Consider the following 56,570-nt stretch of genomic DNA (forward strand, 5'->3'; position numbering starts at 1 on the left):
GTGCCTCTTCGAGCTCCGCCCTGGCCTCGGGCAGCTGCTCGGCCGCGCCGAGGGCGGTGCCGATGTTGAACGGCGCCTTGTACGGTTCGAACCAGTTGAGGAAGTCCTGTCCACGCGCCGAGGCTTCGGATCCCGCGAAGTCGTCGACGACGTAGGCGGTGATCGCCTGATGCGCGAACGCGTACATGCTCAGCAGCTTGCCCACGAACAGCAGGGCCGCGAGGGTGAGCGGGATGGTGCCGATCGCGACCCACCGGCGGATGCTGCGGCGGCGACGGTTCGAGCGGAGCAGCGCGGCCGCTGCCTCGTTCGGGAGGGATGCGCGGTGCGCGTCGGCGACGGGGCGTGTCGAGACGTGCGTCACGCTCCACCTCCTCGCCGCTCGCCCCATGCGGCGGCAGACGAGGGTCCTCGAATCGGCACGGGAAGCGGTGAACATCCTATCCGCGTAACCTCCCAGCACAGCAGCGTCGGCCTCGAGGGAGTCCCCGAGGCCGACGCAGTCGCGTTCGGCTATCCGGCGCGGAGGGCGAACTGGTTGTTGTTCGACGGTGTGGTCCCGCAGGCGGCCTGCTCGAAGATCGCACCGTCGGCGAGGTTGCCGTTGGTGAGTGTGAGACACATGCCCGAGTGGCTGGCGATGAGCTGGGCAAAGCCGCCGGCGGTGTCCTTCACGGTCCAGAGGAAGTTGCCGGTGTCACCGCAGGTGTACTGGATGACCTTGTTCGTCTTCGAGAGGGAGACGGCCAGGCACCCACCGGAGGAGGCGTTCTTCAGCTGGATTCGCCCGTCGGCCTTGCGGATGACCGTCCATTTCTGCAGCGCATTGCCCGTGATGGGCTGCTGCACGGACTGGTCGGTGCTGTTGTTGGTGAGACCGACCGCCTTGCCGCTGGCCTTGGAGACGATCGTCTGCCCCGGAGTGCCGAGCAGGAACTGGTTGTTGTTCGATGTTCCGCAGGCGGCTTGCTCGAAGATCGCACCGTCGGCGAGGTTGCCGTTGGTGAGGGTGAGGCACAGGCCGGAGTGGTTGGCGATGAGCTGGCTGAAGCCCCCGCCGACATCCTTCTGGGTCCAGAAGAAGTTGCCGGTGTTGCCGCAGGTGTACTGGATCACCTTGTTCGTCTTCGAGAGGGACACTGCCAGGCACCCACCGGAGGACGCGTTCTTCAGCTGGATTCGCCCGTCGGCCTTGCGGATGACCGTCCATTTCTGCAGCGCGTTGCCCGTGACGGGCTGCTGCACGGACTGGTCGGTGCTGTTGTTGGTGAGACCGACCGCCTTGCCGCTGGTCTTCGAGACGATCGTCTGCCCCGGGGTTCCGAGCAGGAACTGGTTGTTGTTCGACGGTGTGGTCCCGCAGGCGGCCTGCTCGAAGATCGCACCGTCGGCGAGGTTGCCGTCGGTGAGGGTGAGGCACATGCCCGAGTGGCTGGCGATGAGCTGGCTGAAGCCCCCACCGACATCCTTCGCGTTCCACGAGAAGTTGTCGGTGTTGCCGCACGCGTATTGGATCACCTTGTTCGTCTTCGAGAGGGAGACGGCCAGGCATGCACCGGAGGAGGCGTTCTTGAGCTGGATTCGCCCGTCGGCCTTCGGGATGACCGTCCACTTCTGCAGCGCATTGCCCGTGACGGGCTGCTGCACGGTCTGGTCGGTGCTGTTGTTGGTGAGGCCGACCGCCTTGCCGCTGGTCTTCGAGACGATCGAGAGCTGGCCGGTCGGGTTCGAGGTGGGGGTCGTGGCCCGGCTCGAGGCCGTGTTTCCGCTCGCGTCCTTCGCAACGACCGTGTACTGGACTATCGCTTCCGCCGACGTGTCGACCAGGCCGACGACAAGACGCTTCCACCACGTCGCCTCGGACGTGGCGGTGGCGACCGGCGTCGCGGTTCCGGACCGGTAGAGCTCGTACGTCAGCTTCAGGTCATCGCGGTCCCAGTTCGCCAGGATGGTGACACCGACTTGATTCTGCCCCGTGCGAACGACTGTCGGCACCCAGGAGTCGCCGGAGAGGCGGGGCTTGTCTTTGGCTCCTCCGGGAGGTGTGGTGGAGAAGCGGACGAGTCCTTCGAACTGGCCGTTGTTGACGGAGCGGAATTCGCCGCCGATGGAGATCATGTTCCCGGTGCCGGTGATCGACAGTCCGGCCTGACCCAGGCCCGAGGTCACGCCGACGGCCCAGTCCGGAGTCCAGTTGTAGGCCGAGGGAGCGGGTGTTCCCGCCCAGTCCTTGTATTGAGGCACGTTCGTCTGGTGTCCTAGCGTGCCTCGCGCGTCGGCGGTGAATGCTTCCGAGTAGCGGTGCGTACGCGGGGTCTGCTCCGGGTGCAGGCCCATGGTGCTGCAGGCATGGGTGTGGCTGGTCGTGTAGACGACCTTGCCGGTGGAGTAGACGCCGTAGTGGTCGCCGAGGCAGTCGGCGATCCAGCGGATCTTGCCGGTGCCGGCTTCGGCGGCGAAGGTGCCCTCGAGGTTTGCCACGTCGTTGGTGGCGTACGACCACCCCGTGCCATAGACGCCCGTGGCGTCAGCGTTGAGACCGAAGATGCCGCCCTTTCCCGCATACTGCCCTGTGCCGGATCCGTTCTTCACCGTGTTGGGTACCTGCCACGCAGTGTCCACCGTGCCGGTGGTCTTGTCGACCGCGCCGATGCCACGCAGTGCGCTGTTGCCGCTGATCTGCGAGAAGCGTCCGCCGATGATCGTGTCCGCGCTGGCCGGGTCCATCACCATGGCGTCGACCTGCAGGTCGGTCGTCGGCGCCCAGGGCAGCAGCTTGCCATCGGGCGCGTTGAACGCGGTGAGGTTCTTCCGCGCTGTGCCGTTGGCCTGGGTGAACAGGCCGCCGGCGTAGACGCTGGTGCCCGAGGTCGCCAGCGCGTAGACGCCCGATCCGCCGATCGACGGGATGAAGCCGGGGACGAGTTCGCCGGTCTTCGCGTCGAGCGCGGCGATGTTCCAGCGGTCTTTGCCGTTGACGGAGTTGAAGGATCCGCCGATGTAGATCCGTGTGCCGTCGGGTGACGGAGCGACGGCCTTGATGACGCCGTTGACCTTCGGTGCGAACGGCAGCAGCGCGCCGGTCTGGATGTCGTAGGCGAGCACGTTCGATCGGGCGGTGAGTGCGGTGCCCGGTGCGGCCTTCGGCTCGCGGGCGTTGTCGAACTTGCCGACGGCGTAGACCGTGGAGCCGATGGTCGTCTGCGCCCAGACGTAGCCGTTGTCGATCTGGACCGTCGGGATCGGATCGGACGTGACGACGTTCTCGTCGCGTTGCAGCAGCGGCGGCGGCGACGACGAGACTTCCGCCGCCACCGCCGCTCCGCCGCCGAACGAGACGAGGCCGCTGACGACCAGGACACCGACGACGGCGCCGATGGCCGCCTTCCGGGCGCGCTTCAGTGCAGAGTTGTTCCCCATGTTTGTTCCCCAGTGATTTGATGTCGACCTTCAGGCCGACGTGACATCGCCGTGCGTTCCCCCACCGAGCCGGCTTCCCCACGAGACCGCACCCGGTCGGTTCGCAACGACGAACCCCCAAGTCGGAGCGTGATAGCTCACGACATGTAAAATAATAGCATACAGGATGCTCGCCCCGTCCAGTCCGGAGAGAGCCGGCGGCCGGGAGGTCCCTAGTCGAGCGGCGCCACCGCGATGCCACTGCTGGTGGCGGTGTTTCCGTCGCCGTCCTTCGCCACCACGGTGTACTCCACTGAGGTGGCGCTCGTCGCTGCTGACGTGTCGCTCGTCGCTGTCGTGTCGACGAGGGTGATCTCCGGTCGGTTCCACCAGGTGGCGTCGGCGGTCGTCGTGGCCACCGGCGTCGTGCTGTCCGAGCGGTGGAGCTCGTACGTCAGCGTCAGGTCGTCCCGATCCCAGTTGGCGGGGAGGGTGATGGTGACGCCTTCGGTGCCCTCGGCATTCGGCGCGACACTTCCCGTCCAGCTGTCGCCGGAGAGACGCGGCCCGTCCTTGGCTCCTCCCGGAGGTGTTGTGGAGAAGCGGACGATGCCCTCGAACTGCCCGTTGTTGACCGAGCGGAACTCACCGCCGATCGAGATCATGTCTCCCGTGCCCGTGATCGACAGGCCCGCCTGACCCAGTCCTGAGGTCACGCCGACGGCCCAGTCCGGAGTCCAGTTGTAGGCCGAGGGGGCGGGTGTGCCCACCCAGTCCTTGTAGTTGGGCGCGGCCGGCTGATGCACGAGCGTTCCGCGAGCATCCGCTGTGAAGGCCTCGGAGTAGCGATGCACGCGCTCGGTCTGCTCGGGGTGCAGGCCGACGGTGCCGCACGAGTGGGTGTGGCTCGTCGTGTACACGACCTTGCCCGTGGAGTAGACGCCGTAGTGGTCGCCGATGCAGTCGGCGACCCAGCGGATCTTGCCGGTGCCGGCCTCGGCCGCGAACGTGCCCTCGAGGTTTCCGACCTCGGCGGCCGCGTACACCCAGCCGGTGCCGTACACGCCGGTGGCATCGGCCGTGAGCGCGAAGATTCCGGCCTTGCCTGAGGCGGTGCCGCTGTTCGATCCGTTCTGGATCGAGTCGGATGCCAGCCAGGCGGTGTCGACTGTGCCGGTGGTCTTGTCCACCGCGCCGAGGCCGCGCATCGTGGTGTCGCCGCTGACCTGCGAGAAGCGTCCGCCGATGATCGTATCCGCGCCGGCGGGGTCCATCACCATCGCGTCGACCTGCAGATCAGTCGTCGGTGCCCATGGCAGGAGGACACCATCGGATGCATTGAACGCGGTGAGGTTCTTCCTGGCCGTGCCGTTGGCCTGGGTGAACAGGCCGCCGGCGTAGACGCTGGTGCCCGAGGTCGCCAGCGCGTAGACGCCCGATCCGCCGATCGACGGGATGAAGCCCGGGACGAGCTCGCCGGTCTTCGCGTCGAGGGCGGCGATGTTCCAGCGGTCTTTGCCGTTGACGGAGTTGAAGGAGCCGCCGATGTAGATGCGGCTGCCATCGGGCGATGCGGCGACGGCTTTGATGACGCCGTTGACCTTCGGTGCGAACGGCAGCAGCGCGCCGGTCTGGATGTCGTAGGCGAGCACGTTCGATCGGGCGGTGAGTGCGGTGCCCGGTGCGGCCTTCGGCTCGCGGGCGTTGTCGAACTTGCCGACGGCGTAGACCGTGGAGCCGATGGTCGTCTGCGCCCAGACGTAGCCGTTGTCGATCTGGACCGTCGGGATCGGATCGGACGTGACGACGTTCTCGTCGCGTTGCAGCAGCGGCGGCGGCGACGACGAGACTTCCGCCGCCACCGCCGCTCCGCCGCCGAACGAGACGAGGCCGCTGACGACCAGGACACCGACGACGGCGCCGATGGCCGCCTTTCGGGCGCGCTTCGGCGCAGAGTTGTTCCCCATGATGTTGATTCCCCAGTGATTTGATGCCGACCCCAGATCGGCATGACATCGCCGTACGCTCCAGACCGAGACGGCTTCCCCAGAGGCCGTGCCCAGTCGGTTCGTGACGACGAACCCCCAAGTCGAAGCATGATAGCTATCGACATGTAAAATAATAGCATATCGGATGCTGGTTCGCGAATCAGGCCGAGATCAGCCGCGTCGCAGACCTGAAAGCGATGGCTCTGCGCAGCCGGTCGGCCGCTGGGGGACCAGCAGAGCCGACCTCGGGTACGATCCGAGGTCGGCTCTCGTTCTTTCCACTCGGGCTGCGGAAGCGGGCGGCCCGAGACCCTTCGATCAGTGGGGTGCTATCCAGGTGATGCCGCCGCTGGCGGTGACGTTGCCGTCGGCATCCTTCGCCACCACTGTGTACTCCCGTGGCGTATCGTCCGTGGCTGTCTCGTCCACGAGGATCACGAGTGGTCGGTTCCACCAGGTCGCATCTGCCGTCGTCGTGGCCACCGGCGTCGCGCTGTCCGCGCGGTGGAGCTCGTAGCTGAGGGTCAGGTCATCGCGGTCCCAGTTGGCGGGGAGGGTGACGGTGACGCCCGCGGAACCGTCGGCGTTCCCCTCGGCGCTTCCTGTCCAGTCGTCGCCGGAGAGACGGGGCTTGTCCTTCGCTCCGCCCGGAGGGGTCGTCGAGAAGCGGACGAGTCCTTCGAACTGGCCGTTGTTGACCGAGCGGAACTCGCCGCCGACGGAGATCATGTTCCCGGTGCCCGTGATGGACAGGCCCGCCTGACCCATGCCCGTGGTCTGACCCACGCCCCAGTCCGGGGTCCAGGCATACGCCGACGGAGCGGGCGTACCCGCCCAGTCCCTGTAGTTGACGTTGGGCTGATGCCCCAGTGTGCCCCTGGCATCGGCGGTGAATGCCTCCGAGTATCGGTACGTCGTCTGCCGCTGCTCGGGCTGCAAGCCCACAGTCCGGCATGCGTGGGTGTGGCTCGTCGTGTACACGACCTCGCCGGTGGAGTAGACGCCGTAGTGATCACCGAGGCAGTCGGCCACCCAGCGGAGCTTGCCGGTCCCGGCTTCGGCAGCGAAAGCCCCTTCCAGGTTGGTCGGCTGTACGGCCCCATAGGACCAGGCGGTGCCGTAGACGCCCGTCGCGTCGGTGGCGAGACTGAAGATTCCCGTTCGCCCCGTGGAACGGGTGGCCCGGACGCTGTTGATCGCGGACGGTGTCTGCCAGGCGGTGTCCACTGCACCGGTGGTCTTGTCGACCGCTCCGATGCCGCGCAGGGCGGTGTTGCCGCTGATCTGCGAGAAGCGTCCGCCGATGATCGTGTCCGCCCCGGCCGGGTCCATCACCATCGCGTCGACCTGCTGGTCGGTCGTCGGTGCCCAGGGCAGGAGGGTGCCGTTGGAGGCGTCGAAGGCGGCGAGGTTCTTCCGCGCGGTGCGGTTGCCCTGCGTGAACAGCCCACCGGCATAGACGCTCGTGCCCGAGGTCGCCAGGGCGTAGACGCCGGATCCGCCGATGGAGGGCACGAAGCCCGGCGCCAGTTCGCCCGTCGTGGGGTCGAGGGCGGCGATGTTCCAGCGGTCTTTGCCGTTGACGGAGTTGAAGGAGCCGCCGATGTAGATCCGTGTGCCATCGGGCGATGCGGCGACGGCCTTGATGACGCCGTTGACTGTGGGTGCGAAGGGCAGCAGCGCGCCGGTGTCGATGTCGTAGGCGAGCACGTTCGACCGCGCCGTGAGCGCCGTTCCGGGCGCGGCTTTCGGTTCGCGGGCGTTGTCGAACTTGCCGACGGCGTAGACCGTGGAGCCGACGGTCGTCTGCGCCCAGACGTAGCCGTTGTCGATCTGGACCGTCGGAATCGGATCTGACGTGACGACGTTGTCGTCGCGTTGCAGCAGCGGTGGAGGTGAGGTCTCGGCCACCGCCGCTCCGCCACCGGATGAGACCAGGCCGGCGGCGACCAGGGCCCCGACGGCGGCGCCGATGGCCGCTTTCCGGGCGCGCTTCAGCGCAAAGATGTTCCCCATGTATTCGTTCCCCAGAGATAGATGCCGGCCCTTCAGGCCGACATGACATCGCCGCGCGTTCCCACCGAGTCGGCTTCCCCACGAGCCTGCGACACGGTCGAGCCGCGACGACGAACCTATGCCCGGACAGGTAGCCCGTGGCAGGTAAAACGATACGGACCGGAGGGCGGGAGCGCCACGGATCCCGCACCTTCATACCGGATCGCGCACGGCCCCGGTGGTCGCGTCGAGCGTGAGGCGATCGGTGCTACTGCCCGGAGCCACCGGGAGGCCGCTGCCGCGTCGGGCGCAGCTGCCGGAGCTTCGCGATGAGCATCGTCGCGCGCGTGAGCTCGATGCCCAGGATGAGGAGGATGATCAGCGCCGCGATCCAGTACAGCTCCATCACGTTGCCGACCTCTCCCGACTCTGCGTAGTTGGTCGTGGTGGCCGGCGCCTCCGGCAGCACGGGGGCGGCCTCTGCGGTCCGATGCTCGTACTCCACGCCGAGCTGGTCGGCGATGGCCTCCAGGTTCGTCTCGTCGATCACGGAGAGGGCGTCTGCCCCCTCGTACTGGATGTACTCGGCACCGCCCTCGGAGAGCCCGCCCGTCGTGATGCGCATCGGCCCGCCCTCCGCAGTGCCGTAGCCGAACACGGCCCCTGCGTCGGTGTACTTCTCGCTCGAGCTGAACGACTCGGGCTCGCTGTCGACCGTCTGCTCCCCGTCGCCGAAGTAGAACACCATCCGCGAGCGGTCGGGCGATGATTCCGCCGCCGACGCGAGGGTCTCGGTCAGCAGGGGTGCCGCGATGCCGATCGAGCTCCCGCGCGACTGACTCGTCACTTCGGGCCGCAGCACCTCCAGCGATCCCATGAGCGCCGTGGTGTCGGTGGTCAGCGGCATCCTCAGCTCGGCCGCCGCATCCGAGGTGATGAGCGCGAAGCGTGCTCCTGGGTACTCCTCGACGAGCGTGCGCACGTCTTCACGGATGCCGTCGAGCCGCGGTTCGCCCTCGTCCCAGTCCTCGGCCACGATGCTCGCGGTCGTGTCGACGACGAGCACGATGTCGGTGTCGGTCGCGAGCGTCTGGGTCGCGCCTCCCGGGATACCGGGGCGCAGCAGCAGCGCGGCGCAGGCGAGCACCAGCACCAGGCGCATCGCCCACAGCGCGCGGTGTCCGGCGACCGTGCGCGTGTCGGCAGGCGCCCCTCCGGCGGTCCGGGGCGGTCGCACCAGGACCCAGATCGCGAGTGCGGCGACCGGGGCGCACAGCAGCAGGATCAGCAGCGGGTTCAGCACGGGCTGGAAGATCACAGTCGCACCCTCCACAGCACCACGACGAAGCCGAGGAGACAGACCGAGAGCACCGCGATCCAGAGATTCGGGGCGTCCGTCCAGACCACCTGCGCCTCGCCGCGCAGCTCGGTCGCCTCCTGCTCCTGCACCTGCTCGACGATGTCGGAGACAGTCGTCGTATCGCGCAGGCCGAATGCGGCCCCGCCGGTGGACTCGGCCGCGGCGGAGAGCTCCGCGCTGACGTCGGCATCCTTGCCCTGCACGGGATTCAGCGCGAACACCCGCACCTCCTTCGAGGCCGCATACGCCGCCGCCTCGTCGAGCGTGACGATGGAGGCGCCGTTGACCTCGTTGTCGGTCGCGAAGATCACCGACCGCGAACGATCGTCACCCGGACGGTCGAACCCCATCGTGCAGGCGGCGAGGCCGTCTCCGATCAGGGAGGCGCCGTCGCCGTTGAGGGTGCCGACCCAGTGTTCGGGGATCTGGTCGACGTAGTCGAAGCTCCGGGTCATGCTCTCCAGGTGCTCGCGGATGAAGTCGTAGTCGTCGGTCAGCGGGAAGATCTGCACCGGGGAGCTGTTGAAGATCGTCAGCCCGATCCGCTCGCCCTCGAAGTCGTCGAGCAGCTCTTCGAACACCGTCAGCACCTCGACGTCGACCTCGGACATCGAGCCGGAGACGTCGAGGCACAGCATGATGTCGCGGCTCGTGTTGACCGGCTGGATGGTCTGGGCCGACATCGGCCGAGCGGCCACGACGCCCGCCACGATAGCCGTCACCGCGCCCAGAGCCAGGATGCCCGACAGCGCGAGAGCCCGCCGCGCCAGCGCTCGACGGAACGTCGGCAGTGCGCGCAGGCGCTCGGCGCGAGCGACGCGCGCCGTGTCGCCGCCGCGACCACCTCCGCTCCGCCGCAGCCCGAGGATCAGGCCGACCGTGACGGCGACCAGGACGACGGCGACCGCGGCGACCAGCATCCACACGTTCGCTAGTGCCACGCCCGCACCACCGTTCGTGCGGCCTCGGCGCCCGCGATCGGATCGATGGCCGGCCCCGGACGGAAGATGCTGGGGTAGTAGTGCCTGCCCATGGCGTCGATCAGGGCAGGATGCACGCCCCGCGCCACGAGGTCGTCGAGCGCGAGTACCGGGGCCTCGAGGCCGCTGTACTCGTTCACGAAGGTGCGGACGACGCGGCTCAGTTCGAGGTTCGCCTGCCGGGCACTGAGTCGGCTCTCGCGGTACTCGTTCTCGATCTGCTGGATGCGACCCATGTACTCGGTGCGCAGCTGCGACAGCACGTCGATGATCAGCGGCGGATGCCCGGCGGCCTCATCCACGGGGAGCGTGCGCCGCGGCCGCGTGAGCACGATGAGCAGCCAGGCGCCGAGCACCAGGAGAACGAGGATGCCGATCGCGAGCAGCATCCATCCCCAGCCGTACTGCGCCGGCGGGTAGAGCTCTTCAGAGCCGGGCATTCGACCTCCGGTTCAGCAGCTGCAGCAGCTGCGCGACGGCGTCGTCCTGCCCGTCGAGGGAGGAGTGGCTGATCTCGAGGCGGGTGAGGAGCTCATCCCGGCGCGCCGCGTCGGCATCGTGCTGCGCGGTCAGCTCCTGCACGATGGCACGGTCGCCCTGCACGAAGTCCGGCACCTGCCAGCGGCTGTCCGCATCGCTGCGGATGCGTCCGGTGGCGTGATCCAGCACGGGGTCGGCGTCACGCAGGGTGAGCCAGAGCACGTCGTGCTGCACGCGCAGGCGGCGCAGCATCCGCTCGGTCTCGCTCGTCACCGGGGCCTCGTCGGTGATGACGACCACGATCATTCGGCGGGAGATCGTGCGGGTCACGAATGAGAGCAGGGCGTCGCGGTCGCTGGGCGCCGAGCTGTCGTCGATCGCCCGGTCGATCGTGCGCAGGGCGTGTTCGAGCGCGCCCTCGCTGCGGCCGGGCGCGAGACGCCGCACCTTCGCCGCATCGCCGTAGACGGTGCTGAAGTCGTCGCCGTGGCGCAGCGTGAGCACGCCGAGCGCCCCCGTCGCGAGGATCGCCAGCTCCTTCTTCGATCGCTCGTCGGCGGCGAGGGCCGACATCGAGCGGCCCGTGTCGACCACGAACAGCACCGTGTGCATGCGGGTCGCGCGGGAGCGTTTGACGAGCGGGGTGCCCAGCCGCGCGGTCGCCCGCCAGTCGATGTCGCGCACCTGATCGCCGTACTCGTACTTGCGCAGGTCTTCGAAGTCGAGGCTGCGCCCGTGCAGGAGCGACGCGTAGGCGCCGTCGAGCGCGTGCAGCGACTTGCGCGTCGAGTGGATGAAGAGCTTGCTCTTCACCTGCGTGATCAGGCTGGGCATCGGAGGGGTCAGGGGGTGGGGACCGACGCGAAGATCTGGTCGATGATCTCCTCGCTGCGGACACCCTCGGCATCCGCCTCGAAGGTCAGCAGCACGCGGTGGCGGAGCACCAGGTGGCGCAGTTCGCGGATGTCTTCGGGCAGCACGTGGGAGCGGCCCTTCAGCAGGGCCAGCGCCCTGGACGCCTGCAGGAAGGCGATGCTCGCACGCGGGCTCGCACCGTACTTGATGAAGCGGGCGCGCTCCTCGCCGATGTACGGCGCCGGGTTCCGGGTCACGTAGGCGATCGACACGATGTAGTTGCGGATCGCGGGGTCGACGTAGATGCGGCTCGCGACGTCCTGCAGCAGGCGCACGTCGTCGAGACTCACGGCGCTGGTCACATGCCGATCCGGGTCGAGCACGCCGGAGTCGATGCGGCTGAGCACCTCGAGCTCCTCGGCGGGGCTCGGGTATTCGACGATCTCCTTGAGCAGGAAGCGGTCCATCTGCGCCTCGGGCAGCTCGTACGTGCCCTCCTGCTCGATCGGGTTCTGCGTGGCGATCACGAGGAACGGCTTCGGCAGGTGGTGGATCTCGCCGCCGATGGTGGTCTGGTGCTCCTGCATCGCCTCGAGCATGGCGCTCTGCGTCTTGGCGCTGGAGCGGTTGATCTCATCCAGCAGCACGAAGTTCGCGTGCACCGGACCGAGCACGGTGCGGAACGAGCCCGTCGCGGCGTCGTAGATCTGGTTGCCCGTGATGTCGCTCGGCAGCAGGTCGGGGGTGCACTGGATGCGCTTGAACTGCGCCTTCACGGTGTCGGCGAGGGTGCTGGCCGCGGTGGTCTTGGCAAGGCCGGGGACGCTCTCGAGCAGGATGTGCCCGCCGGCGATGAGCGACACGAGCAGGCTCGTGCGCAGCCGCTCCTGACCGACCATCTTCGCCGAGTATGAGGTGGAGATGATGCGCAGGACCTCGTTCGCCCGTGCCATCTCGGCATCCGTCGGAGCGCCGTTCGCGGGTGCCGACGCGGGTGCCGACGTGGGTGCGGGGTCGGGAGTGCGCGCCGGGGCGGGCGGGGGCGGAGGCGCGGCCGGATACGGGGATGCGGCGTTCAGGTCATGCATGCTCTCTCCTCCTGAGGAGCGCGGCGCGTCCCCCCGCGGACCAGCGTAATCGCATCCGTCCGCGCCGTTCCCAGCCCGACCCACCCGCACCGCTCACCTGCATGAACGGATGACGGATGCAGGAGGGCTCGCCGTCCGCCCCTCATGCATCCGTCGAAGGGTCATGCATCCGGAGGGGCGACGAAGCCGCCAGCTCCCGCGACCGACACTGATACCGTCGAAGGGCAGCCGCTTTCCGGGCAGGTCGAGCCTTCCGCTCCCACCGGGACAGAACTGTTCCTCGCTCGGATGCGGCCGCTGACCGATACATGACTGAAGAGTATGAGGACGATACGTGACGAGCAGAGAACGAGTAGCGATCATCGGCGCCGGCCCCTCGGGTATGGCGCAACTGCGGGCCTTCGAGTCCGCGGGCCGCGCGGGGGCGGACATCCCCGAGCTGGTCTGCTTCGAGAAGCAGGCCGACTGGGGCGGGCAGTGGAACTTCACCTGGCGCACCGGACTCGACGAGTTCGGCGAGCCCGTGCACTCCAGCATGTACCGCAACCTGTGGTCGAACGGCCCGAAGGAGGCGCTGGAGTTCGCGGACTACAGCTTCGACGAGCACTTCGGCCGACCCATCTCCTCCTATCCACCGCGTCCCGTGCTGTGGGACTACATCGCCGGCCGCCTGGAGAAGAGCGACGTGCGCGACCTGATCCGTTTCCAGACGGTGGTGCGCTGGATCGAGTTCGACAGTGAGCGCGAGGTCTTCACGCTCACCAGCGAGAATCTGCCCACCGGTGAGTCGACCGTGGAGGAGTTCGACCGCGTCATCGTCGCCAGCGGGCACTTCTCCTTCCCGAACATGCCGGACTTCGCCGGTATCGAGACGTTCCCCGGCTACATCAGCCACGCCCACGACTTCCGCGGCGCCGAGGCGTTCGCCGACAAGGACGTGCTCGTGATCGGCGCGAGCTACTCGGCGGAGGACATCGGCAGCCAGGCGTTCAAGATGGGCGCCCGCTCGGTCACCGCGAGCTTCCGCTCGGCACCGATGGGTTACGACTGGCCCGAAGGCATCGAGGAGCGCCCGGTCGTCGAGCGCTTCGAGGGCGACGTCGTGTTCTTCGCCGACGGCACGTCGAAGCGCGTGGATGCGGTGATCATGTGCACCGGATACCTGCACAAGTACCCGTTCCTCCCCGACGACCTGGCGCTGTCGTCGCCGAACAACGTCTACCCCGACGGCCTCTACCGTGGCGTGGTCTGGCAGGGCAATCCGCGTCTGACCTACCTCGGCGCGCAGGACCAGTGGTTCACGTTCAACATGTTCGACGTGCAGGCCTGGTACGTGCGCGACCTGATCCTCGGCCGCATCGCGTTGCCGGATGAGGCCGAGCGTGCCGCATCCATCGCCGAGTGGCGCACGCGATTCGGGCAGATCGATTCGGCGGCCGCGGAGATCCGCTTCCAAGCCGACTACATCCGCGACCTGTTGGAGCTCACCGACTATCCGGAGTTCGACATCGATCGGGTCGTCGAGATCTTCCTGGCGTGGAAGCACGACAAGAAGGACGACATCATGGGCTACCGCGACCGCGTGTACGAGTCGGTCATGACCGGCACGCTCGCGGTCGTGCACCACACCCCGTGGCTCGAGGAGCTCGACGACTCCCTCGAGCGGTACCTCGATGTGGATCCGGACTCGGTCGAGACGGCTCGCATGGTCGGCGGCCTGCCGCGCGACGACGACCGTGAGGCGCTCGCCGCCGTCTGAGCCCGCATGAGCCGCACTCCGTCCCTCCCGCCCTCAGCGGTGTGAGGGACGGAGTCATCAGGGCGCGGCGTCAGAGCGCGAGGTCGGCGGGCGGCACGGTGGCGTCGGCCGTCGAGTCCGACACGGTCGCGCGGCGGCGACCGACCCAGACGACGAGGGCGGCGGCGCCGATGATGATCGCGGCGATCAGGAGCACGTAGAGCGCGACGGCTCCGTATCCGCCGGGCTGTGTGGGTTCGAGGAACGGATACGGGTACCAGCACGGCTTCCCCGTCGCCGGAGCGATCACCAGGTTCGCGCGGATCAGGGTGTAGATCACCCAGACGATCGGGAAGATCGCGGCGATGCCGACGGCTCCCCATCCGAGAGCTCGGCGACGCGGTGCGAAGAGGACGTCGGCCAGCATGATGATCGGGATGACGACGTGGAGCACCTCGTTGGACCAGCCGACGGTCGAGCCCTGCGGCAGCTCGATGCCGCGCAGCAGCAGGTTGTAGACGACGCCCGTGACGATCATGTAGGTGCTCGCGCACATCAGCAGGATCGCCAACCAGCGAGGTTCGGCCGTCGTCGTGCTGCGGCGCGCCAACCCCCAGATCCCGCCGCACGCGAGCGCGACCGCGGCCAGGACGTTCGACTCGATGGTGAAGAAGCTGAAGAAGTTCGCGATGACTGTGGGCAGGTGCGCGCCCCACTCGGTCGTCGCCGCCCCCGCGATCTCCAGGGAGCGGATGAGCTGCGCCACGATCGCGGCGACCGCGAGAACGGCTGCGGCGATGCGCAGGTAGGGCCACCAGGTCGTCGTCATGTTCGCCTCCGTCGGCAACTGTAGCGGCAGAAAAGCATGGACCGCGGGACCGATATATCGATATCGTCGGACCGATCACGCAGGTGCGCGCATGGCGGAGGGGCATATGAGCGACAGCGGTAACGGCACGGTCGATGCGGGTGTGGTGAAGAAGGGGCGGTTCCGGCGAGCCGGACTCAGCATCCAGTCGAAACTCCTCATCATGCTGCTGGCGGTGAGCCTCGTGTCGTCCGTGATCGTGGGCGCCATCGGCTTCATCAACGGGCGTCAATCCCTACACGACTCGGCGGTGGACCAGCTCATCACCATCCGCTCGATGCGGGCGGCCGAGATCACGACCGCGATCGAGAGCGTCCGTCGCGATGCCTCACTGAACTCCCGAAACCTCAGCGCGCAGAACATGTCGACGGCAGTGAACGCGGGCTTCGCCGATCTCGCCGACGCGGAGCTCGACGAGAGCGCGCAAGCGGAGCTCGAGGACTACTACACGGACGTCTTCATCCCCGAGCTCGAGGGGCGTTCCGGTGAGGAGTACGGCGACACGGCCTTCATCCCTGAATCCGATGCCGGGAAGTACGTGCAGTCGCAGTACGTCACGGGCAACCAGGACTTCGACGCCGACTACGACGCGCAGCTCGCACTCAACGACAGCGGCGACGGCACCAGCTACTCGGCCGCGACCGGACGGTACGGCGACTACTTCACGCGCCTGGTGCAGGAGGCCGGATACGAAGACGCCCTGCTGCTCAACGTCGACGGCGACGTCACCTACTCCGCGTATAAGGGGGTCGAGCTCGGCACGAATCTGTTGACCGGGCCCTATCGTGATTCGCTCCTGTCGAAGGCGTACTCCGAGGCGATCGCCACCAACTCCGTCAACACGGTCGTCCTCACCGACTTCGATCGGTGGATCCCCTCCCTCAACGTCCCCGCCATTTGGGTCGTCTCCCCGGTCGGAAACGACAACGGCATCACCGGGGCGATGGCGTTCCAGATCTCGATCGACACGATCAACGACGTGATGACCGGTAAAGAGGACTGGAAGGCGCAGGGCCTCGGTGACACCGGCGAGGTGTATCTCGTCGGACGCGACGACCTCATGCGCAGCACCGCTCGCCGCCTCGTGGAAGACCCCGAGGACTATGTGAAGCGTCTGATCGCCGGAGGGATGGCGCCGACCATCGTCGACCGCATCGGCGCCATCAAGGGCACCGTCCTGCTGCAGCCCGTCGACACGAAGGCCGTGCAGGAAGCGCAGGCGGGCCGCAGCGGCACCATCGTCGGCCGCGACTTCGTCGGCGGCGAGAGCGTCACCGCCTACGCCCCGCTCGAGATCGAAGGTCTCGACTGGGTCGTGATCGCGCGCATCGACACCGCCGAGGCCTTCGAGCCGGTGAACGTCTTCACCCGCAACGTGCTGCTGTCGCTGCTCGGCATCATGCTCGGCGTCTCGCTGCTGTCGCTGCTGCTCGCGCAGGTGTTCACGCGGCCGATCCACCGGCTCGTCGGTGCCGTGCACCGTGTCGCGGAGGGCGACCTCGACGTGCAGGTGCCGCAGGGCTCTCGTGACGAGTTCGGCGACCTCGGCAGCGCCTTCAACGACATGGCCTCGAGCTTGCGCATCAAACAGGAGCTGATCGAAGAACAGCAGAAGGAGAACGAGAAGCTGCTGCACACGCTCATGCCGGCGAGCGTCGCGACCAAGTACAAGCAGGGCGAGGAGGCGATCACCGAGGCGCACGAGAACGTGTCGGTCGTGTTCGCCGAGCTGGTCGGGTTCGACGACCTCGCGCGCGACATGAGCGCGGAGGAGGAGATCGGCCTCCTGAACACGCTCATGCGCGGGTTCGACGAGGCCGCCGAGAAGGCGGGCGTCGAGAAGGTGCGCACCCTGCGCGGCGGCTACCTCGCCTCGTCGGGGCTGATCGTGCCACGCGTCGACAACATCCGCCGCACGGTCGACTTCGCCCGCAATCTGGTCGGTGTGCTCGAGCGCTTCAATGCGCAGAACGGCACCCAGATCTCGCTGCGTGCCGGCGTCGACACCGGGACGGTCACGAGCGGCCTCGTCGCGCGGACCAGCCTCGCCTACGACCTGTGGGGTGACGCCGTGAACCTCGCCTACCGGGTGCGCTCGGTCAGCGGCGAGCCCGGCATCTACGTGAGCCAGACCGTGCGCGACCGCACCCAGGAGCTGGTCACCTACGTCGAAGCGGGGACGGTGGAGACGCAGGGCAGGACCGAGACCGTGTGGAAGGTGGTCTGATCATGGGCGACGTGTTCACGGGCGGCTGGGGCTGGTGGGTGCTCGCACTCGCCGTCGGAGTGCCCGTGGTCCTGGTCGTCCTCACCGAGCTGATCGGCGCGCTGACCCGCCGGGGGAACCCGGTCGCGAAGCCGCTGCGGATGCTGCGCAACTGGGTCATCCCGGTCGGCGCATTGTTCGCGCTGCTGATCTTCGCGATCCAGTCACCGGCGGATCAGGTGTGGACGCGCGTGGTGGCGACGGTGTTCGGGTTCCTCGTGATCCTGCTCGTGCTGTCGGCGTTCAACGTGGCGCTGTTCGCCAACGCGAAGCCGGGCTCGTGGCGCGAGCGCATCCCGTCGATCTTCGTGGAGATCGGCCGACTCGTCCTGGTCGGCGTCGGACTCGCGCTGCTGTTCTCATGGGTGTGGGACGCCGACGTCGGCGGGCTCTTCACCGCCCTCGGCGTCGGCTCGATCGTGATCGGTCTCGCTCTGCAGAACGCGGTGGGCGGTGTCATCTCGGGTCTGCTGCTGCTGTTCGAGCAGCCGTTCAAGATCGGCGACTGGCTGGATGCCGCCGGGGTGCGGGGCCGGGTCGTCGAGGTCAACTGGCGTGCGGTGCACATCGACACGGGCTCCGGCATCCAGATCGTGCCGAACTCCTCGCTCTCGGGGGCGTCGTTCACGAACCTGAGCGAGCCGGAGGGGCCGTACTCGGCCGAGGCCGCCGTGACCTTCTCGACCGACGACCCGCCACATGAGGTGATGGCGCTGCTCGTCGAGGTGGCGGACTCGTTGCCGATGCGGCTGCAGCGGCAACGGGCGACGGTCGACTACTCGGGAGCCGGCGCGTACTCCGTGTCGATCCCCGTCGCGGGGCCGGCCGATGCGTCTCGAGCGCTGTCGATGTACCTCTCCTGGCTCTGGTACGCCGCGCGACGCCGCAGTTTCGCGCTCGACGGCGACTCGACCGATCCGCTCGCCGAGCCGCAGCGCCTGGTCGAAGCGATGCAGGAGATCGCGCCGACCCTGCACCTGCGCGACGACGACATCGAGGCGATCCTCTCGGATGCCCGGTTGGAGCGCTACGGCGTCGGCGAGATCGTGCTGCCCAGCGGCATCGTGCCGGACGAGGTGCGCGTGGTGCTGTCGGGTCGTGCGGTGCTCGCCCTCGAGGTCGACGACGGCCGGGTGGATTTCGCCGCTGCGGAGAAGGGCGATCTCATCGGGCAGACCGCCCTCACCCGTGAGCGCACGCAGGCGGTGACGGTGGCCGGGGAGATCCTGACCGTGGTCGTGCTGCCGCTCACCACGATCGATGCGCTGATCCGCACACGTCCGCGTCTGGCCGCCGAGATCGGTGAGTCGCTCGAACTCAAGCGGACTCTGGCGGCCTCGCGGCTCGCGGAGCTCGGGATCGCGCGGGGAGACATCACCGGGCGCTGAGCGGCATCACACCCGCCGGCGCCACCGCAGCCGCGTGATGAGCACGCCGAGCAGGCAGAGCGCGCCGCCGAGGAACATGAGCGGCGTGGGCACCTCGCCGAGGATGGCCCACGACATCAGGATCGCGATGGCCGGGACCACATAGGTGGTCGCCGAGGTCTGCCCCGCGGTGCTGCGCTGCAGCACGTACGCCCAGGTCGTGAAGGCGACCGCGGTCGGGAAGATGCCGAGGTACACGACCCACAGCGTCGCATCCAGCGGGGCGGTCTGGAGCGATCCGATGAGGGGCCCGATCCAGGGCAGCAGCGCGATGGTGCCGACGCCCGCCCCGAGCCAGGTCAGGGTAGTCGGATCGACGCCCGAGGTGAGCAGGCGCTTCTGCACGAGCGTGCACCCGGCATACATGACCGCGGCGAGGAGGGCGAGCAGGAGGCCCGTGATGTCGGGGCCCGCGCTCGTGGACGAGTTCATGCCGATGAGCACGACGCCGAGGAAGGCGATCGGCGCCCCGATCACGAGCGGCTTCGGGAACCCCTCGCGCAGGAACAGGCCGCTGAAGACCACGACCATGAGGGGTGCGAGGTTGACGACCATCGCGGCGGTGCCCGCGTCGAGTGTGAGTTCCGCGCTGTTGAGGGCGAGGTTGTAGACGCAGAACCAGCCGACGCCCCACACCGCGATGAGCAGCCAGTGGCGACGAGCGGGAATGCGGATGCCGTGCCGTACCGCGATGATCGTCAGCACGACGGTGCCGACCGCCATCCGCAGCAGCGCCAGTGCTCCGGGGTCGTAGTGCGGCCCTGCACCCCGGATGCCGATGAAGGCGGACGCCCAGAGCACCACGGTGACCAGTGCGGCGATGAGCACGAGCGCGCCCTGCTTCTTCGGTGCTCCGGTATCGGTGCGGATCCCGGGGTCGCCGGATGTGGCTCGTGACATCCTCCGATCCTCGCAGGGGCATCCGACATCGGGCGAGCCGTCGGAGTGCCAACCGCCGTCGCTTTCCCGCCGGTCTGCAGGAGGCGTCCGGAAGGGCGTAGGGGAACCCTTCGATAGGATGGGACCGCCCGAAGAGGGCCAGCTCATCGGCCGGTGCAAACCCGGCGAAAGCCAGGGGGATACCCATGCCAGGAATCGTTATCGTCGGCGTGCAGTGGGGCGACGAAGGAAAGGGCAAGGCCACCGATCTTCTCGGTGAGCGCACCGACTGGGTGGTGAAGTTCAACGGCGGCAACAACGCCGGGCACACCGTCGTCGTCGGCGACGAGAAGTACGCCCTGCACCTGTTGCCCTCCGGCATCCTCTCTCCCGGCGTGACGCCCGTGATCGGCAACGGCGTGGTCGTCGACCTCGAGGTGCTGTTCTTCGAGCTCGAGGCGCTCTCCGCCCGTGGCATCGATGTGTCGCGGCTCAAGGTCAGCGCCAACGCGCACATCATCACGCAGTACCACCGCACGCTCGACAAGGTCACCGAGCGCTTCCTCGGCAAGCGCATGATCGGCACGACCGGTCGCGGCATCGGTCCGGCCTACGCCGACAAGATCAACCGCGTCGGCATCCGCGTGCAGGACCTGTTCGACGAGAACATCCTGCGCCAGAAGGTCGAGGGCGCGCTCGACCAGAAGAACCACCTGCTGGTGAAGATCTTCAACCGTCGCGCGATCACCGCCGACGAGGTCGTCGAAGACCTGCTCTCCTACGCCGAGCGGCTGCGGCCGATGGTCGCCGACACCGGCTACCTGATCGCCCAGGCGCTCGACCGCGGCGAGGTCGTCGTGTTCGAGGGCGGCCAGGCCACCATGCTCGACATCGACCACGGCACCTACCCGTTCGTGACCTCGTCCTCGGCCACCGCCGGCGGCGCGGCGACCGGCGCAGGAGTCGGCCCCGGTGCGCTCGACCGCATCGTCGGCATCGTCAAGGCGTACACGACCCGCGTCGGCTCGGGCCCGTTCCCGACCGAGCTGTTCGACGAGCAGGGCGAGTGGCTGCGCAAGCAGGGCTTCGAGTTCGGCACCACGACCGGCCGTCCGCGCCGCGTGGGCTGGTACGACGCGCCCATCACCCGCTACGCGACCCGCATCAACGGCATCACCGACCTGGTGCTCACCAAGCTCGACATCCTCACCGGTCTCGAGCAGATCCCGGTGTGCGTGGCCTACGACGTCGACGGTGAGCGGTTCGACGAGGTGCCGGTCAACCAGACCGACTTCCACCACGCGAAGCCGATCCTGGAGTACTTCCCCGGCTGGAGCGAAGACATCTCGGTGGCACGCACCTTCGAGGACCTGCCGAAGAACGCGCAGGACTACGTGCTCGCGCTCGAGAAGATGAGCAACACCCGCATCTCGGTGATCGGGGTCGGCCCCGAGCGCGACCAGGTCGTCGTCCGCCACGGTCTGCTCGACTGACCCGGCGCTCCATGACGCGATTCTGGCTCGGCGGCTACGGCTCCGGCATGGACGGTCAGGCCGAGGGCATCGGCCTGCTCGCGGGGGATGAGGGCCGTGAGGCCAGCACGCTCGCCTACCGCGGTGCAGTCGTCGAGACGCCCTCGCCGTCGTGGCTGGCGCAGCATCCGTCCCTCGACGTCGTCTACGCGGCGCTCGAGGGGGACGCAGCGGTGCAGGCGTTCGTCCGCACCGGTGAGGGGGTGCTCGCTCCGCTGGGCGCGCCCGCGGCGGTCGGACAGTACGTGTGTCACGTGGCGGTCGCCCCGAACGGCTCGGCGCTGGTCGCCAGCTGCTACGGCGACGGCCGCGTGGTGCGGTTCGACCTCGACGAGGAAGGCCGCATCCTGCCTCCGAAGCCGGATGCCGCCGCAGCTCTCCGCGCGGCCCTGTTCGGCGACGACGTGGACCCGGATGCTCCGGCCGCGACCCCTCCCGGAGACGGCATCGCGGCGATCGATCCATACGCGGTCGGCGGCGACCGCGTCTCGCACGCCCACGCCGCCGTGTTCCTGCCCGACGGCCGCATCGCCACGACCGACCTCGGATTCGACCTCGTGCGGTTCTGGCGGCAGAGCGGCACCGGTCTGACCCTCGATCACGAGGTCGTGCTGCCCCTCGGTACCGGACCTCGGCACATGGTCATGCACCCCAGCGGACACCTGCACGTCGTGACGGAGTACTCGTGCGAGGTGTTCACGCTCGCCCGCGCGGCGAACGGCACCTGGAGTGTCGTGTCGGTGACCATGGCGAGCCCGATCGCCGAGGTGGGCACGGACTTCCCGGCCGAGCTCGCCCGCACTCGTGACGGGCACTTCCTTTACACGGCCCTGCGCGGCAGCAACACGATCGCGGCGCTGCGGGTGCGCGGCGGGGGCGAGGCCCTCGAGTCGGTCGCGCTCGCCGATGCGGGCGTGGACTGGCCGCGCCACCACCTGGTGCACGAGGGCAAGCTGCTCGTCGCGGGGCAGCGCTCCGACACGATCACGCTGCTCGACCTCGACGAGCGCACGGGCGCGCCCCTCGGCATCCGTCATGAGGCGCAGGTGCCGACGCCGACGCACTTCCTGCCGGTGCGCTGAAGCCCCGCGGTCGCACTCGCGAAACCCGCGCTTGACCTCGACCTCACTTGAGGTTCTAGCGTCGTCTCCATGACATCGGAGACCGAGCAGGTGACGACGCCCGGCGCCCCCGCACCGCGCATCCTGAACAGCGAATACGTCTGGATCACCATCGGCGCGTGCGCGCTCGTGTTCCTCGGGGCGTTCGAGTCCCTGGCCGTCACCACCGTGATGCCGACGGTGAGCGCCGATCTCGGCGGTGAGCGGCTGTACGCACTCGCATTCGCCGGCCCCCTCGCCACCGGGGTCATCGGCATGGTGATCGCGGGGAACTGGGCCGATCGTCGCGGACCGGTGGCCCCGCTCTACACGGCAGTGGCGATGTTCGTCGTCGGGCTGCTCGTCGCGGGGCTCGCGCCGAGCATGGAGATCCTCGTCGCGGGCAGGTTCGCGCAGGGTCTCGGCAGTGGAGGGCTCATGGTCGCGCTCTACGTCGTGGTCGCCCGGGTCTACCCGCAGGCGCTCCACCCGGCCATCTTCGCCGGCTTCGCCGCCGCGTGGGTCATCCCTTCCCTCATCGGTCCGACGGTGGCGGGAGCGGTGACCGAGCTCTGGAGCTGGCACTGGGTCTTCCTCGGCGTCGTCATTCTCGTGCTCGTGGCGCTGCTGATGGTCATCCCCGCCCTGCGCGGGCTCGCGAACGACGGCGATGCGTCGACGCGCTGGGCTTTCGGGAGGCTCGGCTGGTCGGTGCTGGCCGCCGTCGCCGTGCTCGCGTTGAACCTGGTCGGCGACATCCCCGGGGTCGGCCCGGTGCTGGCACTCCTCGCCGTGGTCGTCGCCCTGATCGCGGTGCGTCCACTGGTCCCGCGCGGCACCCTTCGCGCCCGGCGCGGGCTGCCCTCGGTCATCCTCGTCCGCGGGGTGGCGGCCGCCGCGTTCTTCGGCGCACAGGTCTACCTGCCATATCTGTTGACCGATCGCTACGAGCTCTCGCCGACGCTCGCGGGACTCTCCCTCACCGGCGGCGCGCTCGCCTGGTCTCTCGCCGCGACGGTGCAGGGGCGGATGGGCGTGCGGCTCTCGAGTGTGACGGCCGTGCAGGTGGGCACGATCCTGGTGCTGGTCGGCATCCTGCTGATCGTCGCGACCGCCGGCCTCGGCTGGAACGCCCTGATGGTCGCGGTCGCCTGGGTGGTGGCCGGTATGGGCATGGGCCTGATGAGCCCACGGACCAGCGCTCTGACCCTCGCGATGTCGACGCCCGCGGATCAGGGCTTCAACAGCGGTGCCATGACGGTCGCCGATTCGTTCGGCAGCGCCATGGCCCTGGCCATCACCGGGACCCTGTTCACGGCGCTCGCGGCCGCGGATCCGTTCCTCGGGGTGTTCGTGTTGGCGGCCGTCGTCGCCTTCGCGGCGGCGGTCCTCGCGCCGCGGATCAGTAGTCGGAGCGGCGGATCGGCGGCGGCTGCGGTCGGCGAGGAGTCGGCGGTCGGATGATCGCGCCCGTGGCGGACGCCGTCGCGCGATGATTTGCGCCGGACCCACCACATCCGTACTCTGATGAACGGTGTTCAAGTGAACACCGTTCAGGAAGGATGAGCGATGACCGACTCCCCCCGTGACACCAGCGCTACCCTCGGCCGGGTGGCCGTGTTCGCCGCCCTCATCATCGTGCTCGGCACGGTCGTCGTGCCGCTACCGGGCGGGGTGCCGATCACGGGGCAGACGCTCGGTGTCATGCTCGCCGGCCTCGTGCTCGGTCCGCGCGTCGCGCCGTGGTCGATCGCCGTCGTGCTGGCGCTCGCCGCGGTCGGACTCCCCGTCCTTGCCGGAGGCCGCGGTGGCCTCGGCGTGTTCGTCGGACCGACCGTGGGCTACATGATCGGCTGGATCGCCGGCGTCGTGGTGATCGGACTCATCCTGCGTACCGGGCGCTTCACCTGGTGGCGTGCCGCCGTGGCCGCCCTCGTCGGCGGGGTGCTCGTCGTGTACGCGTTCGGTATCCCGGTGCAGGCGCTCGTCACCGGCGTCCCGCTCGACCTCACCGCGCTGTCGAGCCTGGCCTTCCTCCCCGGAGACCTGATCAAGGTGACCGCCGCCACCCTCGTCGTCGTCGCCCTGCGTCGCGCCTACCCGCGCGCCTTCGCCGACAGTCGTCCGGTGCGGGAACCCGTCGTCGCCTGACGCGCCCGCCGCGGCATCCGCCGCGGCATCCGGTCTCGCTCCGGTCCATCTGTCGGACCGACGCACGGGTGTCGGACGACACGCCGGGTATCCGTCCGACATTCGTGCATCGGTCCGACAAGTGAACCCGCCGACCCCGTCCGCCCCGTCGGCACCATCGGCCCGGCACCCGGTCGCTCCACCTTGCCCGCCACGCCGACGGGAACAACTCACCCGTGACTCGGCGTTGCTCTTGAGCGAGACTGGGCGACGGAACCGACGACCCGGGCGACGAGAGGTGCGACGCATGACCGCTGCGGAGAAGACCGACGAATACGACCTGATCGTGCTGGGCGGAGGACCCGTCGGCGAGAACGTCGCCGACCGTGCCGTGCAGGGCGGGCTCACCGCGATCATCGTGGAGAGCGAACTCGTCGGAGGGGAATGCTCCTACTGGGCGTGCATGCCGTCGAAGGCGCTGCTGCGTTCGGCCCAGGCCCTCCGCGCGGCGCAGCACGTGGCCGGCGCCTCTCAGGCGGTCACCGGAAAGCTCGACGTGCGAGCCGTCTTCGACCGCCGCGACTCGTTCACCAGCAACTGGTCGGATGACGGTCAGGTGAAGTGGCTCGATTCGGCCGGCATCGACCTGGCCCGCGGCCACGGCAGGCTCACGGGCGAGCGCGAGGTGACGGTGACGGATGCCGATGGCACCGAGCGCGTGCTGCGGGCCCGGCACGCGGTCGCGATCAGCACCGGATCGGATGCCGTCATCCCGCCCATCGACGGGCTCCGCGAGGCCTCCCCGTGGACGAGCCGCGAGGCGACCAGCGCCGAGGAGCTGCCGGAGAGCCTGGCCGTGATCGGCGGCGGCGTGGTGGCCGTCGAGATGGCGACCGCGTACGCCGCGCTCGGCTCGACCGTGACCGTGATCGCCCGCAGCGGACTGCTCGGCGGGATGGAGCCCTTCGCGGGCGAGCGGGTGGCCGCGGGGCTGAAGGAGCTCGGCGTCGACGTGCGCACCGGAACCGGCACCACGTCGGTCCGCCGCGGGCCCGATGGCGTCACCATCACGCTCGACGGCGGCGAGGAGATCACCGCGACCGAGGTGCTCGCCGCGACAGGGCGCACGCCGCGCAGTGGAGACATCGGCCTCGACGTCGTCGGCCTCGAACCGGGGCGCTGGATCAAGACGGACGACACGCTGCGGGTTCCCGGCTCCGACTGGCTGTACGCGGTCGGCGACGTGAACGGACGCGTGCTGCTCACGCACCAGGGCAAGTATCAGGCGCGGGCCGCCGGTGACGTGATCGTCGCCCGCGCGAAGGGTGCCGACGTCGACGATGCACCGTGGGGCCGCCACGTCGCCACCGCGGATGAGGCCGCCGTCCCGCAGGTCACGTTCTCGATCCCCGAGGTCGCCTCGGTCGGACTCACCGAGGCCGCTGCGCGCGAGGCCGGGAAAGAGGTGAAGGTCGTCGACTACGACCTGGGCTGGGTCGCCGGGGCGAGCCTCTACGAAGACGGCTTCGAGGGCCAGGCACGCCTCGTGATCGACACCGAGCGCGACGTCGTGCTCGGTGCCACGTTCGTCGGCCCCGAGGTGGCGGAGCTCGTGCACGCCGCGACGGTGGCGATCGTGGGCGAGGTTCCGATCGCCCGTCTGTGGCACGCGGTGCCGTCGTACCCGACCGTGAGCGAGATCTGGCTGCGGCTGCTGGAGGGCTACGGACGCGATTCCGCCTGATCCGCACGGCGGCAATCCGTTCGGGGAAGGGCACCGAACAGCATCCGGGATTGTTTCTCACATTGACGGCCCGCGCGCAACCCGTCGGACCGATGTCCCCACCGTCTTATACGCTCGAACCCACATCCGAGGAGGCAGGACCATGAAGGCTGTACTCGCAGGAACCGTCATCGCCGAGGCCGACGAGAGCGAGCTCGTCCGCATCGAGGGGAACTGGTACTTCCCACCCGCATCCGTCGCGCTCGGCGCGCTCGTCGAGAGCCCCACGCCGTACACCTGTCCGTGGAAGGGCGCCGCGCAGTACTACTCGGTGCAGACCGAGGGCGAGCTCCACACCGACTACGCCTGGTCGTATCCGAACCCGTATCCCTCGGCGTTCGAGCGTGTGGGCACGGACTTCTCGGGATACGTGGCCTTCGACCCCCGCGTCGAGGTCGGACCGTAGTCACACCCGCCTTCGCATCGATCGACCGACTGGAGACCAGCCCATGATCGAGTTCCGCAACGTCACGAAGCGGTTCCCCGACGGCACCCTCGCCGTCGACGACTTCAGCCTGGTGCTGCCGTCGCGCAAGACCACCGTCTTCGTCGGTTCCTCCGGCTGTGGCAAGACCACCCTGCTCCGGATGATCAACCGGATGGTCGAGCCCACCTCCGGCGACGTCGAGATCGACGGCGAGAGTGTGCTGGTCGGCGACCCGGTCGCGCTGCGTCGGCGCATCGGCTACGTCATGCAGAACTCCGGCCTCATGCCGCACTTCACGGTCATCGACAACGTGGCGACCGTGCTGCGGCTGACCGGGGTGAAGCGAGCCGCGGCCCACCAGCGAGCGCGGGAACTGCTCGACACGGTCGGCCTCGACCAGTCGCTCGCCGAGCGCTACCCGAGCCAGCTCTCCGGTGGTCAGCAGCAGCGCGTCGGTGTGGCCCGCGGACTCGCAGCCGACCCCAACATCCTGCTCATGGACGAGCCCTTCGGTGCGGTCGACCCCATCGTGCGCGCCGACCTGCAGCAGGAGACCATCCGCCTGCAGCACGAGCTCGACAAGACGGTCGTGTTCGTCACGCACGACATCGACGAGGCGTTCCTGCTCGGTGACCAGGTCGTCATCCTCGACAAGGGCGCGCGCATCGTGCAGGTGGGCAGCCCGAGCGAGATCATCGAGAACCCGGCCGACGACTTCGTGGCGGCCTTCATCGGCGCCGATCGCGGCAAGCGGGCGCTGCACCTCAAGCAGACGCCGCGCGGCACCGTGGTGGTCGATTCCGACGGTCGCACCCAGGGCTCGATCGTCGACGTGCCGGATGCCGTGACCGACGCGCTGCTGAGCGAGGAGAGCGTGACGAAGGGCGCTCCGTGAACTGGGTCGTCGACAATCTCGGCCTCATCCTCGAGCTGACCGCGATCCACCTGCAGCAGAGCGCGATCGCGATCGTGCTCGGTTTCGTCCTGTCGCTGCCGCTCGGGTGGCTCGCCTGGCGCTATCAGCTGGTGAAAGGGCCCGTCATCGTCCTCACCGGGCTGCTCTACACGATCCCCTCGCTGGCGCTGCTGATCCTCCTGCCGTCCGTCGCGGGCTACCCCGCCCGCAGCCCCATCAACCTCATCATCGGCCTGACCATCTATGCGGTCGCGATCCTGGTGCGTGCGGTCTCCGACGGCCTGGACTCGGTCGACCCCGCGATCAGGCAGTCCGCCACCGCGATGGGCTACGGCGGGTTCCGACGGTTCTGGACGGTCGACTTCCCGCTCGCGGGCCCCGTGGTCCTCGCCGGGCTCCGGGTGGCCGCCGTCAGCACCATCTCCCTCGCCACCGTCGGCATCCTGGTCGGCGTCACCAACCTCGGCTACCTGTTCGAGAACGGCCTGCAGCGCCGCATCCTCGCCGAGGTGTTCGCCGGTGTCGTCGCGGTCGTCGTGATCGCGCTCGTGATCGACCTGCTGCTCCTGCTGTTGGGCCGCGCCCTGATGCCGTGGACCCGCGCGGCGAAGACGCCGTCGGCCGCTCGTCGAGCCGTGAGCATGGGGGCGGCCGCATGAACGTGTTCACGGACGCCCTCGCCTGGCTCTTCTCCCCCGACCGGTGGGAGGGGACGTATGCGCTGCCGGTCCTGTTCGGCCAGCACATGTACTACACGCTGATCTCGGTGGTGATCGCCGCGGTCATCGCCGTTCCGATCGGCTGGCTCATCGGGCACACCGGGCGCGGACGGGAGGTCGCCGTCGCGGTCTCCGGTGCGGCGCGTGCGATCCCGTCGTTCGGACTCCTGGTGCTGCTCGTGCTGCTGCTCGGCGTGCTCCGCATCCCCGAAGCCGCGATCATCACGTTCGTCCTGCTCGCGATCCCCTCGCTCCTCGCGGGTGCCTACACGGGCCTCGAGGCCATCGACCGGCGGGTGCTCGACTCGGCGCGCTCCATGGGGATGACCGAATGGCAGGTGTTCTGGAAGGTGGAGGTGCCCCTCGGTCTGCCGCTCCTCGTCGGCGGCATCCGCTCCGCGCTCCTCCAGGTGATCGCCACCGTGACGATCGCCGCCTACGTGAACCTCGGTGGTCTCGGCTGGCCGATCATCCAGGGCATCCCCCTGCGCAAGTTCGATCAGGTGCTCGGCGGGGCGATCCTCGTCGCCGTCCTCGCGCTGGCCGTCGACCTGATCTTCGCGCTCCTCCAGCACGCCGCCGTCCCCGCGGGTGTGCGAGCCGCACCGCGGAAGCGCCGCTCGCGCACCGTCATCAAGGCCGCGGCCGCAGCGCCCGCCTGACATCGACCCACAGCATCCATCCCGTTGTCCCAGAGAAGAGGAAGTCCCATGTTCACAGCACGAAAGTCACGACTCGCCCTCGCCGGTGGCGTCTCGCTCGCCGCGGCGCTCGTCCTCGCCGGCTGCACCAGCAGCAACCCGCTCGACGCCCCCACCGACGACGCGGGCTCGGGTGACGAGACCATCGTCATCGGCTCGCAGGCCTACTACTCGAACGAGATCATCGCCGAGATCTACTCGCAGGCGCTCGAGGGTGCCGGCTTCACGGTCGACGAGCAGTTCAACATCGGTCAGCGCGACGCGTACATGCCCGATGTCGAGTCCGGCGCGATCGACGTCTTCCCCGAGTACACCGGCAACCTGCTCGAGTATCTCGACAAGGATGCGACCGCAACCAGCCCGGACGACGTCTACGAGGCGCTCAAGGAGGCGCTGCCCGACGGTCTGACCGCGCTCGACTACGCCGAGGCTTCGGATCAGGACACGTACACCGTGCTGAAGAGCTTCGCGGACGAGAACGGTCTCACCTCGATCTCCGACCTCTCCAAGGTCACGACGCCGGTGACCATCGGCGCCGCGCCGGAGTTCGAGCAGCGCCCCTACGGCCCGGCCGCGGCCAAGGAGGTCTACGGCGTCGACCTCGGGTTCTCGGCGACGGGCCCGACCACGCTCGAGTCGCTGCTCGCCGGCGAGATCCAGGTCGCCGACATCTACTCGGCGGACCCGGCGTTCCAGACGGAGGACATCGTGGCGCTCGAAGACCCGGAGAACATCATCCTGGCCTCGAACGTCGTGCCGATCGTCTCGGACGACCTGCCCGATGGGGCCGCCGACGTGATCAACGCGATCAGCGCGAAGCTCACGGCCGACGAGCTCGTCGCCCTGAACGTGCAGAGCACGGTCGACCAGAAGTCGGCATCCGACATCGCCAAGAAGTGGCTGGCGGACAACGACCTCTGAGTCGCTGAGACAGAAGCGCCCGGCCCCGTGAGGGGTCGGGCGCTTCTTCGTCTCGGTCGGTCAGATCCTGGCGTCCTGTTTCGGCACCAGCACCTGTTTGATGATGATGAGGATGGATGCCGTGACCGGCACAGCCACGAGCGCGCCGAGCAGCCCCAGCAGGGTGCCACCTGCGAGGGCACCGATCACCACGAGCGAACCGGGGACCGAGACCGCCCGGTTCATCACGCGCGGGGTGATCACGTAGGCCTCGATCTGCATGTAGACGAGGTAGATCGCGGCGAAGACGAGCGCGGCGATCGGATTGCTGAAGAGGGCCAGGCAGGTGCCGAGGATCCAGAACAGCACGGAACCGACCAGCGGGATGAGGGTGACGCAGAACGCGATCGCCGCCATCAGGGGCGGGAACGGCAGGCCGAGGAAGAAGTAGAGCAGGAACGCCAGCGTCGCATTGCAGAACGCGAGCACGACCATGCCCATCACGTAGCCGCCGACCGAGTCGGTGATCTGGTCGGTGATGTCGCCGGCGCGAGCGCGATCGCGGGCCGGGGCGAGACGCAGCATCCCCTGCTTCATGGCGGGGAGGGAGGCGAGGAAGTACAGCGTCAGAACGAGAACGATGATGGCGCCGGAGATGCCGGTCGCGATCGAGGCGCCGACCGCCAAGGCGCCGCCGCCGATCGTCGCCAGGTTGCCGAAGTCGGTCAGGAACGACTGCACCTCGGCCACGAGGTCCTGGAACTGGTCTCCGAACTGGTCTTCGAGCGTCGCGTAGATGTCACTGCCGGTGAAGTCCTTGATCATGCCGGGCACGGAGCGCACGAAACTCGCGATCTGATCGATCACGACCGGGAGGATCATCCACAGCACGAGGGCCACCACGACGATGAGGCTGAGGATCACGACGACGACCGACAGCACCCGCGAGACGCCCCGCCTCTCCAGGAACCGGACGGCGGGGTCGAGGCCGAGCGCGCCGAAGAGCGCGAGGGCGATGTAGATGAGCACGGTCGACAGGCTCGTGAGAGCGAGGCCGATCACGATCGCGCCGAGGCCGCCGAGTGTCACGAGGAAGCCGAACACGAAGGGGCGGTCGATGCGCGTCCAGAAGGAGCGACTCGGTGTCATCGGCTCGATCACGACCGGGCGGGCGATGGCGGGGGCGGCTGACGAGACCTCGGATGCCGGCGCGGTTCGGCGGCGGGAGGACGCAGGAGTCGTGGTGTCGCTCGCGACCGCCTCGTCGTTCACAGCGGGACTCGGTGCGGCGCCGTCGAGGGGCGCGGAGGCGGGCGACTCTTCGTTGCTCATGTGCTCACGATAGCGGTGCGGCAGGTCGAAATCCGGGTGTTCCGCGGCTCTAGAGTAGGGGCATGACCGCCGCCGAGGACCCGAAGGCCGAACTGCTCCGACTTCGCGCCACCATCGACAACATCGACGCTGCACTGATCTTCATGCTGGCCGAGCGCTTCCGCGCGACCCAGCAGGTCGGGCACCTGAAGGCCGATCACGAGATGCCGGCGTCCGACCCGAATCGGGAGGAGCAGCAGGTCGCGCGACTGCGGGCTCTGGCCGAGGAGGCCCACCTCGATCCGGAGTTCGCGGAGAAGTGGTTCAACTTCGTTGTGGCCGAGGTGATCCGCCACCACACCGAAGCGGCCGAGGGCCGCTGAAGGAGGTGCCGGACGGGCGACGGTGTGTGCAGCACTCGCCCGTCCGGAGCTTGAGGTTCATTGACCAACTAAGTTCAATGAATAAACTTAGGGAGAGACTACGGATCGCGCCACGATCTGTCAACAGCTCGCCACCGACGGGCTCGGAAACGGGAACACATGCTCAACGCGGATGACACCCTCGACACCCAGGCATCGGTACGACGCGCGAACCTGCGCCGCGCCCTGCAGCTCGTCTTCCGCAATCCGGGCACCCAGACGCGGGCAGGCATCGCGAGGTCGACCGGGCTGACCGCGGCCACCGCGTCGTCCCTGGTCGCCGAGCTCATCGAGGATCGACTGATCGTCGAGGGGGAGCAAGCCGCGAGCACAGGCGGCAAACGCGCGACCACCCTCAGCGTCGATGCGAGCCACCACCTGATCCTGGTCCTGGTGATCCAGCCGCTCCACGCGCAGATCGCCCTCGTCGCGCTCGACGGGACGGAGCTCGAGACGCGGCGGGTGGGCTACAGCATCGAGGAGCGCGACCGCTCGCTCGACGAGGCGCTGACCACCGTCGCCGGCGAGTTCGGCGGGAGACTGCTCGCCGCGGGGGTGCAGCTCCCGGGGACGACGGACGGTCGCTCGGTGCTGGAGAGCGTGCAGTTGAAGTGGGAGGGAGTGCCCCTCGCTGAGCGATTCGAGCGGATTCTCGACGCACCCGTGCTCCTCATCAACGACGTCGACGCGGAGGCGATCGCGGAAGCAGGGATGGAGGAGTCGCCCAGTGGGTACCGGCTCTTCATCCACCTCGGGGGCGGTGTCGGTGCGGCCGTGACGCTGAACGGCGAGCTCGCGCCCGGCCCCCGCGACCGCGCGGGAGAGATCGGCCACGTGCAGGTGGTGTTCGGCGATGCCGCTCGCCTCTGCCGCTGCGGTCAGCGCGGCTGCCTGGAGTCCGCGGCCGCACTGGGCGCGATGTTGGGCGAGGACTTCTCCGACGCGATGGACGCCTCCGAGATCAGGGCGCTCGCGGCGACAGCCGACGAGGAGCAGCTCGACGAGGGTGCTCGTGCGCTCGCCAGGGCGGTCAAGCTCATCGGCGCGCTCCTCGACCCGACCGAGGTCGTGATCGGCGGACCGGCCACCGAGCTCGGACCGCGCTTCCTCGATCGGGTGCGCCGCGAGACCGAGTACCCCGCCCGCGGTACGACGCAGGTGCCGGTCCGCTACGCCGACCCCCGGGTGTCGCTCGCCGCCGGTGCCGCGCAGGCCGCCCTGACCTCGGCCCTCGGTGTGCGTTGGAACCCGCAGCAGCTGCGCGCAGCATCCACTCCCCGCCCCTGACCGTCAGCGCATGGCCTGAAGGAGTTCTCCCTTTCTGAAGGACCGATTCGAGCATCCGGTCCTTCATTCCACGAGATCTCCTTCAAAACAGGTGGCAGACAAGACTCAGCCGCCGAACTCGCCGATCAGGATCAGCGGGCTGTGATTCGTGTTGCAGGTGTCGCTGATCGGATCGATCAGGCTCGTGTCCTGCAGCAGCGCTCCGGGCGTGTGGCCGTCGCCCTGCACCCAGGAGAGCAGGGCGGTGAACGGGTCGGACATGGTCGTCTCCGAGGCGCCCACGAGCGTCTCGAGGTCGACGATCGCCGCGTCGACCCGCCGCGTCCACTCCGCCTGATCGAACGCCTGGTACTCCGTGTACCCGATGTCGGCGTTCGAGAACGCGCTGTAGATGTCGGAGAACGCATCGCACTCGGTCGTGATCGCCTCGTCGCGGAGGAACTCCGCGGTGGAGAAGTGCGGAGTCGCCGTCCAGGCGACATCCTCGGGAGTCCACACGAACAGCTTCGGCGCCGTCTGTTCGGTGACCGGCCACGTCAGCGACATGATGCCGTCGCACGTGCCGCGGAGTGCAGCCTCTCCGGCCGCCATCGGGTCGCCCACTTCGAGGTGGAAGTTCAGGCCGCCCTCGCACTCGAAGTCGATCGTCACCGACCGCGCATGATCGGGGAGCGGGAAGTCGACGCCGGGGTATGGCTCGGTCGGCCCCGTGCCCGTGATCACCGGTCCGGTCGTGCTCACCTGCGCGACGGTCTCGCCCGTCGCCGTCGCCGTCGCCGTCGGTGTGGGGTCGGCCTCGGGCTCCGCCGCGGTGCATCCCGCCAGCATCACCACGAGGGCGGCGAATGCGGCGGCGGCGCCGAGCGCAGAGCGTGGATGGGGCATGGGACTCCTTCGTCGCGTCTCAGAGATTTCTATCACTGAACGCGCGTGCCCTTCGTCGACGACCGCGGCCTACTTGACGCTGCCCGCGGTCAGACCGCCGACCAGGCGCTTCTCGATGAGCATGAACAGGATGACCACCGGCAGGATCGCGACGATCGAGACGCCGAATACGTACTGCCAGCTGGTCTCGTACTGCCCGACGAACTTGGTGAGTGCGACCGACAGTGGCTGGTTCTTGTCGGTCGACAGGATCACGAGGGAGGCCGCGAACTCGTTCCAGCAGGCGACGAACGTGAACACGATCGCGGTGACGATGCCCGGCCACACGAGCGGCAGGTTGATCTTGAACAGCACGGTGAATCGCCCCGCGCCGTCGATCTGCGCGGCCTCGTCGACCTCTTTCGGGATGCCGGCGAAGAAGGAGTGCATGATCCACACGGCGAACGACAGGTTGAAGGCGGCGTTGATGAAGATCATCGCCATCCAGGTGTCGCCGAGCCCGAGCACGGTGAACTGTCGGAACAGACCCGAGGTGAGTACGGCGGGCTGCAGCATCTGCGTGATGATCACGAGGAACAGGAACACCATGCGGCCGGGGAACTTGAACCGGGCCGTGTAGTACGCCGCCGGCAGCGATACCAGCAGCACGAGCAGCGTCGCGAAGACGGCGATGACGATCGTGGAGATCAGGTTGTACGGCAGCGGCGTCTCGGGGGTCGACCACATCGTGATGTAGTTCTCCCAGTGCCACTCCGTGGGGAGGTAGGTCGGGTCCACCGACCGGATCTGCGGCTTCGTCTTCACGGAGCCGAAGAACATGATCAGGTACGGCAGCACGAAGATCGCGAGCACCAGGAATCCGGCCGCCATGCGCAGGATCACGCGGGGGAGCGTCACCTGGTCCTCGGTGTAGCGGCGCTTGCGCCCCGGGATGCGGGGGGCGGCGCCGTCGCCGGCGGTGGTCACGAGGGCAGTCTCGGTCACGGTCATGATCAGACCTCCTTCATGGGCTTGACGATCTTCACGTAGGCCGCGACGATCACGATGACGATGAGGAACGCGACCACCGAGAGGGCGCTCGCGACATCCACCTTCTTCTGCAGCTCGATGTACTTGAAGATGAGCGTCATGATCGTGTCGGCGCCGTAGCCCGGTATCGACCCGGTCATCACCTTCAGGATCGGCAGCGAGTTGAACACGTTGATGATGTTGATGAGCACCGCGACCGCCAGCGCACTGCGCAGCTGCGGGAGGATGATCGACCAGTAGGTGCGGGCCGGGCTCGCGCCGTCCATCTTCGCCGCCTCGATCGCGTCGGCCGGGACCGCCTGGAGTCCGGCGAGGATCGTGTACGTCGTGAACGGCAGCGATACGAAGATCGCGATCACGATCGACCAGGTGAAGGCCGTCGCGGGGTTCTTGGTCCAGCCGTACCCGACGGCGTCATCCGAGAGCCCGATGTCGTAGAGGAACTTGTTGAAGATCCCGAAATACGGCTCAAGGCTGTAGTAGAAGACCATCGTCGTCATGACGACGGATGCCGCCCAGGGCACGATGACGGCCATGCGCACGAGCTGGCGTCCGGGGAACGCCTTGTTGAGGATCTGCGCGAGGCCGAGCGAGATGACGACCGTGAACAGCACGACCGACACGACCCACACGATCGTGCGGAAGAAGATCGGCCAGAACTCGGCGAACGTGAAGACCGTGACGAAGTTGTCGAAGCCCACCGATCCCTTGTCGAGGCCCGACAGCGAGATGTCACGCGTCGAGTTGAAGAACATCACCCCGGCGGGGAAGAACACCACGCCGATGATGAGGAGGAGTGCGGGTGCGATCCAGGGCAGAGCCTGGAGCAGGTCCTTTCCGCCCGGCCTGCCGCGCACGGCATCCGGGGTCTTCCGGGGGCGGGGGCGGCCGGTGGTGGCCGCCCCCGCGAGGTTCGAGGACTCTGTCTTCTGGCTCATTCGGGTACCCGAACCTCTCCGTCAGCGGGCTCAGCCCGCGTCGACCTGCGCCTGGATCTCGGTCAGCACATCCTGCGCCGGCTTCGACTGCAGCTGACCGAACAGCGACTTGAACGCACCGTCGGCGGCGGACCACTTCGGGTTCGTCGACGGGTAGAACTGGGCGTCGGGCAGCACGTCGAGGAACGGCTTGAGGGCCTCCTCGCCGGCGAGCTGCTCGGCACCGGACTTGGTGACGGGCAGGAAGCCTTCGGCCTGCACCCACGGCACGTACACGTCGGCCGAGTAGTAGTAGTCGAAGAACTTGGTGATCGCCTCCTGCTTGTCGCCGTCGTTCTCGAAGGCCATCAGCTGGTCCATGACGCCGAGCGTGAACGGCGAGCCGTCCTTGGTCGGGATCGGGACGATGGAGTAGTCCAGGTCGGGGTTGCCGTCGGCGATCTGGCCGACCGTCGGCGGGAGGCCGACCTGCATGCCGATCTTGCCCTGGATGAAGATGTCCATCAGGGGCGAGCGCTGCGTCGAACCGGGGTCGGCCTGGGTCGCACCGGCGTCGATCATCTTCTTGATCTGCTCGGCGCCGACGAGGTTCTCCGGGGTGTCGATCGTGATCTCGGACTCATCGCCGAACGATCCGCCGCCGCCCCACAGCCACACGGCCGCCTCGGCCTGCGCCTCTTCGGATCCGAGCGGCATGCCGTAGCCGGCGACGCCCCCGCCGAGTGCCGACACCTTGGTCGCGGCATCCAGCAGCGAGTCCCAGTCGGTCGGCGCCTCGACACCGGCCTGCTCGAGCAGCGCGTTGTTGACGAACAGGGCGCGGGCCGACGCGATCATCGGCAGCGCGTAGGCGGTGCCGTCGATCTCGGCGTTCTTCAGGAACGACTCCTGGAAATCGGAGAAGGTCTCCTTCGAGACGACGTCTTCCGTCGGGTAGAGCAGCTCATCGCCGACGAAGCCCGCGAAGGGTCCGCCGTTGTAGATGTCGGGAGCCTCGCCCGCCTGGATCTTGGTGGAGACGACCTTCTCGAGGTTGTCCCAGGACTGCACCTCGAGCTTGACCTTGATGTCGGGGTTGGCCTTCTCGAACCCGTCGATCACGGTCTCCCAGTTCGCCTTGGTGCCGTCGGAGTAGCTGGGGACGAGCAGGTCGAGGGTCGCTGAGCCCTCTTCGCCTCCGCCGTCTCCGGACGATCCGCCGAACCCGCACGAAGCGAGCGAGAGCGTGGCGACGGCCGCAACGGCGGCGGCGCCGAACCGCAGTGACTTCTTCATGTGTATTGCATTCCTCACTGTGAGTGTCCGTCCCTCGGCGGCAGGCCGCTTCGGGAAGGGGGTGTGGTGCACAGTCGCAAGCACATCTCACGCGACAGTGCGTGGTGATCGCTTCGCCGGGTGGCATCCGCGATCGTTCAAGCCGGGGCTCGGGGGTTCTCGGCGACGATCGGAATCGACGACGAGGCGTTGGAACTTGTCCGATTATTTGTCAGGGGAACAAACAAATCAAGGGTAAGTGGGGGTTGTCGTTGTTTTCCGCCATACTATGATTGATTCCGGCCTCAAACAATCACAAGTATGCAACGTCTCGCCAGAAAGGCACCCCGATGACTGAATCGCTTCCCGGCGCGCACATGCGCGAAGAACTCCACTCCCAGCCGCAGATGTGGGCACGGGCTGCCGACCTCACGGCCGAGCAGGGCTTGCTCCCCGCCACCGGTGCGCGGGTCGCGGTCGTCGGCTGCGGCACGTCGTGGTTCATGGCGCAGTCGTACGCCGCTCTCCGCGAGTCCTCGGGGCACGGCGAGACGGATGCGTTCGCCGCTTCCGAGGCGTTCATCGACCGGGGATACGACGCCGTCGTCGCGCTGACACGATCCGGCACGACCAGCGAGGTGCTCGAGCTCGTCGACCGCGTCAAAGGACGCATCCGCACGATCGGTGTCATCGGCGACCCGACGTCGCCGCTCGCGTCGCTCGTCGACGATGCGGTGCTGCTGCCGTTCGCGGACGAGAAGTCCGTGGTGCAGACGCGCTTCGCCACGACGGCCCTCGCCCTGTTCCGTGCCTCGCTCGGCGAAGACCTGTCCGCGGCGATCGCCGATGCCGAAGCCGTGCTCGCGGAGCTCGGCGATGACGAGCTGCGTGACGCCGAGCAGTACACGTTCCTCGGACGCGGCTGGACGATCGGTCTCGCCCACGAAGCCGCTCTGAAGCTGCGGGAGTCGTCGCAGTCGTGGACCGAGGCCTACCCGTCGATGGACTACCGCCACGGTCCGATCGCCATCGCCGCTCCCGGCCGGGTGACGTGGCAGTTCGGCGAGGCTCCGGAGGGGCTCGCCGGCGAGGTGACCGCGACCGGTGCCCGATTCGAGCAGCGGGCGATCGACCCGCTCGCCGACCTCGTGCGGCTGCACCGCACGGCGCTCGACCGCGCGGTGGAGCGTGGGCTCGACCCCGATCAGCCGCGCAACCTCACGCGATCCGTCATCCTGGATGCATGACCCCACTTACGGCCGGAGCCGATGATGATCGACCCTGACGCGGCGGCGGCCGTTCCCGACGTCGAGCGTGACGCGGCGGGAGAGAAGCTCTCCGACGTGCGCGGGCTCGGAGTCGGCGCGCCCGTCCTGGCATTCGACGTGGGCGGAACCGACATCAAGTCGGCGCTGTTCGACGCCGACGGGACGGCGCTCGGGCTCCGTCGCACGCCCACGCCGATCGCCGACGGCGACCGCACGCAGGTGCTGCTCGAGCGGCTCGAGGTGCTGGCCGCCGAGCTCCGCGCGGCGCATCCCGACGTCGTTCCGCAGGCGGCCGGACTCGTGGTGCCGGGGATCGTGGATGCCGAGGCCGGGGTGGGCGTCTTCGCGAGCAATCTGGGCTGGCACGACTCGCCGCTGCGCGACCTCGCCTCCGCTCGCCTGGGCCTGCCCGTGGCCTTCGATCACGATGTGCGGGCGGCGAGCTGGGCGGAGCGTCGCCTCGGCGGTGCCCGCGATTACGCCGACGCCGTCGTGCTCGTGATCGGCACGGGCATCGCCGGCGCCCTGCTCGTGGGCGGTGTGCCGTACACCGCCGGTGGCTACGCGGGCGAGATCGGGCACTCTCCCATCGCGGACGGGCCGATCTGTCCCTGCGGCGCGCGCGGCTGCCTGGAGGCCGTGGCCTCCGCGGGAGCCATCGCGCGGCGCTACCGGGAGGCGACCGGCATCGCACCCGACGGGGCCAAGGACGTGATCGCCCGCGCGGCGGCCGGCGACGAGGTCGCCGCAGAGATCTGGAACTCGGCGCTCGACGCCCTCACGATGTCGCTCGCGCAGCTCACCGCGGTCGTCGCGCCGCAGGCCGTCGTCATCGGCGGAGGTCTGTCCCGTGCCGGCGGTGCGCTCTTCGACGAACTGCGAAGGCGCCTCGCGGACCGGCTCAGCTTCCACCGCATCCCCGTGCTCGTCCCCGCCGAACTCTCCGGCAACGCCGGCCTGCTCGGTGCCGCCCTGCGCGCGAGGGAGCTCACGTGATCCTCACCGTCACCCCCAACCCCGCGCTCGACCTCACCTGGCACATCGATCGGCTCGTCGAGGGCGATACGCACCGGGCGGATGCCGGAGTCGCGCGCGCCGGCGGCAAGGGGCTCAACGTCGCCCGTGTGGCGTACTCCGAAGGAGCGGACGCCCTCGCGGTCACCACGACGGGCGGCCGCGTCGGCGAGGAGTTCGCCGCCGAGCTCCGTGCCAGCGGAGTGCCGCACGCCCTCGTGCCGGTGGCCGCCGAGACGCGGCGAAGCATCGCCGTGGTCGACGAGACCGCCGGCGACACGACGGTCATCAACGAGCGCGGGATCAACCCGACCGACAGCGAGTGGGCCGATCTCCTCGCCGAGGTCGTCGAACGGCTGCCGACTGCGAGGGTTCTCGTCGTCTCGGGCAGTGTGCCCCCGGGCGCCCCGGAGTCGCTGGTCCCGATGCTCATCGCGGTGGGGAAGGACGCCGGAATCCCGGTCATCGCCGACACCTCGGGTCCTGCGCTCCTGCGCGCGGCGGATGCCGGTGCCGACGTGCTGAAGCCCAATGCGGCCGAACTCGTCGACGCCACCGGCATCACCGACCCCGTCGAGGGTGCCCGTTCGCTGATCGCCCGCGGCGTCGGGCTCGTACTGCTCTCGCTGGGCGCCGACGGCATGCTCGCCGTCACCGCCTCCGACCTCGTGCACGCGCGACTCGACGAACCTCTTGCCGGCAATCCCACCGGCGCCGGAGATGCCGGTGTAGCGGCCTGCGCCGTGCTGTACGCGGAGGGCGAGGGCGACCCCGAGCAGATCCTCCGCCGCGCCACGGCCTGGTCCGCTGCCGCGGTGCTCGCCCCGCTCGCCGGGGACATCTCCCCGCGCTGGCGCGAGCTCGAACAGCAGCTGCGCGTCTCGCATCCCGACCCTGAATCGTTCCGGAAGGACCCTTCGTGACCCTCGTCTCCGCTCGCGACCTCGTCTCCGCCGCATCCGCCGCCGGCACGGGGATCGGCGCGTTCAACGTGATCCACCTCGAGACCGCCGAGGGGCTCGTGCGTGCCGCAGCTCTCGCCGAGCTGCCCGTGATCCTGCAGATCTCGCAGAACTGCGCCGACTATCACGGCGGGCTCGAGCCGATCGCTCTGGCCACTCTCGCGGTCGCCCGCCGCGCGCAGACGCCGGTCGCCGTGCACCTCGATCACGCCGAACGGCCCGAGCTGGTCGACGAGGCCATCGCGCTGGGCTTCGGGTCGGTCATGTTCGACGGCGGCGCGCTGCCCTACGACGACAACCTGGCGCTCACGGCATCCGTCGCGGACCGGGCGCACGCGGCCGGGGTCTACGTCGAGGGTGAGCTGGGCGAGGTGGGCGGCAAGGACGGTGCACACGCGCCGGGTGTGCGCACCGATCCCGACGAGGCCCAGGACTTCGTCGCGGCGACGGGTGTCGATGCGCTCGCGGTGGCGGTGGGTTCCTCCCACGCGATGACCGACCGCACGGCGTCGCTCGACCTCGACCTGATCGCGCGGCTGCGAGCGGTGCTGCCCGTTCCGCTCGTCCTGCATGGATCCTCGGGGGTGGCGGATGCCGTGATCGCGGACGCCGTCCGCGCCGGGATGACCAAGATCAACGTCTCCACGCACCTCAACGGCTTCTTCACCCGGGCGGTGCGCGAGAAGCTCGACGCGGATGAGCGGCTGGTCGACTCGCGCAAGTACCTCGCGCCTGCCCGCGATGCGCTCGCCGTCGAGGCTGCCCGCATGCTCCGGCTGTTCGCGCTGCAGGGCACTCGGCGATGAAGCGGGCGGCGCGGCTGAACGCGATCCTCGACCTTCTCGCCGTGAGTGGCGAGGTCACGGTGGAAGACCTGGTGGAGCAGTTCGGAGCCTCGTCGGCCACGACCCGCCGCGACCTCGACACACTCGCCGAGCAGCGGCTGCTCACCCGTACGCACGGTGGCGCCGTGGCACAGGCCGTCGCCTACGAGCTGCCCATCCGCTACAAGAGCCACCTGCGCACGCTGGAGAAGGACAGCATCGCGCAGACCGCGGCGGGCCTCGTCGCCCCCGGCATGGTGGTCGGGCTGTCCGGCGGCACGACGACCACCGCGATCGCGGCGGCACTCGCCGCCCGAGACGACCTGTCCGGCAACGGCGGCATCACCGTCGTCACCAATGCCGTGAACATCGCCGCACAGCTCGCCACGCGGCCCGACATCAAGGTCGTCGTCACCGGTGGCGTCATCCACTCCCGCAGCTACGAGCTCGTCGGTCCGTTCGTCGAACAGCTGCTGCGCGGGGTGCGGCTCGACATCGCCTTCATCGGCGTGAACGGGATGGATGCGGCCGCGGGTGCCACCACGCAGGACGAGCGCGAGGCCGCCGTCAACCGCATGATGGCCGAACGTGCCCGGCGCGCGGTCGTGGTCACCGACGGCAGCAAGCTCGGGGTCGAGGCGTTCTCGGCGGTCGGCGGCGTCGAGCTCTTCCCGACCGTGATCACGGATGCGGGAGCGGATGCGGAGGCGCTCGCCGCGCTGCGCGCCGCCGGCTATGCGGTGCTCGTCGCCTGAGCCGGGACGTTCGGCGACTGGGCCCTCAGCGCACAGCCTGAAGGAGTTCTCGCGTTCTGAAGGACCGATTCGCGCATCCGGTCCTTCAGAACGCGAGAACTCCTTCGAAAGCGGTGCAGTGCCGTGCGGACAGACGTGAGCCCGGACACCCCAAGGGCCCCGACGTCCCCAGATCGTCGAGGCCCTATGAGGGCGCCGCGGCTGTATGCCGCGACACCCCCGAGCAGATGGTGTCCGTGTCGTACTCACGCTCCCCAGCGCGCTTGATATCCCCAGATCCGACTGCGCCTCCCTCGCGCCTCAACCCTTCGAGGCCCTTCGCATGGCACCTTCCGAAGAACAGGAGCGTGCGGCACCGGTTCTGATACACCGAATGGAGAAAAAGATCAGAATCCGTCTCCGTGGCACTGGAATGGGGCGCTGAGACCGGTGTCGACGGTGGCTCGGGCGAGCGCCGCCGAGGGTGTCGCACCCTCGGACAGGCCGACATGCACGGCACTCAGCAGCTCGGCCGCCACTTTGTCGGGCACGGCGACGGGCGCGGCGATCACGCAGTCCGCGCCCGCGTGCAGCCACACCCGCGTCATCCCGAGCGCCTCCTCGCCCCAGCGCACCGAGGAACGCCCGAGTTCGCAGGCCGAGAGGATCACGGTCGTGGGGACGCGCGGAATCAGGTCGACGTCGTAGCCGAAGAGGATGCCGTCGGCGAGCTCGAAACCCGAGAACAGGGGGTTGTCGACCGCGTGCCTGCCGTGCGCCGCGATGTGCAGCACGTCGCTGTCCGACGCGAGTCGGGTGGCCGCCGCCACCGTCGCGTCGCCGCCCTCGAGGATCCGCGTCGTCACACCCCCGCCGTCCCAGGTGTCCGCGGCTCGCCGCACCTCCTCGCCGGCGCGGGGGACGCGCGGGCCCGCGGCGAACCCGATCGTCGACGGGCGTCTGCCGACGACGGCCGCGCCGCCCCGCAACCGCGACACCGACGTCGCGAGCGTGAACGGGACGCCGGTCATGCCGGGCAGCATTGCCCACGGCACCCCGCCGAGCGCTCCGGGCACCGTGATCGCCAGACGGCGTGCCGACGGCGCCGCCGAGAGCAGCGGCGCGAGCAGCTCGGCATCCAGCAGCGCCAACCGCGCGGAGAGGGCGCGCGCGGTCACGGCGCCCATCAGCCCGCCGCGGGTCATCGCGGCCATGTCGAGGTCGGCGCGCAGACCGTCGAGCGCGGATCGCACACGAGGCCAGGACAGGTCGACGACCGTAGCCCCCGACGACGTCACCGCGATGGCGTGCAGCGCGGAACCGGTGAAGATGTACGACAGGACGGCGGTGTCGGGATCGAGCAGCGCCGTCGCCTCGGCGAGGCCCAGCCGCTCGCGGGTGCCGCCCGCCCCTGTCGCGGCCCACTGCCGCTCGCGCACCCGGTCGCGAAGGACGCGCACGCGAGCGTCCGTGGTCCAGTCGGCGCCGGCGAGCTCGGCGCGCAGCATCCGCAGTTCCGCCAGATCCACGGCCAGCGAGTCGTCGCGCGGAGGCCGCACCGGAGCGACCTGCTGGCTGAGGTGACGGGCGCGCTCCGACCACTCGAACATCGTCGCAGGATCGTGCAGGCGCGCGGCGGCGGAGAGGCCGGCATACATCAGGTCGGCGCCGTGCATGGCGACCGAGGCCTGCAGGTCGAGGGCACCGAACGACTGCTGCCAGGTGGTGAGCAGGTCGAGGCCATCGGCGGCGGCTCGCAGCGCATCCCGGTCGCGCCCTCGTGCGGCCGCGCGCGCGGCTCTCACCTCGTGGGCGCGGAGGCGGAGCGGTGTCGGGGCGCTGTCGTCGAGCCGCGGGAGGCGCCCAGCCCCGTCGCGTCGTGCGCTCAGGCGGAGGCCGGTCGCCTCGGTCCGGAATCCCGCATGGTCGAGGGCTCTGGCGGTGCGGGCGAAGGCGGGCGCGTCGACGGGGCGGTCCGGCTTCGCACGCTGCCGCGCTTCGAGCCGCACCGCTTCGGCGCGGGCCGCCCATCCGTGGTTCCCGAGAGCGGTGAAGCGCCGTGTCGCCGTGCGGGCGGTGCGCGCGGCGGCAGCCGGATCGTGGCGCAGCAGCGAGCGTGCGAGGTGGAACTCGGCTTCCCCCCTGGCCTGCTGCATCCGCTGCGCGCCGAACTCCGCGGCGACCCGACCCAGCAGGGTCTCCGCCTCTGTGGTCAGGCCGGCGTCGCGAAGAACCTCCGCGCGGTCGAGGTCGCTGATCGCGGCGGCCAGGTCGCTGATCGCGGCGAGCGTCGGACGGGAGCGGGTCATGAGGGTGAGTGCGCTGACGAGGTCTCCGCCGAGCAGCGCCGCGTAGCCGAGGTTGTGCCGCGCCTCGGCGAGCGGCTCCTGGTCGTCGTTCGCCTCGTACACGGCCACCGCGCGCCGCAGGTCTTCCATGCACGTGTCGAGCTCGCGCTGCTGCATGCGCACGACCGAGCGGTTCATCAGGCAGTTCGCGAGCTCGGTGGTCTCGTCGCCGATCGCGGTGAACGTGTCGATGGCACGGCTGAGTTCGACCTCGGCCGCCGCCAGCGTGCCGGCGTGCATGAGGAGCACGCCGAGCTGACCGCTGAGCACGGCGATCGTCTCGGCGCGCAGCCCGGAGCGGCGGAGGGCGTCGCGGCACAGCTGCTCGGCGGCCGCCGGCTGCCCGGTCTGCGCGAGCACGTAGGCGGTCGTGCCGTCGATGCGGGCGCGCAGGTCGGGATCGTCGGTGCGGGCGGATGCCGTGTCGAGCGCGCGCCGCGCCTGCGTGAACCGTCTCGCGTTCGCCGCCTCGACTCCGCGCCGGTGCAGCTCGTTGGCGGACAGGGGCATCCGTCCAGAATGCCCTGCCCCGCGCCCGTGCGGAAGAGCGCGGATGCAGGCCGTTCGGCCGCGGCATCTGCCGGCGGGTCCGTCGGGTCGGCGACGGCATAGGGATGTCGGGTGCGCGGCGTACGGATGTCGGGAGGAATCACGGATGCCGGACGACACGCCGCGGATCTGTCCGACAGGTGTGCATCGGTCCGACAAGTGGACGGCGGGGGACCGAACCGGGGCCGAACACCAAGTCGGACCGCCCGTATCGGTGCGGACGGTCCGGCTCGGGGGTGGTCAGGTCGGGTCGACGGGTGTCGGCAGGGACTTCAGGACGGCGGCGACGGCCTTCTTCGCGGCCTTCGGGGCCACCCCGCCGACCGGCACGGTGCCGAGCTGCGCGGCGATGCGTCCGGCGACGTAGGGGGCCGCGAACGACGTGCCGCTCCAGATCGCGAATCCGCCTCGATAGTCGTCGGGGTCGATCGTCTCCCGGCGGAGGCCGTCGACGTCTGCGCGAGTCGCCGCCTGAGAGCCTCCGACGAAGGCGGGCGAGGTGCTCACCACGGCGGCGCCCGGGGCGTAGGTCTGCACCCACGGGCCGACGTTCGAGAAGAGGGCGACCGACTGCGCCGAGGGGTTGAGCGCCCCGACCGACACGAGCGGGGTGCCGTCGTCGTGCGGGATGCCGTTGTCCGAGTCCGGCCACGGCCACAGCGATGCCGGGAACGAGGGCCGATCGATGGCGTCGTTGCCCGCCGAGCACACGACCACGCAGCCGAGCTCGCGGGCCTTGGCCAGCAGCTGGTGCAGCGTGAGGCTGAACATCTTGTCGACCGGAGTCTCGTGGTAGTAGCTCAGGGACAGGTTCAGCACGTCGATCGGGAAGCCCGTCGTCGGGTCCTCGCGGTGCCGGATCAGCAGCGTGACGACCTGCGCGAGCGTGTCGAGCAGGGTGCTCTCGTCGACCACGCCCAGTGCGCCCGCCACGCGGATGGAGAGGATGTCGGCATCCGGAGCCGCCTGTCGCACGAGCCCCGCGATGAACGTGCCGTGGCCGGCGACCGCGTCGATCGCGCCGTCGAGCTGTCCGTACAGGTCGGGGTAGCGTTCCGGGTCGGCGTCGTCCGTGAGGCCCACGGGCACGCCGTCGAGGTCGAAATGCCGGGTGACGATGTCGTCGGGAAGCCAGGCGTGCTCGCCGCATCCCGTGTCGAGCACCGCGACGACGGGTCGCCGCCCGCGCTTCGGCGCCGGTGCGCGCACGGGAGCAGGGCCCAGCCAGGTCACCGGCTGTCGCGCACCCCTCCCGGGCTCGAGGTAGTCGTCGCTGCCCGCGGCGCCCTCACCGCGCACCGGGTTGGTCCGGGTGAACGGGTTGGTCCGCGTGAAGGGATTGGTCCGGGTGAACGGGTTGAGCCCGACCGGATCGATGGACAGCACGTGGTCCAGGCTCGTGCGCGGCATGGGCGAGTGCGACATGCGCCGGGCACGCTGGAGCACCCGCCAGGCGTCGGGCGAGAACGGGGCCTCGCCGCCCACCGGCTCGACGGGGGTCGTCAACAGCAGGCGCTGGAACCCGGCGACGCCCGGAACCAGCTCGCCGTCGCCGATCCGGCGCGCTCCGCGCTCTTCCTCGAGCTGCCACCCGAAGGTGTCCGCCGCATCGCGCAGCGTCCGTACCTCCTGGTCGTAGGCTTCCTCGTCGCCGAGAGCTCGGGTGACCAGCAGTCGCTCCGGCAGGTACGCCGTCGGAAAGGCGCGGATGCCGTCCACCGGCTCCGTGCTCGGGTCGAGGGCCGTTCCCCGGCGGATCGATCCTTCCGCGCGGTCCTGCCAGGTCCATCCCTTGGGCTGCTCCATCGTCATCCTCTCGGTGCGGGTCGCCCCGCGGCTTCATCGACGGGCGGCGCCCGCGGTCACAGCTCGAACTGCGGGGTCGCGAGCGTGCGCGTCTCGTCCCCGATCGCGGTCGTCAGGCGCACGCGCGTGAGACCGGGCGGCACCTCGTCGAACGCGAAGCGTCCTGTCTCCTCCGGCGCGGCCGAGATCGTCTTCTCGCCCTGTGTCAGGAAGACCTCTGCGGCACCGGTGTCGACCCAGCCGTCGACGCGGCGGCGACCGGATGCGGTGCGCGTCACGTGCAGAAGGATGCTGGTGGTGCCGTCGCTGAACTGCAGGGTGAGCGCATCCGCCTCACCCCGCACGGCGCCGAGCTGCCCCTCCACGAGGGTGAGCAGCGCGTACTCGCGGTTCAGCCCGTCGGCGGCCACGGCGGCGACCATGCGGTCGATCAGACCGGCGGGCACGGGGTCGACGTCGCTCCAGAGCGTGCGGAGGCGTGCGAACATCTCGGCGTCCTCGTGAGCGCTCATGCGAATCCCCCCGCCTGGGCGGTCGGCGGTGCGTCCAGCAGCGCGCGGAGCTTGGCCAGGCAGCGATTGCGCGTCGGGCCGATGCTTCCGATGGGCATCGCGAGGTCGCTCGCGATGCGCGCATAGTCGGGCCGGTCTTCGAAGGCGATCACGCGCAGGAGCTTCTGGCACCGTTCGTTGAGGCGGCGCACGGCCGTCCACAGCCGTCGGTTCTCGTCGCCGAGCGTCGCGTGCTCCTCGGCCGAAGCCTGCTCGGGAAGGAGAGCATCGAGGTCGTCGTCGACGGTCGTGTCGATCTTGCCGTGCGCCTTGGCGACCTTCCAGGCCTCGCGCCGGGCAGTGGTCGTGAGCCAGGCCGACACCGCCCGCGGGTCGCTGATCGAACCGTGGCCGCGCACGAGCTGCAGCCAGGTGGTCTGCACCACGTCTTCCGCGAGCGTGCGTTCGAGCCCGTACGCGCGCACCACATGCCAGAGCACGGGGGTCATCAGTCGTACGAGCTCGTCCATCGCGCGGCCATCGCCCTCGCGCCATGCGCCGAACAGATCCGCGGCGCGCTCCCAGCGTGCGCGCCCGTCATCCGAAGCAGGATCGAGAGCGGCGCCGGGTGCGCCGTCGATCATGAAGCCCATTGTGATCACACCTACCAGGAGCACGGCAAGAGGTTTCTGATACATGACTTCATCCAAGAATTCCGCGCTCGTCCGGCGGTCGGGCGTGGGGGCGGACCTCGATAGCGTTGAGGGGTGATCGCCCTCTCCGTCGTGCTCTTCCTCAACGCCGCCTTCAACGCCGTCGTCTGGCCGCAGTTCTACAAGCGCGTCGCCCACGATCCGCGTGCGCGCGACGAGAACGGCAAGGCCACCGCGTTCCTCAAGGTGCACGCCGTCCTCATCGCGATCGCCCTGGTGCTCGCACTGGTCTCGGTGCTCGCCGGCGTCGCGGCGCTGACCGGCGCTCTCTAGCGCCGCACCTCTTCCGGGAGCGGGTCAGGCCGACTCGAACTCCTTCGCGTGCGCGGCCCACCGCGACTCGACCGGCAGCGCGCGCAGTGCCCGATTGCCGACGGCCAGAGCCACGGATGCCAGGCACAGCGCGGCGCAGAGCAGCAGCGTCCACTCCCGCCCGATCCAGGCGAGACCGAAGCCGGCGATGAGGGGCGCGAGCGGCATCGCCCCCATGCCGAGCACTCCCGCGGCGCTGTTGGCGCGGCCGAGCAGGTGGGTCGGTGTCGCCACCATGAAGTAGCCCATCATCCCGGCGTTGAGCGCGGGCACCAGCAGCACCGAGGCGCCGAGCACGACGGCGATCGCCCACGGTGTGGTGACCATCGTGAGCGCGACGACCCCGACGGTCGCGACCGAGAGCCCGGCGATCGTCAGGATCCCGGCCTTGATGCGGGGGACGAGCAGGGGGGCGCACACGGCGCCGACGAGCATCACCGCCCCGATCGATGCGCTCAGCGTGCCGATCAGGAGCTCGGAGTGGCCGTCCTGCTGCAGCGAGTAGATGACGGTGGTGATCGCGGCGTTGAACCCGAGGTTCACGACCGTGGTGATGAGCAGGACGCCGCCGAGGTCGGGCCGGGAGAGCAGCCAGGCGAACGCCTCTCGCAGCTCCGCCCAGGCGTTCCGCTTCGCGGGGGCGGCCGACGCAGAGGTGCCGAAACCCAGGTCATCCGTCGCGGCGACGGCGTGTTCTGCCACCACGCGCCGCGGGTCGTCCGGGTCGTCTCCGTTTTCGCCGGCTGCTCCGGTGTCGACCACCCCGGCACGACGCGCCTGGCGCCCCAGCATCCAGGCGGTCAGGGCGGCGATCGCGTGGCAGAGGGTCATGACGACGCCGACCGCCCAGCCGCCGATGCCGAGGAGCAGGCCGCCGAGCGGGCCGCCCGCGAGCTGGAGGGCGGCATCGCGACCCTGGTTCGCGGCCTGCGCGCGACCCATCGCGTCGTCGGGGACGATCTCCTTGATCGCGCTCTCGCCGGCGACGTCGAAGAGTCCGCTGCGGGCGGCGAGGAGGATGTCGATCACCAGCAGCGAACCGAAGGTCATCGCGTCACCGAGGGCGAGCAGGGTGAAGGCCCCGGCCAGCACGATGCCGATCAGCGATCCGAGCAGCATCAGCGCGATGCGGCGGTGACGGTCGGCGAGAACCCCGCCGGCGAGGGTCATGAGCAGGCGGGCGACCATTCCGGCGGCGCCGATGATGCCGGCCTGTGCGGGATCGTTCGTCACGATGAGCGCGAGCAGCGGGATCGCGAACCCGAAGAGCGCTGCCGCGAGGCCCTTGCTCGTGTCGCTCAGCAACCAGGTGAGGTAGCGGCGGTTGTGCCACAGGCGATGCGACTCGGTGAGGGTGGTCATGCGTCGAGAGTAATTGCGCAAGAACAATTGCGCAAGTTCTATTGCGCAATTTTGGGTGCGGGTAGGATCAGGGCATGGCAGCAGACACCAGCGAGAGCAAGGGCGACGATCCCGTCTGGATGACCTCGGCCATGCTCAAGGCCTACTCCCACCCGCTGCGTCGGCAGATGATCCGCCTGTTCTCGCGGCGAGACTTCCTGCGAGCGGCGGACATCGCCGCCGAGCTCGGGGTGCCGGCCAACAGCGCGAGCTTCCACCTGCGCGCACTCGCCGATGCCGGTCTCATCGAAGAGGCGCCCGAGCAGGCCCGCGACCGGCGTGATCGTGTCTGGACCGGGCACAAGGGTCCCCTCAACGTGGGCGGCCCGGACAGCCCCGTGGTCGACGAGGAGCTCGGGACCGCGGTGATCGCTGCTCTGGTGGAGGACCATCACGATCTGATGCGCCGAGTGACCGCCTGGACCCCCGAGTACGTCGCCGGACGCACGGCCGAGGTGCACGCCGCCTTCACCCAGAGGACGATCCGGTTGACCGAGTCCGAGTTCGACGACGCGATGGTGAAGATCAACGATGTGCTGAGCGCCGCCGATGACGCGCACGACAGTGCCGACCCCGACGGCCGCTACTGGCAGGTGGACGTGATCGCCGCCGACGACACCATCTGACGCGGTCCGGGATCAGTCGTCCGTCGCCGGGCTTCCACTGAGGATCAGGATGCGGCGCAGGTGCATCGCGGTGAGCACCCCGGGGCCCATCGAACGACGCACATCGACGGTGCGACTGTCGACCGTCTCGAGGAGGAGCCGCGTCGCACGGGCGGCCTCGCCGCGCACACGATGGTCTTCCGGGGTCGAGGCGTCACCGCGCGCGATCACCTCCGCCACGGCGTGACACGCGGCGGACAGCGGCTCGGGCAGTGCGGGGTCGAGAGCGATGCCGGCCGGTCGGTCCCAGATGGTGTCCGCGATCGCGTCCGAGATGTCGCGGATGAGGTGGGCGATCCGGTCGAGAGCGGCGAGTTCCTCGTGGCTCTGCTGCATCCGCGCTCGGTGCCCCTTCGCCCGGGGATTTCCGCGACGGCTCTCGTCGGCCTCCACGAGTGCCGCCCACAGCTCACCCGTCGTGTCGGCGAGTGAGGCGGCGTCGTCGGCCCACTGCCCGTGCTCCGGCGGCCAGGACTCGGAGACCGCCGATCCGATGTCGTCGAGATGTCGGGCGAGCTGCTCGCGGAAGGCGGCCACTCGTCCCTCCGCGGCGACGGTGAGCGGTGCGGGCGCGATCAGGACGTTGACCACGAGGCCGATGACGATCCCGACCGCGGTCTGCGTGAGGTATCCGAGGGAGTAGTCGTCGGCGTTCTGTCCGCCGATGATCAGCACGAACATCGCGGCCATCGGGATGTATTCGCGTCCGGCACCGAACCAGCCCGTTCCGGAGACGAGCACTCCCACACCCACGACGAGCGGGATGGTCCACCACGTGGGCCCCACCGTGAGCACCACCACCGTGGCGAGGCCGATGCCGGCGGCGAGCCCGAGCAGCGTCTGGAAGCTCGACTTCGCCGACCCCATCAGCGTGGGGTACATGCTCAACAGTGCCCCGAGCGGGGCGTAGTAGGGGTACTCGTCGGTGACCCCCGGCATGTGCGGGGCGATGAGCCAGGCGAGACCGACCGCGAGCATCGTCTTCGCGACGAGCAGCAGGCGTGCGGGGAGGACGGCTTCGCGGAGGGCGTGTGCGATGCCTGCGCGGCGTGCACGGAATCGGGGCTGGCTCTGCGTCACGGCATCCTCTCTTTCGGCGCGTGCGGGTGGGGCGTGGTGCCGGTGATTCCGCGAGCGTATGCGCCCGGTGCGCGGCCGACGAGCGGGTTGCTTCCTCGGCCGGGTACCGGTAGCGCGCAGACGCGACGACGCCGGCCACCCCAGGGAGGGTGACCGGCGTCGAGAGGTGCGGCGGCGGAGGTGCGCCTACGGGATGGTCCTCCGGAAGGCGAGGAACGAGACGCCCGTGAGCACCGCGGTGGCGAGGAGGCCCCAGAGTGCGAGACCGAGCGCGCCGAGGTCCATGATCCCCGCGCCGACGTGCGACCAGAGGTCGAGCCGCGTCACCAGGAACACCAGGCCGAGCAGCACCAGGGAGAGCGCGATGCTCACGATGATTAGCACCAGCTGTCCCCAGCTCTTGTAGATCGTCGCGCCGGTGAAGCCGAGCACGAAGAAGAACAGCGCGAGGGTGAAGTAGACCACGAAGGCGCCGCCCGGACCCGCATCCCACAGCCACGGCAGGTAGAAGACGTAGCCGTTGATGCCGTATCCGTCGGTGGCCACCTCGATGCCGCCTCCGATGAGGAACAGCACGCCCATGATCGCGCTGCCGAGTATCGCGGTGAGCAGCGTGCCGAAGAAGAACTCCCTGCGGGTGATGCTCATCGCCTGCGAGAACGGGAAGGTGAGCGTCATCGCCGACATCCCGATGGCGAAGAAGTACCAGAGCGGAGCCTGACCGCCGCCGCCGTACTTCGGGGTGTCGACCGGGATCATCGCGTAGATGAGGACCGAGATCACCACCGCTGCGGCGAGGATGATCAGCGGGTACCAGACGAAGGTGCCCTTGTTGATCAGCTGCAGGCGGATGACGTTGACTGTGCGTCGCATCAGCGGACCTCCTCTTTCGCGCCGGAGTCATTCGTGGCGGAGTGGGCCTCCGCCTTCTGGGTGAGACGGACGACGAGCTGCTGCAGCGAGACCGGAGCGAGATCCAGGCCGGATGCCGTGACCTCGGCCCGCTCCTCCGCACTGAGACGGCCGAGCACGGTGACGGATGCCACGCGCCCGAGAGCCTCGCGGTGGAGCACCTCTCGGCCCGCGACCCAGGCGTCGACCTTGGCGGCCTCGCCCACGATGGTGACGGCGCGTTCGCGGACGGCATCCGTGTCTTCGTTCAGGATGATCTGGCCGTTGTCGATCACGATGACCTTCTCGATGAGGTTGGAGACCTCGTCGATCAGGTGCGACGACAGGATGATCGTGCGCGGGTGCTCGGCGTAGTCCTCGACCAGTCGGTCGTAGAAGATCTGCCGGGCGACCGCGTCGAGTCCGAGGTAGGGCTCGTCGAAGAAGGTGATCTCGGCGCGCGAGGCGAGTCCGATGATCACGCCCACCGCGGAGAGCTGGCCGCGGGAGAGCTTCTTGATCGTCTGCTTCATCGGCAGCTGGAACTCCGCGATGAGCTCGTCGGCGAACGCCTGATCCCAGTGGGGGAAGAACAGGCTCGCAGCCTTGAACGCGTGCTTCGGGTAGGCGTCGTCCGGGTACTTCTGGCTCTCCCGGACGAAGCAGATCCGGCCGAGCACGTGCGCGTTCTCGTACGGGTGCTCGCCGAACACCCGGACCGAGCCCGAGGACTCGAAGTTCTGGGCGGTGAGGATCGACATGAGGGTGGTCTTGCCGGCGCCGTTGCGACCGAGAAGGCCGTAGATGGCGTTGCCTTCGATGCTGAGCGAGACGTTGTCGAGCGCTCGCTTCTCCTTGTAGCGCTTGTTGAGGTTCTGCACCTCGATGACGGCGGTCATGCGGGGTTCTTCCCTTCTGTGTCGGTGGTGAGTGCGGCGCGCTGCCGGAGCAGTGCCGCGAGGTCTTCGGCGCCGAGACCCAGGGTGCGGGCCTCGGCGAGGAGTGGATCGATGTAGCGGTCGGCGAACAGCGCGCGGCGCTCGCCGAGGAGGACTTCCCTCGCTCCGTCGGCGACGAACATGCCGATGCCTCGGCGCTTGTAGAGCACTCCCTTGTCGGTGAGCATGGCGACTCCCTTCGCTGCGGTTGCGGGGTTGATCCGGTAGAACGCGGCGAGCTCGTTCGTCGAAGGGGCCTGTGCCTCCTCGGCGAGTGAGCCGTCGACGATCGAGTCCTCGATCTGCTCGGCGATCTGGAGGAAGAGCGGCTTGCCTTCTTCGATCACGAGTCCTCCGGTGGGTTAGTGGGTTACTTACTCGACTAAGTAACCATGGAACCTGTCCGGTGTCAACCCCGGGCGTGTGCAGGCGGACGCCCGCGTACAGTGGGCTGGTGCCGGAGTTCCCCTACAGTCGCCTGCGCCGGTGGCCCGACGTCGAGGCGGACAACCTCCAGGCCCATGACGCGACCGATCTGCTGCTCGTCGAGCGGGCGCTCTCCCTCGACATCCCGGGCTCCGAAACCGTCGTGATCGGTGACGAATACGGCGCGATCACGCTGGCTCTGACGGATGCCGGGCGGCACAGCATCCGCGTGCATCAAGATCTCGCGACCGGCCGTCGTGCACTGGAGCGCAACGCCGAGGATCTCGGGCTCGCCGGCTTCGTGGCGCACGAGCTCGACGCCGAGCTGCTCTCCGGCGCCCGCCTCGTGCTGCTGCAGCTGCCGAAGTCGCTCGCGGAGCTCGAGGAGATCGCGGATGCCGTGGCCCGCTGGGCGGCATCCGGTGTGGTGCTCGTCGCTGGCGGCCGAGTGAAGCACATGACGCTCGCGCAGAACGAGGTGCTCGGGCGCAGCTTCGCGCACGTGCAGCCCCAGCGCGCCGAGCGGAAGTCCCGGCTGATCGAGGCCTCCGACGCTCGTCCGGTGCCCGCCGATCCGCCGTTCCCCGTCGCTGCGCAGCACGACGGGCTGACTCTGGTCGCGCACGGCGGGGCGTTCGCCGGCGCCCGCCTCGACATCGGCACCCGCGTGCTGCTCGAAGTGCTCGGCCTCGGCGGTTCACAACTCCTCAAGAACGGGCTGATTCGGGTCGAAAACGGCGCGAACGGGTCGGAGAACGGTGGTTCTTCCGGAGTTGTGAACAGCGACCGCCCGAGCCGCGTGCTCGACCTCGGCTGCGGCACCGGCGCACTCGGGGTCTCGTATGCACTCGCCCATCCCGAGGCGCAGGTCATCGCGACCGATCGGTCGGCTGCGGCAGTGGCCTCGGCCCGCGCGACGGCGGCCGCGAACGGGGTCGCCGACCGCATCACGGTCATGCACGACGATGCGGCCTCGGAGATCGCGGACGCGAGTGTCGACGTCGTGCTCCTGAACCCGCCTTTCCACCTCGGAACGAGTGTGCACACGGGCGCCGCGACCCGTCTGTTCGAGGCCGCCGCGCGTGTGCTCCGACCCGGCGGAGAACTCTTCACGGTGTACAACTCCTCGCTCGGTTACCGGGCCGAACTCACCCGTCTGATCGGCCACACGGAACAGCTGTCGCGCACCCCGAAGTTCACCGTGACGCGCAGCATCCGCAGCTCCGAATCACGTCGATCCTGACCTCGAAACGGTCTCGGTGGGGATTGTTGAACCCCCGTGCAATCCCCCGGTCAGCCGCTGAAATTCGCACTGCCGGCCGACCCAGGATTTGCCCCTGATCGGCCATTTCGTTACGTTGGAATGCGGGCCTGACGGTCCGAAGACCAGTCCGCGGTCACGTCCTTCTTTCGATGAGCTGTGCTGCGAAGAGGCGTGGGCGTACGGTCGATGCTCTATCGCGGCGGATCCGAAATCCGCCGTCTGTGCCGCCACAGCGATCATGTCGAACGGCCCCGAGAGCCTCACCCGGGCGTAACCGAAGCAGGCTCAGCCACCCGAAGGCGAGCCGCGGGGGAAACGTGTCCGAAATCGCTCTCGAAGCGCGCAATCTATACAAGGTTTTCGGTAAGAATCCGAGCACCGCCGTCCGCCGTCTGAAGGCCGGAGAGAGTCGCACGGCCGTCGCCGATGCGGGGACCGCGGCGGTCATCGACGCCAGCTTCACCGTGAACCGCGGTGAGATCTTCGTCATCATGGGCCTGTCCGGATCGGGCAAGTCCACCATCATCCGCATGCTCAACGGGCTGCATGACGTCACGTCGGGCACCGTCACGGTGAACGGCGACCCGATCACCGGCATCCCCGCCTCGAGGCTCCGCGAGATCCGTCGCGACCGCATTTCGATGGTATTCCAGCACTTCGCTCTGCTGCCGCACCGCACGGTCGCCGCGAACGTCGCCTATCCGCTCGAGCTCAAGGGGGCCTCGAAGGCCGAGCGCCTGGCCAAGGCCGAGGAGATCCTCTCGCTGGTCGGACTCGAAGGTCAGGGCGAGAAGCTTCCCTCCGAGCTCTCCGGCGGAATGCAGCAGCGCGTCGGAATCGCCCGTGCGCTCGCCGCCGACAGCGACATCCTGCTCATGGACGAGGCGTTCAGCGCGCTCGACCCGCTGATCCGCCGCGAGATGCAGGAGCAGCTGCTCGAGCTGCAGCAGAAGCTCCAGAAGACGATCGTGTTCATCACGCACGACCTCAATGAGGCCATGTTCCTCGGTGATCGGATCGCCGTGATGCGCGACGGCCGCATCGTGCAGATCGGCACGCCCGAGGACATCCTGATGGACCCGGCCAACGACTACGTCGAGCAGTTCGTGCAGGACGTCGACCGCGCCCGTGTGCTCACCGCCGCGAACGTGATGGAGCGCCCGCGCCCCGTCGTGCCGCACACCGCCGGTCCGCGCACCGCGCTCCGCCAGATGCGCGACGCCTACATGTCGGCGACCTACGTCGTCGGCCGTGACCGCCAGCTCGTGGGTGTCGTGACCGACCGCGACGCGGTCAAGCTCGTGCGCCAGGGCGCCACCACCCTCGACTCCATCATCAAGCCCGTGCCGCAGAGCGTGCGCGAGGACGAGGTGCTGATGAACCTGTTCGTGCCCGCCGTCGAGTCCCCGCTGCCGCTGGCCGTGACGGATGCCGAGGGGCGTCTGGCGGGTGTGATCCCGCGTGTGACGCTGCTCGCCGCCCTGGGCCCCGGCCCCGGAGCGACCGAGGAGATCACCCTGCCGATGATGCCGATGCCGCAGGCAGAGATCGATGCGGTGCTCGATGACGGGTGGACCGCCGACCCGGCCGATGCCCCGACCACGGAGGAGGTGCGCTGATGGACGGCTTCCGCATCCCCGTAGGGACTTGGATCGAATCCGGCGTCGACTGGATCAAGGACAACCTCGACGGTCTGCTCGACGTCATCTCGTTCGTGATGAGCTTCCTCGTCGAGGGGCTCACGAGCATCCTGCTCACGCCGAGTTTCGCGGTCATCATCGTGATCGCCGCGCTCATCGCCTGGATCGTGCGTTCGTGGCAGCTCGCCATCGGAACCATCGTGTCGTTCGGGCTGATCGTCGGGATGGACCTCTGGGTGCCCGCGATGCAGACGCTCGCACTCGTGCTCGTCGCCGCCATCATCGCCGTGCTGATCGCGGTGCCGCTCGGCATCTGGTCGGCGCGCAACTCGACCGTGCGGGCCGTGCTGAAGCCGGTGCTCGACTTCATGCAGACCATGCCGGCGTTCGTGTACCTGATCCCGGCGATCGTCTTCTTCGGCATCGGCGTGGTCCCCGGACTCGTCGCCACCGTGATCTTCGCGCTGCCCCCGGGCGTGCGTCTGACCGAGCTCGGCATCCGCGGCGTCGACTCCGAGACCGTCGAAGCCGGGCACGCGTTCGGCGCCAAGCCGGGGCAGATCCTGCGCGGCATCCAGCTCCCGCTC

The 56,570-nt window shown here is 69.1% G+C and carries 50 protein-coding genes (2 of these 50 only partly in view); 25 read left to right on the plus strand and 25 right to left on the minus strand.

Features of this window, described 5'->3' with window-relative positions; all coding sequences use genetic code 11:
* The 9 genes from ACCO44_RS00550 to ACCO44_RS00590 all read right to left on the minus strand — a co-directional run.
* Positions 1-364 carry the beginning of a hypothetical protein gene (locus ACCO44_RS00550; RefSeq protein ID WP_372467826.1) on the minus strand. It extends 425 nt beyond the left edge of the window, so only the first 364 of its 789 coding nucleotides appear in the window; the start codon lies at positions 362-364; its stop codon lies off the left edge, out of view.
* 149 nt (positions 365-513) lie between these two features.
* Positions 514-3,420, minus strand: a complete 2,907-nt coding sequence (locus ACCO44_RS00555; RefSeq protein WP_372467827.1) for an RICIN domain-containing protein — start codon at positions 3,418-3,420, stop codon at positions 514-516.
* A 212-nt stretch (positions 3,421-3,632) separates the two neighbouring features.
* The gene (locus tag ACCO44_RS00560) at positions 3,633-5,366 is read right to left on the minus strand and encodes a hypothetical protein (RefSeq protein WP_372467828.1); all 1,734 of its coding nucleotides are present in this window, start codon (positions 5,364-5,366) and stop codon (positions 3,633-3,635) included.
* A 339-nt stretch (positions 5,367-5,705) separates the two neighbouring features.
* Positions 5,706-7,403 carry a hypothetical protein gene (locus ACCO44_RS00565; protein WP_372467829.1) on the minus strand — a complete coding sequence of 566 codons (1,698 nt, stop codon included), beginning with the start codon at positions 7,401-7,403 and terminating at the stop codon, positions 5,706-5,708.
* A gap of 247 nt (positions 7,404-7,650) precedes the next feature.
* The gene (locus ACCO44_RS00570; protein WP_029263247.1) at positions 7,651-8,700 is read right to left on the minus strand and encodes a VWA domain-containing protein; all 1,050 of its coding nucleotides are present in this window, start codon (positions 8,698-8,700) and stop codon (positions 7,651-7,653) included.
* Positions 8,697-9,683, minus strand: a complete 987-nt coding sequence (locus ACCO44_RS00575) for a VWA domain-containing protein (RefSeq protein ID WP_372467830.1) — start codon at positions 9,681-9,683, stop codon at positions 8,697-8,699. Before ACCO44_RS00575 ends, ACCO44_RS00570 begins: the two co-directional genes overlap by 4 nt.
* Positions 9,674-10,162: a hypothetical protein gene (locus tag ACCO44_RS00580; protein WP_167633059.1), complete on the minus strand. Its 489-nt coding sequence runs from the start codon at positions 10,160-10,162 to the stop codon at positions 9,674-9,676. The genes ACCO44_RS00575 and ACCO44_RS00580 overlap by 10 nt, the downstream gene beginning before the upstream one ends.
* The gene (locus ACCO44_RS00585) at positions 10,149-11,036 is read right to left on the minus strand and encodes a DUF58 domain-containing protein (RefSeq protein WP_372467831.1); all 888 of its coding nucleotides are present in this window, start codon (positions 11,034-11,036) and stop codon (positions 10,149-10,151) included. The genes ACCO44_RS00580 and ACCO44_RS00585 overlap by 14 nt, the downstream gene beginning before the upstream one ends.
* A gap of 8 nt (positions 11,037-11,044) precedes the next feature.
* Positions 11,045-12,145, minus strand: coding sequence for an AAA family ATPase (locus ACCO44_RS00590; protein WP_372467832.1), 1,101 nt, complete (start codon positions 12,143-12,145; stop codon positions 11,045-11,047).
* A gap of 334 nt (positions 12,146-12,479) precedes the next feature.
* Between ACCO44_RS00590 and ACCO44_RS00595 the strand changes: the two genes are divergently transcribed.
* Positions 12,480-13,904: an NAD(P)-binding domain-containing protein gene (locus tag ACCO44_RS00595; RefSeq protein ID WP_372467833.1), complete on the plus strand. Its 1,425-nt coding sequence runs from the start codon at positions 12,480-12,482 to the stop codon at positions 13,902-13,904.
* A 70-nt stretch (positions 13,905-13,974) separates the two neighbouring features.
* On the opposite strand, the gene ACCO44_RS00600 is transcribed toward ACCO44_RS00595, so the two are convergent.
* Positions 13,975-14,712, minus strand: a complete 738-nt coding sequence (locus tag ACCO44_RS00600; protein ID WP_372467834.1) for a Pr6Pr family membrane protein — start codon at positions 14,710-14,712, stop codon at positions 13,975-13,977.
* Between the two features lie 106 nt (positions 14,713-14,818).
* Here ACCO44_RS00600 and ACCO44_RS00605 point away from each other — a divergent pair, with 106 nt between their 5' ends.
* Both ACCO44_RS00605 and ACCO44_RS00610 read left to right on the plus strand, forming a co-directional pair.
* Positions 14,819-16,978 (plus strand): adenylate/guanylate cyclase domain-containing protein, encoded by a 2,160-nt coding sequence (locus tag ACCO44_RS00605; RefSeq protein ID WP_372467835.1) that lies wholly within the window; start codon positions 14,819-14,821, stop codon positions 16,976-16,978.
* A gap of 2 nt (positions 16,979-16,980) precedes the next feature.
* Positions 16,981-18,405 carry a mechanosensitive ion channel domain-containing protein gene (locus ACCO44_RS00610; protein WP_372467836.1) on the plus strand — a complete coding sequence of 475 codons (1,425 nt, stop codon included), beginning with the start codon at positions 16,981-16,983 and terminating at the stop codon, positions 18,403-18,405.
* A 6-nt stretch (positions 18,406-18,411) separates the two neighbouring features.
* On the opposite strand, the gene ACCO44_RS00615 is transcribed toward ACCO44_RS00610, so the two are convergent.
* Positions 18,412-19,344, minus strand: a complete 933-nt coding sequence (locus tag ACCO44_RS00615; protein ID WP_372467837.1) for a DMT family transporter — start codon at positions 19,342-19,344, stop codon at positions 18,412-18,414.
* A 185-nt stretch (positions 19,345-19,529) separates the two neighbouring features.
* Between ACCO44_RS00615 and ACCO44_RS00620 the strand changes: the two genes are divergently transcribed.
* From ACCO44_RS00620 to ACCO44_RS00665, 10 genes are all read left to right on the plus strand, one after another.
* Positions 19,530-20,816, plus strand: coding sequence for an adenylosuccinate synthase (locus tag ACCO44_RS00620; RefSeq protein WP_105711410.1), 1,287 nt, complete (start codon positions 19,530-19,532; stop codon positions 20,814-20,816).
* A gap of 11 nt (positions 20,817-20,827) precedes the next feature.
* Positions 20,828-21,937: a lactonase family protein gene (locus tag ACCO44_RS00625; protein ID WP_372467838.1), complete on the plus strand. Its 1,110-nt coding sequence runs from the start codon at positions 20,828-20,830 to the stop codon at positions 21,935-21,937.
* A gap of 69 nt (positions 21,938-22,006) precedes the next feature.
* Positions 22,007-23,419 carry an MFS transporter gene (locus tag ACCO44_RS00630; RefSeq protein ID WP_372467839.1) on the plus strand — a complete coding sequence of 471 codons (1,413 nt, stop codon included), beginning with the start codon at positions 22,007-22,009 and terminating at the stop codon, positions 23,417-23,419.
* A gap of 105 nt (positions 23,420-23,524) precedes the next feature.
* Positions 23,525-24,106, plus strand: coding sequence for a biotin transporter BioY (locus ACCO44_RS00635; protein WP_372467840.1), 582 nt, complete (start codon positions 23,525-23,527; stop codon positions 24,104-24,106).
* A 286-nt stretch (positions 24,107-24,392) separates the two neighbouring features.
* On the plus strand, positions 24,393-25,829 hold the full coding sequence (locus ACCO44_RS00640) for an NAD(P)/FAD-dependent oxidoreductase (protein ID WP_372467841.1): 1,437 nt from the start codon (positions 24,393-24,395) through the stop codon (positions 25,827-25,829).
* A 142-nt stretch (positions 25,830-25,971) separates the two neighbouring features.
* A complete protein-coding gene (locus tag ACCO44_RS00645; protein WP_372467842.1) occupies positions 25,972-26,274 on the plus strand; it encodes a DUF427 domain-containing protein in 303 nt (100 codons plus the stop codon).
* A gap of 43 nt (positions 26,275-26,317) precedes the next feature.
* Positions 26,318-27,190, plus strand: a complete 873-nt coding sequence (locus tag ACCO44_RS00650) for an ABC transporter ATP-binding protein (RefSeq protein WP_372467843.1) — start codon at positions 26,318-26,320, stop codon at positions 27,188-27,190.
* Positions 27,187-27,870: an ABC transporter permease gene (locus ACCO44_RS00655; protein WP_029263230.1), complete on the plus strand. Its 684-nt coding sequence runs from the start codon at positions 27,187-27,189 to the stop codon at positions 27,868-27,870. The genes ACCO44_RS00650 and ACCO44_RS00655 overlap by 4 nt, the downstream gene beginning before the upstream one ends.
* Entirely contained in the window at positions 27,867-28,592 is a 726-nt protein-coding gene (locus tag ACCO44_RS00660; protein ID WP_372467844.1) for an ABC transporter permease, read from the plus strand. The genes ACCO44_RS00655 and ACCO44_RS00660 overlap by 4 nt, the downstream gene beginning before the upstream one ends.
* Before the next feature lie 48 nt (positions 28,593-28,640).
* Positions 28,641-29,552 (plus strand): ABC transporter substrate-binding protein, encoded by a 912-nt coding sequence (locus ACCO44_RS00665; protein ID WP_105711405.1) that lies wholly within the window; start codon positions 28,641-28,643, stop codon positions 29,550-29,552.
* Between the two features lie 60 nt (positions 29,553-29,612).
* On the opposite strand, the gene ACCO44_RS00670 is transcribed toward ACCO44_RS00665, so the two are convergent.
* A complete protein-coding gene (locus ACCO44_RS00670) occupies positions 29,613-30,863 on the minus strand; it encodes an AI-2E family transporter (RefSeq protein WP_372467845.1) in 1,251 nt (416 codons plus the stop codon).
* A 62-nt stretch (positions 30,864-30,925) separates the two neighbouring features.
* Between ACCO44_RS00670 and ACCO44_RS00675 the strand changes: the two genes are divergently transcribed.
* Together ACCO44_RS00675 and ACCO44_RS00680 are read left to right on the plus strand one after the other, a co-directional pair.
* Positions 30,926-31,225, plus strand: a complete 300-nt coding sequence (locus tag ACCO44_RS00675) for a chorismate mutase (RefSeq protein WP_029263226.1) — start codon at positions 30,926-30,928, stop codon at positions 31,223-31,225.
* A gap of 159 nt (positions 31,226-31,384) precedes the next feature.
* Positions 31,385-32,551 (plus strand): ROK family protein, encoded by a 1,167-nt coding sequence (locus ACCO44_RS00680; RefSeq protein WP_372467846.1) that lies wholly within the window; start codon positions 31,385-31,387, stop codon positions 32,549-32,551.
* 105 nt (positions 32,552-32,656) lie between these two features.
* On the opposite strand, the gene ACCO44_RS00685 is transcribed toward ACCO44_RS00680, so the two are convergent.
* The 4 genes from ACCO44_RS00685 to ACCO44_RS00700 form a co-directional block, all read right to left on the minus strand.
* Complete coding sequence (locus ACCO44_RS00685) at positions 32,657-33,436, minus strand: hypothetical protein (protein WP_372467847.1); 780 nt, start codon at positions 33,434-33,436, stop codon at positions 32,657-32,659.
* A 69-nt stretch (positions 33,437-33,505) separates the two neighbouring features.
* Positions 33,506-34,426, minus strand: a complete 921-nt coding sequence (locus tag ACCO44_RS00690; protein ID WP_181156371.1) for a carbohydrate ABC transporter permease — start codon at positions 34,424-34,426, stop codon at positions 33,506-33,508.
* A 2-nt stretch (positions 34,427-34,428) separates the two neighbouring features.
* Positions 34,429-35,403 (minus strand): carbohydrate ABC transporter permease, encoded by a 975-nt coding sequence (locus ACCO44_RS00695; RefSeq protein ID WP_181156372.1) that lies wholly within the window; start codon positions 35,401-35,403, stop codon positions 34,429-34,431.
* A gap of 30 nt (positions 35,404-35,433) precedes the next feature.
* Positions 35,434-36,678 carry an extracellular solute-binding protein gene (locus tag ACCO44_RS00700; RefSeq protein WP_029263221.1) on the minus strand — a complete coding sequence of 415 codons (1,245 nt, stop codon included), beginning with the start codon at positions 36,676-36,678 and terminating at the stop codon, positions 35,434-35,436.
* A 329-nt stretch (positions 36,679-37,007) separates the two neighbouring features.
* Here ACCO44_RS00700 and ACCO44_RS00705 point away from each other — a divergent pair, with 329 nt between their 5' ends.
* The 5 genes from ACCO44_RS00705 to ACCO44_RS00725 are packed head-to-tail and all read left to right on the plus strand — an operon-like array spanning position 37,008 to position 41,480.
* Positions 37,008-37,904, plus strand: a complete 897-nt coding sequence (locus ACCO44_RS00705; RefSeq protein WP_372467848.1) for an SIS domain-containing protein — start codon at positions 37,008-37,010, stop codon at positions 37,902-37,904.
* Between the two features lie 24 nt (positions 37,905-37,928).
* A complete protein-coding gene (locus ACCO44_RS00710; RefSeq protein ID WP_081859824.1) occupies positions 37,929-38,921 on the plus strand; it encodes an ROK family protein in 993 nt (330 codons plus the stop codon).
* Entirely contained in the window at positions 38,918-39,862 is a 945-nt protein-coding gene (locus ACCO44_RS00715) for a 1-phosphofructokinase family hexose kinase (protein ID WP_029263218.1), read from the plus strand. The genes ACCO44_RS00710 and ACCO44_RS00715 overlap by 4 nt, the downstream gene beginning before the upstream one ends.
* Positions 39,859-40,707, plus strand: coding sequence for a class II fructose-bisphosphate aldolase (locus ACCO44_RS00720; protein ID WP_029263217.1), 849 nt, complete (start codon positions 39,859-39,861; stop codon positions 40,705-40,707). The genes ACCO44_RS00715 and ACCO44_RS00720 overlap by 4 nt, the downstream gene beginning before the upstream one ends.
* Positions 40,704-41,480, plus strand: a complete 777-nt coding sequence (locus ACCO44_RS00725; RefSeq protein WP_029263216.1) for a DeoR/GlpR family DNA-binding transcription regulator — start codon at positions 40,704-40,706, stop codon at positions 41,478-41,480. The genes ACCO44_RS00720 and ACCO44_RS00725 overlap by 4 nt, the downstream gene beginning before the upstream one ends.
* Before the next feature lie 386 nt (positions 41,481-41,866).
* Here the strand turns inward: ACCO44_RS00725 and ACCO44_RS00730 are convergent, their stop codons facing one another.
* The 4 genes from ACCO44_RS00730 to ACCO44_RS00745 all read right to left on the minus strand — a co-directional run bounded on the left by ACCO44_RS00730 (position 41,867) and on the right by ACCO44_RS00745 (position 47,351).
* Positions 41,867-44,317 carry a CHAT domain-containing protein gene (locus ACCO44_RS00730; protein ID WP_372467849.1) on the minus strand — a complete coding sequence of 817 codons (2,451 nt, stop codon included), beginning with the start codon at positions 44,315-44,317 and terminating at the stop codon, positions 41,867-41,869.
* A gap of 279 nt (positions 44,318-44,596) precedes the next feature.
* Positions 44,597-46,162 carry a S8 family serine peptidase gene (locus tag ACCO44_RS00735; protein ID WP_372467850.1) on the minus strand — a complete coding sequence of 522 codons (1,566 nt, stop codon included), beginning with the start codon at positions 46,160-46,162 and terminating at the stop codon, positions 44,597-44,599.
* 56 nt (positions 46,163-46,218) lie between these two features.
* Positions 46,219-46,674 (minus strand): hypothetical protein, encoded by a 456-nt coding sequence (locus ACCO44_RS00740; protein ID WP_372467851.1) that lies wholly within the window; start codon positions 46,672-46,674, stop codon positions 46,219-46,221.
* On the minus strand, positions 46,671-47,351 hold the full coding sequence (locus tag ACCO44_RS00745; RefSeq protein ID WP_258134268.1) for an RNA polymerase sigma factor: 681 nt from the start codon (positions 47,349-47,351) through the stop codon (positions 46,671-46,673). The genes ACCO44_RS00740 and ACCO44_RS00745 overlap by 4 nt, the downstream gene beginning before the upstream one ends.
* Before the next feature lie 69 nt (positions 47,352-47,420).
* Between ACCO44_RS00745 and ACCO44_RS00750 the strand changes: the two genes are divergently transcribed.
* Entirely contained in the window at positions 47,421-47,639 is a 219-nt protein-coding gene (locus ACCO44_RS00750; RefSeq protein WP_029263211.1) for an SCO4848 family membrane protein, read from the plus strand.
* A 24-nt stretch (positions 47,640-47,663) separates the two neighbouring features.
* On the opposite strand, the gene ACCO44_RS00755 is transcribed toward ACCO44_RS00750, so the two are convergent.
* Complete coding sequence (locus ACCO44_RS00755) at positions 47,664-49,040, minus strand: MFS transporter (protein ID WP_372467852.1); 1,377 nt, start codon at positions 49,038-49,040, stop codon at positions 47,664-47,666.
* A 74-nt stretch (positions 49,041-49,114) separates the two neighbouring features.
* Between ACCO44_RS00755 and ACCO44_RS00760 the strand changes: the two genes are divergently transcribed.
* Positions 49,115-49,705 carry a winged helix-turn-helix domain-containing protein gene (locus tag ACCO44_RS00760; RefSeq protein ID WP_372467853.1) on the plus strand — a complete coding sequence of 197 codons (591 nt, stop codon included), beginning with the start codon at positions 49,115-49,117 and terminating at the stop codon, positions 49,703-49,705.
* A 12-nt stretch (positions 49,706-49,717) separates the two neighbouring features.
* Here ACCO44_RS00760 and ACCO44_RS00765 read toward each other — a convergent pair whose 3' ends face one another.
* The 4 genes from ACCO44_RS00765 to ACCO44_RS00780 form a co-directional block, all read right to left on the minus strand.
* Complete coding sequence (locus ACCO44_RS00765; protein WP_372467854.1) at positions 49,718-50,824, minus strand: aromatic acid exporter family protein; 1,107 nt, start codon at positions 50,822-50,824, stop codon at positions 49,718-49,720.
* A 186-nt stretch (positions 50,825-51,010) separates the two neighbouring features.
* Positions 51,011-51,697: a hypothetical protein gene (locus ACCO44_RS00770; RefSeq protein ID WP_372467855.1), complete on the minus strand. Its 687-nt coding sequence runs from the start codon at positions 51,695-51,697 to the stop codon at positions 51,011-51,013.
* Positions 51,697-52,614: an ABC transporter ATP-binding protein gene (locus ACCO44_RS00775; RefSeq protein ID WP_372467856.1), complete on the minus strand. Its 918-nt coding sequence runs from the start codon at positions 52,612-52,614 to the stop codon at positions 51,697-51,699. Before ACCO44_RS00775 ends, ACCO44_RS00770 begins: the two co-directional genes overlap by 1 nt.
* A complete protein-coding gene (locus ACCO44_RS00780) occupies positions 52,611-53,000 on the minus strand; it encodes a GntR family transcriptional regulator (RefSeq protein ID WP_029263205.1) in 390 nt (129 codons plus the stop codon). The genes ACCO44_RS00775 and ACCO44_RS00780 overlap by 4 nt, the downstream gene beginning before the upstream one ends.
* A 107-nt stretch (positions 53,001-53,107) precedes the next feature.
* On the opposite strand from ACCO44_RS00780, the gene ACCO44_RS00785 reads away from it, so the two are divergent.
* The 3 genes from ACCO44_RS00785 to ACCO44_RS00795 all read left to right on the plus strand — a co-directional run.
* Positions 53,108-54,322: a class I SAM-dependent methyltransferase gene (locus tag ACCO44_RS00785; protein WP_372467857.1), complete on the plus strand. Its 1,215-nt coding sequence runs from the start codon at positions 53,108-53,110 to the stop codon at positions 54,320-54,322.
* 338 nt (positions 54,323-54,660) lie between these two features.
* On the plus strand, positions 54,661-55,962 hold the full coding sequence (locus tag ACCO44_RS00790; RefSeq protein ID WP_372467858.1) for a glycine betaine/L-proline ABC transporter ATP-binding protein: 1,302 nt from the start codon (positions 54,661-54,663) through the stop codon (positions 55,960-55,962).
* Positions 55,962-56,570, plus strand: the 5' portion of a protein-coding gene (locus ACCO44_RS00795) for an ABC transporter permease (protein ID WP_372467859.1). The gene runs 348 nt beyond the window's last position; the window shows 609 of its 957 coding nt (coding positions 1-609); it begins with the start codon at positions 55,962-55,964; its stop codon lies beyond the right edge, outside the window. The genes ACCO44_RS00790 and ACCO44_RS00795 overlap by 1 nt, the downstream gene beginning before the upstream one ends.

The organism is Microbacterium maritypicum, assembly GCF_041529975.1.
Lineage (GTDB): Bacteria > Actinomycetota > Actinomycetes > Actinomycetales > Microbacteriaceae > Microbacterium.

What these genes read in the sequence shown, in the direction of transcription:
- ACCO44_RS00665 (WP_105711405.1), top strand. Translation starts at nt 28,641, where the DNA reads ATGTTCACAGCACGAAAGTCACGACTCGCCCTCGCCGGTGGCGTCTCG.
- ACCO44_RS00755 (WP_372467852.1), bottom strand. Translation starts at nt 49,040, where the DNA reads ATGACCACCCTCACCGAGTCGCATCGCCTGTGGCACAACCGCCGCTAC.
- ACCO44_RS00585 (WP_372467831.1), bottom strand. Translation starts at nt 11,036, where the DNA reads ATGCCCAGCCTGATCACGCAGGTGAAGAGCAAGCTCTTCATCCACTCG.
- ACCO44_RS00660 (WP_372467844.1), top strand. Translation starts at nt 27,867, where the DNA reads ATGAACGTGTTCACGGACGCCCTCGCCTGGCTCTTCTCCCCCGACCGG.
- ACCO44_RS00740 (WP_372467851.1), bottom strand. Translation starts at nt 46,674, where the DNA reads ATGAGCGCTCACGAGGACGCCGAGATGTTCGCACGCCTCCGCACGCTC.
- ACCO44_RS00645 (WP_372467842.1), top strand. Translation starts at nt 25,972, where the DNA reads ATGAAGGCTGTACTCGCAGGAACCGTCATCGCCGAGGCCGACGAGAGC.
- ACCO44_RS00710 (WP_081859824.1), top strand. Translation starts at nt 37,929, where the DNA reads ATGATCGACCCTGACGCGGCGGCGGCCGTTCCCGACGTCGAGCGTGAC.
- ACCO44_RS00670 (WP_372467845.1), bottom strand. Translation starts at nt 30,863, where the DNA reads ATGAGCAACGAAGAGTCGCCCGCCTCCGCGCCCCTCGACGGCGCCGCA.
- ACCO44_RS00615 (WP_372467837.1), bottom strand. Translation starts at nt 19,344, where the DNA reads ATGTCACGAGCCACATCCGGCGACCCCGGGATCCGCACCGATACCGGA.
- ACCO44_RS00610 (WP_372467836.1), top strand. Translation starts at nt 16,981, where the DNA reads ATGGGCGACGTGTTCACGGGCGGCTGGGGCTGGTGGGTGCTCGCACTC.
- ACCO44_RS00675 (WP_029263226.1), top strand. Translation starts at nt 30,926, where the DNA reads ATGACCGCCGCCGAGGACCCGAAGGCCGAACTGCTCCGACTTCGCGCC.
- ACCO44_RS00590 (WP_372467832.1), bottom strand. Translation starts at nt 12,145, where the DNA reads ATGCATGACCTGAACGCCGCATCCCCGTATCCGGCCGCGCCTCCGCCC.
- ACCO44_RS00685 (WP_372467847.1), bottom strand. Translation starts at nt 33,436, where the DNA reads ATGCCCCATCCACGCTCTGCGCTCGGCGCCGCCGCCGCATTCGCCGCC.
- ACCO44_RS00690 (WP_181156371.1), bottom strand. Translation starts at nt 34,426, where the DNA reads ATGACCGTGACCGAGACTGCCCTCGTGACCACCGCCGGCGACGGCGCC.
- ACCO44_RS00555 (WP_372467827.1), bottom strand. Translation starts at nt 3,420, where the DNA reads ATGGGGAACAACTCTGCACTGAAGCGCGCCCGGAAGGCGGCCATCGGC.
- ACCO44_RS00735 (WP_372467850.1), bottom strand. Translation starts at nt 46,162, where the DNA reads ATGGAGCAGCCCAAGGGATGGACCTGGCAGGACCGCGCGGAAGGATCG.
- ACCO44_RS00620 (WP_105711410.1), top strand. Translation starts at nt 19,530, where the DNA reads ATGCCAGGAATCGTTATCGTCGGCGTGCAGTGGGGCGACGAAGGAAAG.
- ACCO44_RS00695 (WP_181156372.1), bottom strand. Translation starts at nt 35,403, where the DNA reads ATGAGCCAGAAGACAGAGTCCTCGAACCTCGCGGGGGCGGCCACCACC.
- ACCO44_RS00605 (WP_372467835.1), top strand. Translation starts at nt 14,819, where the DNA reads ATGAGCGACAGCGGTAACGGCACGGTCGATGCGGGTGTGGTGAAGAAG.
- ACCO44_RS00560 (WP_372467828.1), bottom strand. Translation starts at nt 5,366, where the DNA reads ATGGGGAACAACTCTGCGCCGAAGCGCGCCCGAAAGGCGGCCATCGGC.
- ACCO44_RS00700 (WP_029263221.1), bottom strand. Translation starts at nt 36,678, where the DNA reads ATGAAGAAGTCACTGCGGTTCGGCGCCGCCGCCGTTGCGGCCGTCGCC.
- ACCO44_RS00745 (WP_258134268.1), bottom strand. Translation starts at nt 47,351, where the DNA reads ATGTATCAGAAACCTCTTGCCGTGCTCCTGGTAGGTGTGATCACAATG.
- ACCO44_RS00680 (WP_372467846.1), top strand. Translation starts at nt 31,385, where the DNA reads ATGCTCAACGCGGATGACACCCTCGACACCCAGGCATCGGTACGACGC.
- ACCO44_RS00760 (WP_372467853.1), top strand. Translation starts at nt 49,115, where the DNA reads ATGGCAGCAGACACCAGCGAGAGCAAGGGCGACGATCCCGTCTGGATG.
- ACCO44_RS00600 (WP_372467834.1), bottom strand. Translation starts at nt 14,712, where the DNA reads ATGACGACGACCTGGTGGCCCTACCTGCGCATCGCCGCAGCCGTTCTC.
- ACCO44_RS00640 (WP_372467841.1), top strand. Translation starts at nt 24,393, where the DNA reads ATGACCGCTGCGGAGAAGACCGACGAATACGACCTGATCGTGCTGGGC.
- ACCO44_RS00705 (WP_372467848.1), top strand. Translation starts at nt 37,008, where the DNA reads ATGACTGAATCGCTTCCCGGCGCGCACATGCGCGAAGAACTCCACTCC.
- ACCO44_RS00630 (WP_372467839.1), top strand. Translation starts at nt 22,007, where the DNA reads ATGACATCGGAGACCGAGCAGGTGACGACGCCCGGCGCCCCCGCACCG.
- ACCO44_RS00635 (WP_372467840.1), top strand. Translation starts at nt 23,525, where the DNA reads ATGACCGACTCCCCCCGTGACACCAGCGCTACCCTCGGCCGGGTGGCC.
- ACCO44_RS00725 (WP_029263216.1), top strand. Translation starts at nt 40,704, where the DNA reads ATGAAGCGGGCGGCGCGGCTGAACGCGATCCTCGACCTTCTCGCCGTG.
- ACCO44_RS00770 (WP_372467855.1), bottom strand. Translation starts at nt 51,697, where the DNA reads ATGCGACGCACAGTCAACGTCATCCGCCTGCAGCTGATCAACAAGGGC.
- ACCO44_RS00775 (WP_372467856.1), bottom strand. Translation starts at nt 52,614, where the DNA reads ATGACCGCCGTCATCGAGGTGCAGAACCTCAACAAGCGCTACAAGGAG.
- ACCO44_RS00730 (WP_372467849.1), bottom strand. Translation starts at nt 44,317, where the DNA reads ATGCCCCTGTCCGCCAACGAGCTGCACCGGCGCGGAGTCGAGGCGGCG.
- ACCO44_RS00580 (WP_167633059.1), bottom strand. Translation starts at nt 10,162, where the DNA reads ATGCCCGGCTCTGAAGAGCTCTACCCGCCGGCGCAGTACGGCTGGGGA.
- ACCO44_RS00650 (WP_372467843.1), top strand. Translation starts at nt 26,318, where the DNA reads ATGATCGAGTTCCGCAACGTCACGAAGCGGTTCCCCGACGGCACCCTC.
- ACCO44_RS00625 (WP_372467838.1), top strand. Translation starts at nt 20,828, where the DNA reads ATGACGCGATTCTGGCTCGGCGGCTACGGCTCCGGCATGGACGGTCAG.
- ACCO44_RS00565 (WP_372467829.1), bottom strand. Translation starts at nt 7,403, where the DNA reads ATGGGGAACATCTTTGCGCTGAAGCGCGCCCGGAAAGCGGCCATCGGC.